The organism is Pseudomonas monteilii NBRC 103158 = DSM 14164, assembly GCF_000730605.1.
Lineage (GTDB): Bacteria > Pseudomonadota > Gammaproteobacteria > Pseudomonadales > Pseudomonadaceae > Aquipseudomonas > Aquipseudomonas monteilii.
On the sequence record NZ_BBIS01000043.1, the window covers coordinates 1 to 55,817 of the forward strand.

The following is a 55,817-nucleotide window of genomic DNA, read 5'->3' on the forward strand; positions in this document are numbered from 1 at the left end:
TTCGGAATACCAGACCCGCTACAACTTCGGCTTCGTGGACCCCTACTTCACGGCCGACGGCGTCAGCCTGGGCTACAACGCCTTCTACCGCAGCACCGACTACGACGACCTCGATGTCGACGTGGCCAGCTATGCGGTTGACAGCTACGGTGCCGGCGTGAGCCTGGGTTATCCGATCAGCGAAACCTCGCGCCTGACCTATGGCCTGAGCGTGCAGCAGGACAAGATCAAGACCGGTAAGTACACCGTTGACGAGATCTTCGATTTCCTTGAGCAGGAAGGCGACAACTTCCTGAACTTCAAGGCTTCGATCGGCTGGTCCGAGTCGACCTTGAACAAAGGTGTGCTTGCTACCCGTGGTCACTCGCAAAGCCTTACCCTGGAATCCACGATTCCAGGCAGTGACCTGTCGTTCTTCAAGCTCGACTACCGTGGTCAGCTGTTCAAGCCGATCACCAATGACTACACCCTGCGCCTGCACACCGAGCTGGGCTATGGTGACGGTTACGGCAGCACCTCTGGCCTGCCGTTCTATGAGAACTACTTCGCGGGTGGCTTCAACTCCGTCCGTGGCTTCAAGGACAGCAGCCTTGGCCCACGCAGTACGCCTAGCCGCGGCGAGGCGGAAGGTGGCAAGCCGGGTACCATCCGCGATCCGGATCAGGATCCGTTGCCGTTCGGTGGTAACGTGCTGGTGCAAGGTGGTGTCGAGTTGCTGTTCCCGCTGCCGTTCGTCAAGGACCAGCGTTCGCTGCGCACTTCCGTGTTCTGGGACGTCGGTAACGTGTTCGATACCAATTGCGGCAACAAGCCTGATTGCGAGAAAGTCGGTTTCTCGGGCATGGCCAGCTCGGTTGGTCTTGGTGTGACCTGGATTACCGCACTGGGCCCGCTGAGCTTCAGCTTGGCAATGCCGGTGAAGAAGCCGGACGATGCCGATACCCAGGTGTTCCAATTCTCTCTGGGCCAGACCTTCTAAGGTCGGCCCTTGCTTAATGACAACGGTTTATCCAGGAGTGCATCGTGCGTAAATTGGCTCAACTGGCCGTAGTGGCCGCGGCGCTGGTCGCCACCCCGGCATTCGCCGAAATGAAGGTTGCTGTGCTGAACTATCAGATGGCCCTGCTGGAATCGGATGCTGCCAAGAAGTACGCAGTTGATGCCGAGAAGAAGTTCGGCCCGCAACTGACCAAGCTGAAAAGCCTGGAAAGCAGCGCCAAGGGCATCCAGGACCGCCTGATCAAGGGCGGCGACAAGATGCAGCAGCAGGAGCGTGAGCGCCTGGAGCTCGAGTTCAAGCAAAAGGCCCGTGACTTCCAGTTCCAGTCCAAGGAGCTGAACGAAGCCAAAGCCGTTGCTGACCGCGACATGCTCAAGCAACTGAAACCGAAGCTGGATGGTGCTGTCGAGGAAGTGATCAAGAAGGGCGGCTACGACCTGGTCCTCGAGCGTGGTGCGGTCATCGATGTCAAGCCTCAGTACGACATCACCCGCCAAGTCATCGAGCGCATGAACCAAGCCCGTTGATATGAGTGTGACCATGACGCTAGGCCAGCTGGCCGAGGCCCTCGGTGCCACCCTCAAGGGCCCCGAGGCGCTGCAGATTACCGGTCTGGCCACCTTGCAGGAGGCTGGCCCCGGTCAATTGAGCTTCCTCGCCAACCCGCAGTACCGCAAGTACCTGGATAACTGCCAGGCGGGTGCGGTATTGCTCAAGGCTGCGGATGCCGAAAATTTCGCCGGCAATGCCCTGATCGTGGCCGACCCGTACCAGGCGTATGCGCGTATTTCCCACTTGTTCGACCCCAAACCCAAGGCTGTGGCGGGAATCCATCCCAGCGCCGTGGTGGCTGAGGACGCACAGGTGGACGCCAGTGCCAGCATCGGGGCGTTCGCGGTTATCGAAAGCGGTGCGCGTATCGGGGCTGATGTCAGCATCGGCGCACATTGCTTCATCGGTGCGCGTTGCGTTGTAGGTGAAGGCGGCTGGCTGGCGCCGCGGGTGACGTTGTATCACGACGTCACCATCGGCAAGCGAGTGGTCATCCAGTCGGGTGCCGTGATCGGCGGCGAAGGCTTCGGCTTTGCCAATGAGAAAGGCATCTGGCGCAAGATTGCCCAGATCGGCGGCGTCACCATTGGTGATGACGTGGAAATCGGCGTCAATACCGCTGTCGACCGTGGTGCGCTGTCCGACACGCGGATCGGTGACGGGGTAAAGCTCGACAACCAGATCCAGATCGCCCACAACGTGCAGATCGGTGACCACACGGCCATGGCGGCTTGCGTGGGCATTTCCGGCAGTACGCGCATCGGCAAGCATTGCATGCTGGCCGGCGGCGTAGGCCTGGTAGGGCACATTGATATTTGCGATAACGTATTTGTTTCCGGGATGACAATGGTAACCCGTTCGATCACTGAACCCGGTTCCTATTCATCCGGCACAGCCATGCAGCCTTTGGCTGACTGGCGCAAAAGCGCTGCGCGTATCCGTCAGCTCGATGACATGGCCAAGCGTCTTCAGCAGCTGGAAAAACGCGTCGATACCGTGACCTCAGGTGGCCAGCCGACATCAGAAGGCTGATACCATTCCCTGAGCAAGAGTGAACAGTCGCTAGCTGGCTCCTCTTTGGATTGCAAAAGGAGCGTGTGGTCAGCACCTGCGCTCCCTATTCTTATTACAGGCTTCCCCCCCGAAATGATGGACATCAACGAGATTCGCGAATACCTGCCTCACCGTTACCCGTTCCTCTTGGTGGACCGAGTGACGGATCTGGACTTCGAGGCCCAGAGCATTCGTGCCTACAAGAATGTCAGCATCAACGAGCCGTTTTTCAATGGCCACTTCCCGGCGCACCCGATCATGCCGGGTGTCCTGATCATCGAAGCCATGGCCCAGGCGGCCGGCATCCTTGGCTTCAAGATGCTCGATGCCAAGCCGGCCGACGGCACCCTGTACTACTTCGTCGGCTCCGACAAGCTGCGTTTCCGCCAGCCGGTACTGCCGGGTGACCAGTTGGTGCTGGAAGCCAAGTTCCTCAGCCGCAAGAGCATGATCTGGAAATTCGAGTGCCGTGCCCTGGTCGACGGCAAGCCGGTTTGCTCGGCAGAGATCACCTGCGCGGAACGCTCCCTATGAATTCGATTGATCCTCGGGCCATTATCGACCCGTCGGCCAAACTGGCCGATGGCGTCGAGGTCGGCCCTTGGTCGATCGTTGGCCCCGATGTGGAAATCGGGGAGGGCACCGTTATCGGCCCGCATGTTGTGCTCAAAGGCCCGACCCGCATCGGCAAGCACAACCGTATCTTTCAGTTTTCCTCGATCGGTGAAGACACCCCGGACCTCAAGTACAAGGGTGAACCGACGCGCCTGGTAATTGGTGACCATAATGTGATCCGTGAAGGGGTGACCATTCACCGTGGTACCGTTCAGGACCGTGCTGAAACCACCGTGGGTGACCACAACCTGATCATGGCCTATGCCCACATTGGCCACGACAGCGTCATTGGCAATCACTGCATCCTGGTCAACAACACGGCCTTGGCCGGCCATGTGCATGTGGGTGACTGGGCGATCCTGTCCGGCTACACCCTGGTGCACCAGTACTGCCATATCGGTGCCCACGCGTTTTCCGGCATGGGGACGGCGATTGGCAAGGACGTTCCGGCCTTTGTTACCGTGTTTGGCAGCCCGGCCGAAGCCCGCAGCATGAACTTCGAGGGCATGCGCCGTCGCGGTTTCAGCGACGAGGTGATCCATGTGCTGCGCCGTTGCTACAAGATTGTCTACCGCCAGGGCCTGACCGTCGAAGACGCGCTCAAGGAGTTGGCGGAAATGGCCGCGCAACACCCTGAGGTCGAACTGTTCCGCCAGTCGATCGTGAACTCCGCCCGCGGCATCACCCGCTGACATGGCCCCGCTTTGCGTAGCCTTGGTCGCAGGTGAGGCCAGCGGCGACATTCTGGGTTCCGGCCTGATGCGTGCCCTGAAGGCGCGCCACCCGGATGTGCGTTTCATTGGCGTTGGCGGCCCGTTGATGGAAGCCGAAGGCCTGCAATCGTACTTCCCCATGGAGCGCCTGGCTGTCATGGGCCTGGTCGAGGTACTGGGGCGCCTGCGCGAGTTGCTCAAGCGCCGCAAGTTGCTGATCCAGACGCTGATCGACGAAAAGCCGGATGTATTCATCGGCATCGACGCCCCTGACTTCACCCTCAATATCGAGCTGAAACTGCGTCAGGCCGGGATCAAGACCGTGCATTACGTCAGCCCGTCGGTCTGGGCGTGGCGGCAGAAGCGCGTGCTGAAGATTCGCGAAGGCTGCGACCTGATGCTGACGCTGTTGCCGTTCGAGGCGCGGTTCTATGAAGAACAGGGCGTGCCGGTGCGTTTTGTCGGCCACCCGTTGGCCGATACCATACCGCTTGAAGCCGACCGCCCGGCCGCGCGCGCTGCGCTGGGCTTGGGCGAGGGGCCGGTAGTGGCACTGATGCCGGGTAGCCGGGGTGGGGAAGTTGGGCGACTGGGAGCATTGTTCCTTGATGCCGCAGAGCGCTTGTGCCAACAGGTGCCGGGCGTGCGCTTCGTGCTGCCCTGCGCAAATGCCGCGCGGCGTGCCCAGGTTGAGCAGATGCTCGAAGGGCGGCAACTGCCGCTGACGCTGCTTGATGGCCAGTCGCATCAGGCACTGGCGGCCTGTGACGCGGTACTGATCGCCTCCGGTACCGCCACCCTGGAAGCGTTGCTGTACAAGCGGCCTATGGTGGTGGCCTATCGCCTTGCGCCCTTGACCTACTGGATTCTCAAGCGCCTGGTGAAAAGCCCCTACGTTTCCTTGCCTAACCTGCTTGCCCAGCGCGAACTGGTGCCCGAGCTGCTGCAAGACGCTGCGACCAGCGAAGCCCTGGCCAATACCCTTGCGCCGCTGGTGCGTGATGGCAGCCGGCAGATAGAACGTTTCGACGAAATTCACCGCATCCTGCGCCGTGACGCCTCCAATCAGGCGGCCGAGGCGGTACTGGCCCTGCTCAAGGACCGCTGACATGCAAATTGGACTGGACTTCAACCTGGTCGAGGACCTGGTCGCCGGCGTTGACGAAGTGGGCCGTGGTCCACTGTGTGGCGCGGTGGTAACGGCGGCGGTGATCCTCGACCCTGCGCGCCCGATCCTTGGCCTGAACGATTCGAAGAAGCTCACTGAAGCCAAGCGCGAGGCGTTGTTCGACGAAATCCGGGAAAAAGCGCTGAGCTTCTGTATCGCCCGTGCCGAAGTCGAGGAAATCGACCGCCTGAACATCCTGCAGGCCACCATGCTGGCGATGCAGCGCGCCGTGGAAGGCCTGCACATTACACCGAAGCTGGCCCTGATCGATGGCAACCGCTGCCCGAAGCTGGCCGTACCGGCTTCGCCAGTGGTCAAGGGCGATAGCCAGGTGCCGGCTATCGCGGCGGCTTCGATCCTGGCCAAGGTGACCCGAGACCGGGAGATGAGTGCCTTCGAGCTGATTTACCCAGGGTACGGCATGGGTGGGCACAAGGGTTACCCCACGCCGGTGCACCTTGAGGCCCTGGCACGGTTGGGGCCTACGCCCATTCATCGGCGTTCCTTTGCCCCTGTGCGGGCGGCCTGGGAAGCACGCGAAGGCGTTACCGATTCCCTGATCTGACCTCTGGGGCCGCTTTGCGGCCCTTCGCGGGCAAGCCCGCGAAGGGCTGCGACGCAGCCCCAAATCCCATCCCCAATTAAGCTACAATCCCGCCCTTGTCGTTCAGCACTGCTACAGGATCTTCCATGTCGGTTCCCTTCGTTCACCTGCGCGTCCACTCCGAATTCTCGCTGGTCGACGGCCTGGTGCGGGTCAAACCGCTGGCCAAGGCGCTGGCGGGGATGAACATGCCGGCGGTGGCGATCACCGACCAGAGCAACATGTGCTCGCTGGTGAAGTTCTACAAGACCGCCATGGGCGCCGGCATCAAGCCGATCTGCGGCGCCGACCTGTGGCTGGCCGGTGCCGACCCGGAAGCGCCGCCGTCGCGCATCTGCTTCCTGGCCATGGACCCCAAGGGCTACCGCAACCTCACCGAGTTGATCTCGCGTGGCTGGACCGACGGCCAGCGCAATGGCCTGGTCATCCTGCAGCGCGAATGGATCGCCCCTGCCAGTGAAGGCCTGATTGCCCTGTCTGCGGGCAAGGAAGGCGACATCGGCATGGCCTTGCTGGCCGGCCGGGACGATGAAGCCCAGGCCCTGCTGCAAGACTGGATGGCCATGTTCCCCGATCGCTTCTACGTTGAAGTGCAGCGCACCAACCGCGCCCGTGACGAAGAGTACGTGCACGCTGCCGTAGCGCTCGCAGACAAGCTCGGCGCCCCGCTGGTGGCTACCAACGACGTGCGCTTCCTCAAGCAAGCCGACTTCGACGCCCACGAAACCCGTGTGTGCATTGGCGAAGGCTGGACCCTCGACGACCCGCGCCGTCCGCGTGGCTATAGCGATCAGCAGTACCTGAAGTCGGCCGAGGAAATGGCCGAGCTGTTCAGCGACCTGCCTGATGCCATCGCCAACACGGTCGAAATCGCCAAGCGCTGCAATATTCAGGTACAGCTGGGCAAGTACTTCCTGCCCGATTTCCCCACGCCCAATGGCATGGGTATCGACGATTACTTGCGGCATGTGGCCCACGAAGGCCTGGAAGAGCGCCTGGCGGTGCTGTGGCCGAAAGAGACCACGCCCAATTACGAAGAAAAGCGCCAAGTGTACCTGGACCGCCTGAAGTTCGAGCTGGACATCATCATCCAGATGGGCTTCCCCGGTTACTTCCTGATCGTTATGGACTTCATCAAGTGGGCCAAGAACAACGACGTGCCGGTAGGCCCGGGCCGTGGTTCGGGTGCTGGCTCGCTGGTGGCCTACGTACTCAAGATCACTGACCTCGACCCGCTGGCCTACGACCTGCTGTTCGAGCGCTTCCTCAACCCTGAACGTATTTCCATGCCCGACTTCGACGTCGACTTCTGCATGGACGGCCGTGACCGGGTGATCGACTACGTGGCCGAGGCTTACGGTCGCAACGCGGTGAGCCAGATCATCACCTTCGGTACCATGGCCGCCAAGGCGGTGGTGCGTGACGTGGCGCGGGTGCAGGGCAAGTCCTACGGCCTGGCCGACCGCCTGTCGAAGATGATCCCGTTCGAAGTGGGGATGACCCTGGAGAAGGCCTACGAGCAGGAAGAGATCCTGCGCGACTTCCTCAAAGGCGACGAAGACGCCCGCGAAATCTGGGACATGGCCCTGAAGCTGGAAGGTGTGACCCGGGGTACCGGCAAGCACGCCGGTGGTGTGGTTATCGCGCCGACCAAGCTCACCGATTTTTCGCCGATTGCCTGTGATGAAGAAGGCGGTGGCCTGGTAACCCAGTTCGACAAGGATGATGTCGAGGCTGCGGGCCTGGTGAAGTTCGACTTCCTCGGCCTGCGTACGCTCACCATCATCAAGTGGGCGATGGAGATCATCAACCGCGAGCAGGCCAAGAAGAACCTGCCGGATCTCAACATCGACTTCATCCCGCTGGACGACCGCAAGACGTACGAGCTGCTGCAAAAGGCCGAGACCACGGCGGTGTTCCAGCTCGAATCGCGCGGCATGAAGGAGCTGATCAAGAAGCTCAAGCCCGACTGCCTGGAAGACCTGATTGCACTGGTGGCACTGTTCCGTCCAGGCCCGCTGCAATCGGGCATGGTGGACGACTTCATCAACCGCAAGCACGGCCGCGCCGAGCTGGCTTACCCGCACTCCGACTACCAGTATGAAGGCCTCAAGCCGGTACTGGCACCGACCTACGGCATCATCCTGTATCAGGAACAGGTGATGCAGATTGCTCAGGTGATGGCAGGCTATACCCTGGGCGGCGCCGACATGCTGCGCCGGGCGATGGGTAAGAAAAAACCCGAGGAAATGGCCAAGCAGCGCGGTGGTTTCATCGAAGGCTGTGTGGCCAACAATATCGATGCGGACCTTGCCGGTAACATCTTTGACCTGGTAGAAAAGTTCGCAGGTTACGGGTTCAACAAATCCCACTCCGCGGCTTATGGCCTGGTGTCGTACCAGACCGCCTGGCTGAAAACCCACTACCCGGCGCCGTTCATGGCCGCGGTACTGTCGGCGGACATGCACAACACCGACAAGGTTGTGGTGCTGGTCGAGGAGGTGCGCAGCATGAAGCTGCGCCTCGACGCGCCGGATGTGAACTTCTCCGACTTCAAGTTCACCGTCAACAACGACGGCCGCATCGTCTATGGCCTGGGTGCCATCAAGGGCGTGGGTGAAGGCCCGGTCGAAGCAATTGTAGAAGCCCGTGCCCAAGGCGGCCCGTTCAAGGACCTGTTCGACTTCTGTGAACGTATCGACCTCAAGCGGGTCAACAAGCGTACCCTCGATGCGTTGATCCGAAGTGGCGCGCTGGACCGCCTGGGGCCGCATTTCCATGACGAGATCAAGGCCTATCACGCCAACATCGACATCAACCGTGCAACCTTGATCTCCGCGTTGGGTGAGGCCATCAAAGCTGCCGAGCAGGCAGCCCATACCGCTGACAGCGGCCATGTCGACCTGTTCGGCAGCATGTTCGGCGAGGCGGATGTCGATGTTTATGCCAACCACCGCAAGGTGCGTGAGCTCACCCTCAAGGAGCGCCTGAAGGGCGAGAAGGACACACTTGGCCTGTACCTCACCGGCCACCCGATTGATGAGTACGAGGCCGAAATCCGCCGCTTTGCTCGCCAGCGCATCGTCGACCTGAAGCCGTCGCGTGAAACCCAGACTATTGCCGGCATGATCATTGCCCTGCGGGTGATGAAGAACAAGAAGGGCGACAAGATGGGCTTTGTCACGCTGGATGACCGCTCTGGGCGCATCGAGGCATCGTTGTTCGCCGATGCGTTCATGGCGGCACAGTCCTTGCTGCAGAACGATGCCATGGTGGTGGTGGAGGGCGAGGTCAGCAACGACGACTTCTCCGGTGGCCTGCGCCTGCGGGTCAAGCAGGTGATGACCATGGAAGATGCGCGCACCAAGCTGGCCGAAAGCCTGCGGCTTAAGGTGGCGCACGACGCATTGAAGGGCGACCGCCTGAAGTGGCTGGGCGAGCTGATTACCCGCCATCGCGGTGCCTGCCCGATTACCCTGGAATACACCGGCAGCGATGCCAAGGCCATGCTGCAGTTCGGCGACCAGTGGGCAATCGACCCGGCCGACGGGCTGATTCAGGCGCTGCGTGACCAGTTCGGGCGTGAGAACGTCTTCCTGCAATATCGTTGAACCGAAAAAAAATTTAATCTCGACCTGAATGCGCCTGATCCCTTAAGGTAAGGCGCCAAACGGATCAACCGGCCGGCCGCCTGGCCGTAGACCCAAGACGGATGACTATGAACCCGAATTTTCTCGATTTCGAACAGCCGATTGCCGACCTGCAAGCCAAGATCGAAGGCCTGCGCCTGGTAGGCAACGACAACTCGCTGAACATCAGCGATGAAATTGCCCGTCTGCAAGACAAGAGCAGCACCCTGACCGAAAGCATCTTCGGCAACCTGACCAGCTGGCAGATCGCCCGTCTGGCCCGTCATCCGCGTCGTCCTTACACCCTGGACTACCTGGAACACATCTTCACCGAGTTCGAAGAGCTGCACGGTGACCGCCACTTCTCCGACGACGCCGCCATTGTGGGTGGTACCGCACGCCTGGACGGCAAGCCTGTCATGGTCATCGGCCACCAGAAGGGCCGCGAGGTGCGCGAGAAGGTGCGCCGCAACTTCGGCATGCCGCGCCCGGAAGGCTACCGCAAGGCTTGCCGCCTGATGGAAATGGCCGAGCGCTTCAAGATGCCGATCCTGACCTTCATCGACACTCCGGGTGCCTACCCGGGCATCGACGCCGAAGAGCGCAACCAGAGCGAGGCAATCGCCTGGAACCTGCGTGTGATGGCTCGCCTGAAAACCCCAATCATCGCGACCGTGATTGGCGAGGGTGGTTCTGGCGGTGCACTGGCCATCGGTGTGTGTGACCAGCTGAACATGCTGCAATATTCCACCTACTCGGTGATCTCGCCGGAAGGTTGTGCTTCGATCCTGTGGAAGACTGCCGACAAGGCGGCTGATGCAGCAGAGGCCATGGGCATCACTGCCGAGCGCCTGAAGAGCCTGAACATCGTCGACAAGGTGATCCAGGAACCGTTGGGCGGCGCCCACCGCGACCCGGCCAAAATGTCGGAAAGCATTCGCGCCGACCTGGTGCAGCAGCTGGACATGCTCAGCAAGTTCGACAACGACGCGCTGCTGGCCCGCCGTTACGAGCGCCTGATGAGCTACGGTCTCTGATAGCGAGATGAATGGCACCGGCTTCGCCGGTGTTCGCGGGCAAGCCCGCTCCCACAGGGACAGCGCTCTTCTGCACCGAGCGCGCAACTTGTGGGAGCGGGCTTGCCCGCGAATGCATTCTTGAATTGAGTGCCGGTTCGATGATCAACCTCACCCCTTGGCTCAACGCCTCAGCCTGGTACATCGCCTTTTCAGGCGGCCTCGATTCCACCGTCCTCCTGCACCTGCTGGCCGACTACGCTCGCAATCACACCTCACCCCCGCTGCGTGCGATCCACGTCCATCACGGTCTGCAGTCCGCCGCCGATGCCTGGCCGGCTCACTGCCAAGCCATCTGCAATCAGCTGGGCATTGAACTCCAGGTCATCTACGTGCAGGTCGCCCCCGGCGCCAGCCTCGAACAGGCCGCCCGCGACGCTCGCTATGCCGCGTTCAAGCAAGCCCTGAGCCCCGGCGACATCCTGTTCTCCGGCCAGCACCGTGACGACCAGGCCGAAACCCTGCTGTTTCGTCTGTTGCGCGGCGCCGGCCTGCGTGGCCTTGCTGCAATGCCGGTGCAGCGGGCGCTAGGGCAGGGCAGTCTGGTCAGGCCTTTGCTGGCGTGTTCTCGGCAGCAACTGCAGGCCTATGCCCGAATGAAAGGGCTGGCCTGGATCGAAGACCCGTCAAACGCCGACACACATTTCGCCCGCAACTTCCTGCGTGGCGAGGTGCTCCCGCATTTGCAGCAACGTTGGCCGCAAACCACCCAGAACCTCGCCCGCGCCGCAGAGCACCTGGGCGAAGCCCTGGGGCTGCTGGACGAGCTCGCCCAAGGTGACCTTGCGTGCGCAGAAAGGGGGGCGCCGAAGGCCTGGGCCGGGTTGGACTCGCTCGACCTGGCATCCCTGGTCGCGTTGTCGCCCGCCCGTCAGCGCAATGCCCTGCAGTATTGGCTGAGCCTTCGCACCCGTTTGCCAGACACCCGGCACTGGGCTGGCTGGGCGGACCTGCGTGAGGCTGCCGGGGATGCCCAGCCCGTCTGGCGGCTCGCCGACGGGCAACTGCTGCGCAGCCATGGGCGCATCTGGTGGCTGAGTGGTGACTGGCTACAGCTGCCCGTCGGCGAGCTGGCCTGGGTGAACCCCACCGGGCCGCTGGTGCTGCCAGGTAACGGCAGCGTGCGTCTTGCGGTCGCACAGCCGCTCGCAGACCTGCGCATCGCCTATCGCCAGGGCGGCGAAATGCTGGACGTCCCCGGCCGTGGGCGGCGCGACCTCAAGCGCCTGCTCAACGAGTTGCAGGTGCCGCATTTCCTGCGCCCACGCCTGCCGCTGCTGTATCAGGGCGAGTGTTTGCTGGCGGTGGCCAACCTGCCGGGGTTGGTGCAGGCGGATTGCCAGCTGCACTGGCAGTTACCGACGAACGCGCAAGGTTTGAGCTGAAGGGTACATTCGGGTAGACTACCCTCCCTTCTTGATACAGCTTCTGTGGGTTCCGCGAAAACACAGGAGTTGCCGATTACCAAGCAGTTTTTTGCTGGGCTGATTCTGGAAATGACGAGCGAGCTCCATGCCGGGGATACCCCTGGTCTGTACAGACGCGGCAGTTTTTCGAGATGCACTGTGATTGACGCAGGTGATCGGGGGCTTCGGCCTTCCTTCGCTTTCTCCGGCGGCGCTGGCCGCCTTAACGCAGACTTCTAGGGTTTTTCATGACGCGCTACATATTCGTCACGGGCGGTGTTGTTTCTTCATTGGGGAAAGGCATTGCCTCGGCTTCCCTGGCGGCCATCCTGGAAGCGCGGGGCCTGAAGGTCACCATGCTCAAGCTGGATCCGTACATCAACGTCGATCCGGGCACCATGAGCCCGTTCCAGCACGGTGAAGTGTTCGTCACCCACGATGGCGCCGAGACCGACCTCGACCTGGGCCACTACGAGCGGTTCATCCGCACCACCATGACCCAGAACAACAACTTCACCACCGGCCGCATCTACGAGCACGTGCTGCGTAAAGAGCGTCGTGGTGATTACCTGGGCGCGACCATCCAGGTCATCCCGCACATCACCGACGAGATCAAGCGTCGCATCATCAAGGGTGCCGGCGATGCCGACGTGGCCCTGGTGGAAATCGGCGGTACCGTGGGTGACATCGAGTCGCAGCCGTTCCTCGAGGCCATCCGCCAGCTGCGCGTCGAAGTGGGCTCCAAGCGCGCCATGCTGATGCACCTCACCCTGGTCCCGTACATCGCCACCGCGGGCGAAACCAAGACCAAGCCGACCCAGCACTCGGTCAAGGAGCTGCGCTCCATCGGCCTGCAGCCTGACGTGCTGATCTGCCGCTCCGACCACCCGGTCGATGCCTCGTCGCGTCGCAAGATCGCGCTGTTCACCAACGTTGAAGAGCGTGCGGTGATTTCGCTGGAAGACGTCGACACCATCTACAAGATCCCGGGCGTACTGCACGCACAGGGCCTGGACGACTTCGTCGTCGAGCGTTTCGGCCTGCAGTGCAGCGGCGCCGACCTGTCCGAGTGGGACAAGGTGGTCGATGCCAAGCTCAACCCTGAGCAAGAAGTGACCATCGCCATGGTCGGCAAGTACATGGAGCTGCTGGACGCGTATAAGTCGCTGATCGAAGCGATGAGCCACGCCGGCATCACCAACCGTACCAAGGTCAACCTGCGCTACATCGATTCGGAAGACATCGAGAACCAGGGCACCAGCCTGCTCGAAGGCGCCGATGCCATTCTGGTGCCGGGCGGTTTCGGCCTGCGTGGCGTGGAAGGCAAGATCACTGCGGTGCAATACGCCCGTGAAAACAAAGTGCCGTACCTGGGTATCTGCCTGGGGATGCAGGTGGCCGTGATCGAATTCGCCCGTAACGTCATGGGCTGGAAAGACGCCAACTCCACCGAGTTCGACCGCAACAGCGGCCACCCTGTGGTCGGCCTGATCACCGAGTGGGCCGATGCCACCGGTGCCGTCGAAACCCGCAACGAGGCTTCCGACCTGGGCGGCACCATGCGCCTCGGCGCACAGGACTGCCAGCTGGCTGCCGGTTCCAAGGTACACGACTGCTACGGCAAGGACGTGATCACCGAGCGTCACCGCCACCGCTACGAAGTGAACAACAACCTGCTGCCGCAACTGGTCGACGCTGGCCTGGTGGTTTCTGGCCGTTCCGAAGACGGCGCGCTGGTGGAAGTGGTCGAGTCCAAGGACCATCCATGGTTCGTCGCCTGCCAGTTCCACCCGGAGTTCACCTCCACCCCGCGTGACGGCCACCCGCTGTTCAGTGGTTTCGTCAAGGCAGCCCTGGCTCAGAAGAACAAGGCCTGATCAATGACCCAGAAGATCATCCGCGTCGGTAACATCGAGATCGCCAACGACAAGCCGTTCGTCCTGTTCGGCGGCATGAACGTCCTGGAGTCCCGTGACCTGGCAATGAAGGTCTGCGAGGAGTACGTGCGGGTTACCGAGAAGCTCGGTATCCCCTACGTGTTCAAGGCCAGCTTCGACAAGGCCAACCGTTCGTCGGTGACGTCGTACCGTGGCCCGGGCATGGAAGACGGGCTGAAGATCTTCGAAGAGATCAAGCGCACCTTCAATGTGCCGGTGATCACCGACGTGCACGAGCCTTACCAGGCCGAGCCGGTTGCCAAGGTATGCGACATCATCCAGCTGCCGGCCTTCCTGTCGCGGCAGACCGACCTGGTGGTGGCCATGGCCAAGACTGGCGCGGTGATCAACATCAAGAAGGCCCAGTTCCTCGCACCCCAGGAAATGAAACACATCCTGGCCAAGTGCGAAGAGGCGGGTAACGACCAGTTGATCCTCTGCGAGCGTGGGTCGAGCTTCGGCTACAACAACCTGGTGGTGGACATGCTCGGCTTCGGCATCATGAAGCAGTTCGAGTACCCGGTGTTCTTCGACGTGACCCACGCCCTGCAGATGCCGGGTGGCCGCGCCGACTCCGCTGGTGGCCGCCGCGCCCAGGTTACCGACCTGGCCAAGGCGGGCATGAGCCAGGGCCTGGCGGGCCTGTTCCTCGAAGCCCACCCGGACCCGGACAACGCCAAATGCGATGGTCCATGCGCCCTGCGCCTGGACAAACTGGAGCCATTCCTGGCCCAGCTCAAGCAACTGGACGACCTGGTGAAAAGTTTTCCGACGGTAGAAACCGCGTAAAGCTCATTTCTCGGGTAAAGTACCGCCCGATCCACCCCTGACCAATCGGTCAGGGGCTCCCTTCACCCGGCCTGCCCACTGCAAATCCGCCTGGTGAACGGCAAGAATTTCTTAAGCTAAGTTGTTTTCGTCAATTCTGGAGTGCTTACAACAATGGCAAAAATCGTCGACATCAAAGGTCGTGAAGTTCTCGATTCGCGTGGCAACCCCACCGTGGAAGCCGATGTACTGCTCGACAACGGCATCATCGGCAGCGCTTGCGCGCCGTCCGGTGCTTCCACCGGCTCGCGCGAAGCGCTGGAGCTGCGTGATGGCGACAAGAGCCGTTACCTGGGCAAGGGCGTGCTGAAGGCCGTCGCCAACATCAATGGCCCGATCCGTGACCTGCTGCTGGGCAAGGACCCGGCAGACCAGAAAGCCCTGGACCGCGCCATGATCGAACTGGACGGTACCGAGAACAAGGCCAAGCTGGGCGCCAACGCCATCCTGGCTGTTTCCCTGGCGGCCGCCAAGGCTGCTGCCCAGGACCAGGACCTGCCGCTGTACGCACACATCGCCAACCTGAACGGCACCCCGGGCCAGTACTCGATGCCGGTTCCGATGATGAACATCATCAACGGTGGCGAGCACGCCGACAACAACGTTGACATCCAGGAGTTCATGGTTCAGCCGGTAGGCGCCAAGACCTTCTCCGACGGCCTGCGCATGGGCACCGAAATCTTCCACCACCTCAAAGCCGTGCTGAAGGCCCGTGGCCTGAACACCGCCGTGGGTGACGAAGGTGGCTTCGCTCCTAACCTGGCTTCCAACGAAGACGCCCTGGGCGCCATCGCCGAAGCGGTCGAAAAAGCGGGTTACAAGCTGGGCACCGACGTGACCCTGGCCCTGGACTGCGCGGCTTCCGAATTCTACGAAGACGGCAAGTACAACCTGTCCGGCGAAGGCAAGTCGTTCGACGCTGAAGGCTTCGCCGAATACCTGAAAGGCCTGACCGAGCGCTTCCCGATCATCTCGATCGAAGACGGCCTGGACGAGTCCGACTGGGCTGGCTGGAAGATCCTCACCGACAAGATCGGTGAAAAGGTACAGCTGGTTGGCGACGACCTGTTCGTGACCAACACCAAGATCCTGAAGGAAGGCATCGAGAAGGGCATCGGTAACTCGATCCTGATCAAGTTCAACCAGATCGGCTCGCTGACCGAAACCCTGGAAGCCATCCAGATGGCCAAGGCTGCCGGCTACACCGCAGTGATCTCGCACCGCTCCGGTGAAACCGAAGACTCGACCATTGCCGACCTGGCCGTGGGTACCGCTGCTGGCCAGATCAAGACTGGTTCGCTGTGCCGTTCCGACCGCGTTTCCAAGTACAACCAGCTGCTGCGCATCGAAGAGCAACTGGGTGCCAAAGCGGTTTACCGTGGTCGTGCCGAGTTTCGCGGCTAAGCAAGAGATGGTAAAAAGACAGCAGCCGGAGTTGTAGGAACGTTCGTACTGATCTTTCCTTCATCCCAACGGGTTTCTGTCAACGAAGCCTGGCCTCGGCCAGGCTTCGTGCTATTCGAGGCCCCGAAGTAACAAGTACGCGGCAGCCTTTTTAACCTGGATAACGTGATGCGCAGTCCCTATTGGGTGTTCCTCGTTCTGCTCCTGCTGCTGGGTGGCCTGCAGTACCGCCTGTGGGTGGGTAATGGCAGCCTGGCGCAAGTGACCGAACTGAAGCAGCAGATTGACGAGCAGCATGCCGAGAACGAGCGCTTGCTTGAGCGCAACCGTGTGCTCGATGCCGAAGTGCTGGAGCTGAAAAAAGGCATGGAGACCGTTGAAGAACGGGCTCGCCACGAATTGGGAATGGTCAAAGAGGGCGAAACCCTCTTCCAGTTGCCACAGAAATGATCGATACCTTACCGGCCTTCTGGGCCGTGATTCCTGCTGCGGGCGTAGGTGCCCGCATGGCTGCCGACCGACCCAAGCAATACCTGGAGCTGGCTGGGCAGACCATTCTCGAGCACAGCCTCGACTGTTTTCTTGGCCACCCGGCGCTCAAAGGCGTGGTGGTCAGCATTGCTGAAGATGACCCGTACTGGCCGGCCCTGCGTTGCGCCAGCGACCCGCGCATCCAGCGCGCAGCGGGTGGGCGCGAGCGTGCCGATTCGGTGCTCAATGCCTTGCTGTTGCTGCATGCGCAAGACGCCTCGGACAGCGACTGGGTGCTGGTGCATGATGCTGCGCGGCCGAATTTGGCGCGCAGCGACCTGGACAAGCTGTTGTCGGAGCTGGCGGACGACCCGGTGGGTGGCCTGCTGGCGGTACCGGCGCGCGATACCCTCAAGCGTGCCGATGGCAGCGGCCGGGTAAGTGCTACCGTGGACCGTAGTACCATCTGGCAGGCCTACACACCCCAGATGTTCCGCCTTGGGGCACTGCACCGGGCGTTGGCCGAGTGCCTGGTGTCGGATGTGGTCGTGACGGATGAAGCCTCGGCCATCGAGTGGTCCGGCCAGGCGCCGCGGCTGGTGGAAGGGCGCAGTGACAACATCAAGGTCACTCGGCCGGAAGACTTGGAGTGGTTGCGCCAGCGTTGGGCAGGGCGTCGCTGAGTTTCATATTCCTGTACCGGCCTCTTCGCGGGTAAACCCGCGAAGAGGCCGGTACAGCCAGCACACCCGTTCAGCCTTGCCGATATTCCGGCAACCCCGCCAACCCTTCTTTCAGGTAATCCACCAACCGTCGCACCTTCGGTGACAGGTGCCGCTGTTGCGGATACAACGCCCACACTGCCGTATTCGGTGGCTGGTGCGCTTCCAGCAACGACACCAGAGCCCCCGTATTCAGGTGCTCCAGCACGTAGTAATCCGGCAACTGGCACAACCCGATCCCTTGCAACGCCGCATCCAGCACCGCCTGCCCACTGTTGCAGCGCCAGTTCCCTTGTACCCGCTGGCTGATCTCGCGCCCATCCTGCTGCAACGCCCACAAGTCCGAACTGCCTACCAGGCAATTGTGCCGCGCCAACTCTGACAGGCTGTGTGGTCGACCGTAACGTTCCAGATAAGCCGGCGAGGCACACAGGTACATGCGCCGGGGGGCGAGGCGGGCGGCCACCAACCGAGAATCGGCCAGCCGCCCCAAGCGGATGGCCAGGTCCATGCCTTCTTGCAGCAGGTCGAGGGTGTGGTTGCTCAACTCCACCTTCACGCGCAACTGCGGGTAAAGCGCCATGAATCGTGTCACGAGCGGCACGATGAAGCGCTCGCCGTACGCTACCGCGCACGTCATGCGCAGCAACCCCTTTGGCTCGCTGGCCAAGTCGCCCATGGCGCGCAGGGCTTCCTCGCGGCCATCCTGAAGGCGTTGGCAATGCTGCAGAAAGGTTTGCCCGGCCTCGCTCAAGGTCACCCGACGGGTACTGCGGTAGAGCAGGCGCGTTTGCAGTCGCTCCTCCAGCCGGGCGATCTGGCGACTGATGTGCGACGAGGAAACCCCCAGGCGTTCGGCAGCCGCTGTGAACTGGCCAGATTCGGCCACGGCGACGAATTCGTCGATACCTTCCCAGCGGCTGCTCATTGATTATCCCTGCATGGCAATAATGTTTTGTCTTTGCCTGGATTATTCATCAAAAGTCGGTGAATTACACTGCAAGCCTGAATCGACACTCTGTCTGGAGCCCTTTGATGATCAAGTCCCGTGCCGCCGTAGCCTTCGAAGCCAAGAAACCCCTGGAAATCGTCGAAGTCGACGTGGCCATGCCCAAGGCCGGTGAAGTGCTGCTGCGCGTGGTCGCCAGCGGTGTTTGCCACACCGACGCCTACACCCTGTCCGGTGCCGACCCGGAAGGCATCTTCCCGTCGATCCTCGGTCACGAAGGTGGCGCGATCGTTGAAGCGGTAGGCGAGGGCGTGACCTCGGTGGCCGTTGGCGATCATGTGATCCCGCTCTACACCCCGGAATGCGGCAAGTGCAAGTTCTGCCTCTCGGGCAAGACCAACCTGTGCCAGGCCATCCGTGCTACCCAAGGCAAGGGCCTGATGCCCGACGGCACCACGCGCTTTTCCTACAAAGGCCAGCAGCTGTTCCACTACATGGGGACCTCGACCTTCTCCGAGTACACCGTGCTGCCGGAAATTTCCGTGGCCAAGATCCAGAAAGAAGCACCACTGGAAAAGGTGTGCCTGCTGGGCTGCGGCGTCACCACCGGTATCGGCGCGGTGCTCAACACCGCCAAGGTTAAGCCGGGTGATACCGTGGCCATCTTTGGCCTGGGCGGCATCGGCCTTTCGGCGGTGATCGGTGCGGTCAAGGCCAAGGCCTCGCGCATCATCGCCATCGACATCAACCCGGCCAAGTTCGAGATCGCCCGCCAGCTGGGCGCCACCGACTGCATCAACCCAAAAGACTACGACCGCCCGATCCAGGAAGTGATCGTCGACCTCACCGACGGTGGTGTGGACTTCTCCTTCGAGTGCATCGGCAACGTGCAACTGATGCGTGCGGCGCTGGAGTGCTGCCACAAGGGCTGGGGCGAGTCGGTGATCATCGGCGTGGCCGGTGCCGGCCAGGAAATCGCCACCCGTCCGTTCCAGTTGGTGACCGGCCGGGTATGGCGCGGTTCGGCGTTCGGTGGCGTGCGTGGCCGCAGCGAGCTGCCAAGCTACGTGGAAATGTCCGAGAAGGGCGAGATCCCGCTGGATACCTTCATCACCCACACCATGGGCCTGGAGGATATCAACAAAGCCTTCGACCTGATGCATGAAGGCAAGAGCATCCGCAGCGTGATCCACTTCTGAGGTACGCCATGAGCCTGGATAACATCTCCTGCCAGAAAAGCTTCGGCGGTTGGCACAAACGTTACCGGCATCACTCCAAGGTGCTGGGCTGCGACATGGTATTTGCCGTGTACTTGCCGCCGCAGGCCGAACAGGGTGAGAAGCTGCCGGTGCTGTACTGGCTCAGCGGCCTCACCTGCACCGACGAAAACTTCATGCAGAAGGCCGGCGCCCAGCGCCTGGCCGCCGAGCTTGGGCTGATCATCGTCGCCCCCGATACCAGCCCGCGCGGCGAGCAGGTGCCGGGCGACCCGGACGGCGCCTGGGACTTCGGCCTGGGGGCGGGCTTCTACCTCAATGCCACCCAGCAGCCCTGGGCCAAGCACTACCACATGCACGACTATGTGGTGGAGGAGTTGCCCGCGCTGATCGAGGCGCACTTCCCGGCATCGGGAGAGCGCAGTATCAGTGGTCACTCCATGGGCGGGCATGGCGCGCTGGTTTGCGCCTTGCGCAACCGGGGGCGTTACCGTTCGGTGTCGGCATTCTCGCCGATCAGCAACCCGATGGATTGCCCGTGGGGCGAAAAGGCCTTCAGCCGTTACCTGGGTGATGACCGTGCGCGCTGGCGTGAGTGGGATGCCAGTGTGCTGTTGGCCGAAACGCCGGCCGGCGAGTGCCCGCCGTTGCTGGTGGATCAGGGCGACCGTGACGATTTTCTCGAAAAGCAGCTCAAGCCTGAAGCGCTGGAGCAGGCGGCACGCAAAGGGGGGCATGAACTGACCCTGCGCCTGCAGCCGGGTTATGACCACAGCTATTACTTCATTGCCAGCTTCATAGAGGAACACCTGCGCCATCATGCGGTGGCACTGGGGCGGGTGTAACAGCCCGGTCCAAAAGCCGCCAAACCCGCTGCAAAGCAGGTAGAATCACGCCCTGACTCATTCAGGGCGTTTTCTTATGCGTATTGGCCACGGCTACGATGTGCACCGTTTCTGCGACGGTGATTTCATTACCCTGGGCGGGGTGCGTATCCCCCACAAGTACGGCCTGCTGGCCCACTCCGACGGCGATGTGCTGCTGCACGCCCTGAGCGATGCCTTGCTGGGTGCTGCGGCACTGGGCGATATCGGCAAGCACTTCCCCGACACCGACCCACAGTTCAAGGGTGCCGACAGCCGCGTGCTGCTTTGCCATGTGGTCGACATCGTCAAGAGCAAGGGCTGGAAGGTCGGCAACGTCGACGCCACCATTGTGGCTCAGGCGCCGAAGATGGCCCCGCATATCGAGACCATGCGCCAGCTGATCGCCGAGGACCTGCAGGTCGAGCTCGACCAGGTCAACGTCAAGGCCACCACTACCGAAAAGCTGGGCTTCACCGGCCGCGAGGAGGGTATTGCCGTGCATTCGGTCGCCCTGCTGCTGCCAGCATGACCGAACTGGAACTGCTGGGCCCGCGCGCATCGGGCGAACCACTGGGCACCGCCGTCCTCAAGGCGGTTGCCGAAGACTTCCAGGTCGACGAAGTGCTCGATATCCCGCTCTCGGGCCAGGGCGAGCACCTGTGGCTGTGGGTCGAGAAGCGTGACCTGAACACCGAAGAGGCCGCTCGCCGCCTGGCGCGCGCCGCCGGTGTGCCGGTGCGCACCATCAGCTATGCCGGGCTCAAGGACCGTCAGGCCCTGACCCGTCAGTGGTTCAGCCTGCACCTGCCAGGCAAGGCCGACCCGGACCTGTCACGTGCCGAGGATGCCAGCCTGCGCGTGCTCAAGCAGGTGCGTCACCAGCGCAAGCTGCAGCGTGGCGCGCATTCGGCCAACGGCTTCACCCTGCGCCTGACGGCCCTGGCGGCGGATCACCAGGCGCTGGATGCGCGCCTGGAACAGCTGAAGCAGCACGGTGTACCCAACTATTTCGGTACCCAGCGCTTCGGTCACGGCGGTGGCAACGTCCATGACGCCCTCGACTGGGCTGCGCGCAAAGCCTTGCCCGAGCAGCGCAATGTGCGTTCGCGGCTGCTTTCGGCCGGGCGCAGCTACCTGTTCAATCAGGTGCTGGCTGCGCGTGTCGCTGAAGGTAGCTGGGCGCGGGCGCAGGTCGGCGACCTGCTGGCATTCACTGACAGCCGCAGCTTTTTCCCGGCGGGAGAGGCGGAATGTGCCGACCCGCGCCTGGCGATTCTCGATCTGCACCCGACCGGCCCGATGTGGGGTGAGGGCGCTTCGCCTGCTGACGGAGCCACTGCCCGCTTGGAAAACGCCGTCGGTGCAGACCAACCGGCACTTTGCCAGTGGTTGGCCCAGGCGGGCATGGATCACGAACGGCGCATTTTGCGGCTCCCTATTGGCGGCCTGACATGGCATTATCCCGAGCCTGATATCCTGCAACTGGAATTCGTCCTGCCGGCCGGATGCTTCGCCACCGTGGTGGTGCGTGAAGTCGTGGATCTGGTGTCGGCAGGGCAGACGGACAGCCCATGCGTATTCTGATTTCGAACGACGACGGTGTTACCGCGCCCGGCATCGCCGCGCTGCACGCTGCGCTGGCGGATTACGCCGAGTGCTCGGTGATCGCCCCGGAGCAAGACAAGAGCGGCGCCAGCAGTTCGCTGACGCTGGACCGGCCACTGCACCCGCAAACCCTGGCCAACGGTTTCATCAGCCTCAACGGCACGCCGACCGACTGTGTGCACCTGGGGCTCAATGGGCTGTTGCCGCACACGCCGGACATGGTCGTGTCGGGGATCAACCTCGGTGCCAACCTGGGCGATGACGTGCTGTATTCGGGCACGGTCGCCGCAGCGTTGGAAGGCCGCTTCCTGGGTGGCACGTCGCTGGCGTTTTCGCTGTTGTCGCGCCAGCCGGACAACCTGCCAACCGCGGCCCATATCGCCCGCCGCCTGGTCGAGGCCCAGTCGCGCCTGGCGCTGCCACCACGCACCGTGCTCAACGTAAACATTCCCAACCTGCCGCTGGAGCACATTCGTGGCATCCGGCTCACCCGCCTCGGTCACCGGGCGCGGGCGGCGGCACCGACCAAGGTGGTCAACCCGCGCGGTAAGGAAGGTTACTGGATCGCCGTGGCCGGCGATGCCGAGGACGGTGGCCCGGGTACCGATTTCCACGCGGTGATGCAGGGCTATGTATCGATCACCCCGTTGCAGCTCGACCGCACCTTCAATGATGCCTTCGAGCAGCTCGACGGTTGGCTGGAGGGCCTGCTCTGATGCGCGAGGACGATATGCTGCGCCGCGGCATCGGCATGACCTCCCAGCGTACCCGGGAGCGGCTGATCCAGCGTCTGTGCGAAGAGGGCGTTTCGAACACCAAGGTGCTCGACGTGATTCGTCGCACCCCGCGCCACCTGTTCGTCGACGAGGCACTGGCGCATCGTGCCTACGAAGACACCGCATTGCCCATCGGTCACAACCAGACCATCTCGCAACCGTTCATGGTTGCCCACATGAGTGAGCTGCTGCTCGAGGCCGGGCCGCTGGACAAGGTGCTGGAGATTGGTACCGGCTCAGGCTACCAGACGGCGATCCTGGCCCAGCTGGTGGAACGGGTGTTTTCGGTGGAGCGTATCAAGGTGCTGCAGGACCGGGCCAAAGAGCGCCTGGTGGAGCTGAACCTGCGCAACGTGGTATTCCGCTGGGGCGATGGCTGCGAAGGCTGGCCGGCGCTGGCACCGTACAACGGCATCATCGTCACGGCGGTGGCGCCAGAAGTGCCGCAGGCATTGCTTGATCAGCTTGCTCCCGGGGGGCGCATGGTGATCCCGGTTGGGGCGGCCGGCGAAGCGCAGCAACTGATGCTGATCGTGCGCGAGGAGCATGGATTCTCCCGGCGCGTGCTGGGGGCCGTGCGCTTCGTCCCGCTGCTCAATGGTCCGCTGGCCTGAGGCTTGCGGGTGAGTCGCGCGGTATTTTTGCGCCAGCGGCGAATTCTTGCCGCTTCGTCCTGTCTATCTGGCGGTACGAAGCACTAGCTTGCACCGGGGTATTGCAACAGCCTTTTGCACCTGCCTGCCAATACTGGCCGGCTTGGTTATAATTGCAACAATATTGCATTTCTTGTCTTCATATCGTTTTTCGGCACCATGAGGGGAGCGCGGGTGGGTCACACAGTCATTCGGCAGCGCAAGGACGGGTCGGGTTTCAAGCTTCTGGTGATTGTACTGGCCATGGGCACGCTACTGGTGGGTTGTTCGAGCACCAGCAGCAACAGCAGCGCGCGGGTAGTCGACCGCAATAACACCGTGCCCAAGCGCCCGGCGGTGACGTCTGGGCAGTACGTCGTCAAGCCGGGTGACACGCTGTTCTCCATTGCCTTCCGCTATGGCTGGGACTACAAGGAGCTGGCCGCACGCAACGGCATCGCGGCGCCTTATACCATTCGCCCGGGGCAAGCGATTCGTTTCAGCAGCGGTTCCAGCAGCAGTACCACGGTGGTGTCCAGCCCCTCTTCATCGAGCCGCACCACGGTCACCCGCAGGCCCGTGGGCACTACTGCCGTGACACCTGGCAACACCAGCAAACCGGCAACGCCGGCAACCTCCACCAGTACGCCGGTTGCCACCACCGTGCCTGCGGCAGAGCGCGCGGTAGGCGGCTGGACTTGGCCTGCCAACGGCGTGCTGATTGGAAAATTCGCTTCAAACGGTAGTTTGAATAAAGGCATTGATATCGCCGGTGATTTGGGACAGCCTGTTTTTGCTGCGTCTGATGGTGCGGTGGTTTACGCCGGGAGTGGTTTAAGGGGCTACGGCGAGCTGATCATCATCAAGCACAGTGATACCTACGTCAGTGCCTACGGCCATAACCGCAGGCTGTTGGTTCGGGAGGGGCAGCAGGTCAAGGCAGGGCAGTCGATTGCTGAAATGGGGTCTACGGGCACAGATCGGGTGAAGCTGCATTTCGAGATTCGCCGCCAGGGCAAACCCGTCGATCCACTCCAGTTCCTGCCACGCCGTTGATCGTTGTACCCGGCCTGTTCCTGTGATGTAGAGGGGACAGGCTCAAGCGCTGCCAGGGATAAAGGTGCCGCTCGAGTCTGAGTTCGAACTCAGCAAAGGACTATAACAATGGCTCTCAGTAAAGAAGTGCCGGAGTTTGACATCGACGATGACGTCCTCCTGATGGAGACGGGTATCGTTTTGGAAACGGATGTGGTGTCAGACGAACCTGCTGTATCTTCGGTTCGGACGAGGGCCAAGTCGGGCTCTTCGCTTAAGCAACACAAGTACATCGATTACAGCCGGGCGCTCGATGCCACCCAGCTGTATCTCAACGAAATCGGCTTCTCGCCGCTGCTTTCGCCGGAAGAGGAAGTGCATTTTGCGCGTTTGTCGCAAAAGGGTGACCCTGCTGGCCGCAAGCGCATGATCGAAAGCAACCTACGCCTGGTTGTTAAAATTGCCCGTCGTTACGTGAACCGTGGCCTGTCGCTGCTCGACCTGATCGAGGAGGGCAACCTTGGGCTGATCCGTGCGGTCGAGAAGTTCGACCCGGAGCGTGGTTTCCGTTTCTCGACCTATGCGACCTGGTGGATTCGCCAGACCATCGAGCGGGCGATCATGAACCAGACCCGCACCATTCGTTTGCCGATCCACGTGGTCAAAGAGCTGAACGTATACCTGCGCGCGGCGCGCGAGCTGACCCAAAAGCTGGACCACGAACCCTCCCCGGAAGAAATCGCCACGTTGCTGGAGAAGCCCGTCGCCGAGGTCAAGCGCATGCTCGGCCTGAACGAACGGGTGTCTTCGGTGGATGTGTCGCTTGGCCCGGATTCGGACAAGACCCTGCTCGACACCCTGACCGACGACCGCCCGACAGACCCGTGCGAGCTGCTACAGGATGACGACCTGTCGCAGAGCATCGACCAGTGGCTGGGGGAGTTGACCGACAAGCAGCGGGAAGTGGTGGTACGTCGCTTTGGTCTGCGCGGGCATGAAAGCAGCACCCTGGAGGATGTTGGCCTGGAGATTGGCCTGACCCGGGAAAGGGTGCGGCAGATCCAGGTAGAAGGGCTCAAGCGCCTGCGTGAGATCCTGGAGAAGAACGGCCTGTCCAGCGAGTCGTTGTTCCAGTAGCGAAAGCCTGTAAATCAAAAGCGCCCCGATGACCTCGGGGCGTTTTTGTGTGTGGCGAAAACGGGTGTTCCATTTGAGTTTGATGGGCTGCAAAGCAGCCCCAAAATCTGCCAGCCACAACAGATGTCGAATATGTACTGCGCTACCCCGGTAACATTGCATGTAAGCCTTTTCTTACTTGTTTTGTAAGCTATCTATGCAAGTCTCAGTACATCATTGTCGTTTTCAGCCCCGGTATTTTTCCAACTCATTGAAAATCATGCGTTATTTGGCTGTGTGGAAATGTGTCCCGTGTAATACCTTGTGAGGTTTCGCGCTTGCCCGCTCAGCTGAAGCCGCTAGTATTCGAACTGTGCACACGGACATGCACAGGCTTCCAGGGAGGAGGCCAAGGACATCGCAAGACGCGATTTCATCAGGATGATGTTTGGGACAAGCAGGGACTACGGAAAAAATGTGGGCGGGTCAAACCGCCCCTTTTTTTGCCTGCAGAAAAACAAAAAAGGCCCCGAGGGGCCTTTTTCGTGTCCGGGCGCTATCAGCGCTCCAGTTCTGCAATCTTGCCAGGCTTGCCGTCCCACTCTTCAGCGTCCGGGAGGGCGTCCTTACGCTCGGTGATGTTCGGCCAGACTTCCGCCAGTTCGGCGTTCAGCTCGATGAAGTTCTCCATCCCCGCAGGGATTTCGTCTTCCGAGAAGATGGCTTGTGCTGGGCACTCCGGTTCGCACAGGGCGCAGTCAATGCACTCGTCCGGGTGGATGACCAGGAAGTTCGGGCCTTCGTAGAAGCAGTCCACCGGACAGACTTCCACGCAGTCGGTGTATTTGCATTTGATGCAGTTGTCGGTGACGACGAAGGTCATTTCTAGTTCTCTCCTCAGGCGACGGCGGCGGCCCTTCCTCTCAGGGCCGCGCGGTTTACAGGTATGTGGCTGCAGGCCAGGCTAATAACCTGCAGCACCAGCAAACCGCGGCGGATTCTACCAGCTTGTAGTGGCTGCCGTTATAACAGGTTCTTTAGTTGATATAGCATTTCGATAGCTTGACGCGGGGTCATGTCGTCCAGCTGCAGCTTGCCCAGCTTCTCGATGGCCGGGTGTGGCAGGCTGGCGAACAGGTCGCTCTGGTGCGGCACTTGTGGCGTGTCCTTGGCTTTTGAGGCCGGGGCCGGCTCATGCGGCAGGCTGGTGGTCTCCAGGCGCCCCAGGTGTTCGCGGGCGCGCTGGATGACCGCCGTCGGCACGCCGGCCAGTTGCGCCACGGCCAGGCCGTAGCTTTGGCTGGCAGGGCCAGGCAGGACGTGGTGCAGGAACACGATACGCTCGTTGTGCTCGGTGGCATTGAGGTGCACGTTGGCCACCAGCGGCTCGCTCTCCGGCAGCACGGTGAGCTCGAAGTAGTGAGTGGCGAACAAGGTGTAGGCACGCAATTGCGCCAGGCGCTCGGCGGCGGCCCAGGCAAGCGACAGGCCGTCGAAGGTGCTGGTGCCACGGCCTACTTCATCCATCAGCACCAGGCTGCGGTCGGTGGCGTTGTGCAGAATGTTGGCGGTTTCGCTCATCTCTACCATGAAGGTCGAGCGCCCGCCAGCCAGGTCGTCACTGGAGCCGATGCGGGTGAAGATGCGGTCGACCAGTGACAGTTCGCAGCTGGCTGCCGGTACGAAGCTGCCGATGTGCGCCAGCAGCACGATCAGGGCCGTCTGGCGCATGTAGGTGGACTTACCGCCCATGTTCGGGCCGGTGATGATCAGCATGCGCGTGCTGTTGTCCAGGCCCAGGTCGTTGGCCACGAATGGCGTGGTCAGCACCTGTTCCACCACCGGGTGGCGGCCCTGCTCGATGCGCAGGCACGGCTCGTCGACGAAGCGCGGGCAGTTAAGGTCGAGGTTCAGCGCACGTTCGGCCAGGTTGCTGAGTACATCCAGTTCGGCCAGGGCGGCGGCGCTGTCCTGCAGCGGTGCCAGGTGGCTGATCAGGGTTTCCAGCAGGGCGTCGTAGAGCATCTTCTCGCGGGCAAGGGCGCGGCTTTTGGCCGACAGTGCCTTGTCCTCGAACGCTTTCAGCTCAGGGGTGATGAAGCGCTCGGCACCCTTGAGCGTCTGGCGGCGGATGTAGTCGCCCGGTGCCTGTTCGGCCTGCTTGGTCGGCAGCTCGATGAAGTAGCCATGCACGCGGTTGTAGCCGACCTTGAGGTTGGCCAGCCCGGTACGGGCCTTTTCCCGGGCTTCCAGGTCGATCAGGAACTGGCCGGCGTTTTCGCTGATGGCCAGCAGCTCGTCCAGCTCGCTGTCATAGCCGGCCTTGAGCACGCCGCCGTCGCGGATTACCGCCGGCGGGTTGTCGATGATTGCACGCTCCAGCAGGCTGGCCAGCTCCGGGTAGGTGCCGGTAATGGCTGCCAGGCGCGCCAGGTGCGGCGCCTCAAGCTCGGTCATGGCGTTTTGCAGCTCGGGCAACGCGCCCAAGGCATCGCGCAGGCGCGCCAGGTCACGAGGGCGGGCATTGCGCAGGCCGATACGGGCAAGGATGCGCTCGATATCGCCAATTTCCTTCAGCTGTGGCTGCAGCTTCTCGAAGCGGTAGTTGTCGAGCAGGCAACGGATCGAGTCCTGACGTGCTTGCAGTACTTTGAGGTCGCGCAACGGCCGGTTCAGCCAACGGCTCAGCAGGCGGCTGGCCATGGCGGTCTGGCAACGATCGACCACCGATTGCAGGGTGTTGTCACGCCCACCCGCCAGGTTGACGTCCAGCTCCAGGTTGCGCCGGCTGGCGCCATCGAGGATGACCGTGTCGTCCAGGCGCTCGTGGCGCAAGCTGCGCAGGTGCGGCAGGGCAGTGCGCTGGGTTTCCTTGGCGTAGGTCAGCAGGCAACCGGCGGCGCCAATGGCCAGGGTCAGCTTGTCGCAGCCAAAGCCTTTGAGGTCCTTGGTTGCGAACTGCTGGCACAGCGCCTTGCGCGCCGAATCACGGTCGAAGTCCCACGGGGCGCGGCGGCGGGCGCCCGGGCGCTTCTCGGCAGGCAGGTCGCGTGGCCAGTCGTCGGGGATCAATAGCTCGACCGGGTTCAGGCGCTCGAGTTCGGCCAGCAGGTTTTCCCAGCCCTTGATCTCCTGCACGCTGAAGTTGCCGCTGGTGATGTCCAGTACGGCCAGGCCGAACAGGCGTTCGTCACCGAGCAGCGCGGCAATCAGGTTGTCGCGGCGTTCGTCGAGCAGGGCTTCGTCGCTGACCGTGCCGGGAGTGATGATGCGCACCACCTGGCGTTCGACCGGGCCCTTGCTGGTGGCCGGGTCGCCGATCTGTTCGCAGATCACCACCGATTCGCCCAGCTTAACCAGCTTGGCCAGGTAGCCTTCCAGCGAATGGAACGGAATCCCGCACATGGGGATGGACTGGCCAGCCGACTGACCGCGCGCGGTCAGGGTGATGTCCAGCAGTTTCGCAGCCTTCTTGGCATCTTCGTAGAAGATCTCGTAGAAGTCGCCCATGCGGTAGAACATCAGCTGATCCGGGTGCTGGTTTTTCAGCTTCCAGTACTGCTGCATCATCGGGGTGTGTGCGGAAAGATCGGAGAGTGCTTTATTCATCAAAGACTTAGAGTGTAGGTCTCAACATTGTGGGGCAAATTGAGGCGTTCCGTGTTGCATGCGCGGCGCCGAGACCCACCTGAATTTTCAAGCCGCATAGGTTACCACGGCTGCCGCACCGGCAGAACCTGCAACGCCGGCCAGCGCAGACGTGGGGGTATGGCTTGTTGACATCATGGGGCTCCCATGGAAGATTGCGCCCTTTTGGCCGTGCCAAGTTAACCGTTATTGCAATCAGGTTGGTTAGTGCAGTGAGTGGAATTCGTTTTGATGTCGATGCGGTTTTTTGTATTTCCCTCGACACGCGGGATGACCGGCGCAAGCTGTTCAGTGAAACCATCGGGCGGCAGCTGGACAATGAAGTGGTCTTTCATGTCGTGGCGAAAAACAGTGACCCCAAGCGGGGTTGCTACGAATCGCACCAGCAGTTGGCACGCCACGCACTGGACAACGGGCTGGATCGAATCCTGATCTTCGAAGACGATGCCAAGGCTTATGATTTCAAGGCTTCGCGGGTGCGCTGGGTGAACCGCTTCATGCAGTCACGCTCTTTCCAGGCCCTGCATCTGGGCTATTCCATGGGGCGAACCTGGCTGACGTGGTTCCCGTTCATTGCCAGGGGGCGCGTGGTTGCACTGCACGCTTATGTACTGTCGCGCGAAGGCTGCCGGATCCTGGCAGAGACGCCCTACGATGGCACGCCCGTGGATGTGGTGGTCAAGCACAAGATTCGTCAGCACTGCGTGTTTCCGATGTTGTATCGCCAACATGCGGCAGCTGTGGCAGGTAGCGATCTGGAGCAGGTAGTGCGCAACGAGGATGAGTGGTGGGAGCGCAACTGGGCCAAGCACCGGCGTTCACCGATCAAGAACTTCTGGCGTACCGTACTGCGGCTGAACTTCTGACATGCCCCATTGGCTGAGGCGCATGATTTGCGGGCTGTACAGGCACAAACCGGTCGAGGTCGAACGCCTGTTCATTGGCGATATCGTCATTTCGCGGCAGGTCTGTCGCCGTTGTGGCTGCCCGCTTCGCGACCTGGCCGAATATCAGTGAAAGCCACTAACTGATAGGGTAGAGGGCAGCCTTCAAGGAGCCCTGTATGGACCTGATCACCACGCTTGCCACGCGTCTGGGTAAGCATCTGCGCCGCCTCAGCGCGCAGGTGACCACCGCCGAATCCTGCACCGGCGGCGGCATTGCCGAAGCCATCACCCGTGTACCCGGTAGCTCGGCCTGGTTCGAGGCCGGTTATGTCACTTATTCCAATGCCCAGAAAACTCGCCAGCTGGGGGTGCCAGAGGTGCTGTTCGGCCAGGTGGGCGCGGTTAGCCAGGAAGTGGTCGAAGCCATGGTCAGAGGTGCCCAGGCCGCCAGTGGCGCGCGCTTTGCCGTGGCGGTAAGCGGAGTGGCCGGGCCGGACGGTGGCTCGCCCGCCAAGCCGGTGGGAACCGTGTGGCTGGCCTGGGGCGATGGCAGCCGTGTCTTCAGCGAGCGCCGGCAGTTCGACGGTGACCGCGAGGCGGTGCGCCGACAGACGGTGATCGCCGCGTTAGACGGCTTGTTACAGCTTGGTGCCGAGTAAATCGACGACAGGGGTTTGCGTGAGCGCCGGCCTGTGGAATAATACTGGCTACTTATACAGGTATTCCGGCCGTCAGGGCCACGTCGAACACGTGAGGATTTCAATGGACGACAACAAGAAGCGCGCCTTGGCTGCGGCCCTGGGTCAGATCGAACGCCAATTCGGTAAAGGCGCAGTCATGCGCATGGGCGACCACGAGCGCCAGGCGATCCCGGCCATTTCCACCGGTTCGCTGGGCCTGGACATCGCACTGGGCATTGGCGGCCTGCCAAAAGGCCGTATCGTCGAGATCTACGGCCCGGAATCGTCGGGTAAAACCACGCTGACCCTGTCGGTCATCGCCGAAGCCCAGAAAAACGGCGCCACCTGCGCCTTCGTCGACGCCGAGCACGCCCTCGACCCTGAATACGCGGGCAAGCTGGGCGTCAACGTCGACGACCTGCTGGTTTCGCAGCCGGACACCGGCGAACAGGCCCTGGAAATCACCGACATGTTGGTGCGTTCCAACGCTGTTGACGTGATCATCGTTGACTCCGTGGCCGCCCTGGTGCCGAAGGCCGAGATCGAAGGCGAAATGGGTGACATGCACGTGGGCCTGCAGGCTCGCCTGATGTCCCAGGCGCTGCGCAAAATCACCGGTAACATCAAGAACGCCAACTGCCTGGTAATCTTCATCAACCAGATCCGTATGAAGATCGGCGTAATGTTCGGCAGCCCGGAAACCACCACCGGTGGTAACGCCCTGAAATTCTACGCCTCGGTGCGCCTGGACATCCGTCGTACGGGTGCGGTCAAGGAAGGCGACGAGGTGGTTGGCAGCGAAACCCGCGTCAAGATCGTCAAGAACAAGGTTTCGCCACCGTTCCGTCAGGCCGAGTTCCAGATCCTCTACGGCAAGGGTATCTACCGCAACGGCGAAATCATCGACCTGGGTGTTTCCCAAGGTCTGGTCGAGAAGTCCGGTGCCTGGTATGCCTACCAAGGCAACAAGATTGGTCAAGGTAAAGCCAACGCCGCCAAGTACCTGGCTGAGAACCCGGCGATTGGTGCCGAGATCGAGAAGCAGATTCGCGACAAGTTGCTGACTTCTGGCGCTGTCGCTGCTGCTGGCAAAGCTGCGGCTGTCGAAGCAGATGCCGATGACATGGCCGACGCTGACGCCGGTTATTGATTGCGCGGTAGATAGCTGAACATGTCCGCCGTACTCGACACCCCCGTCGCCATTCGGCGGACAGCCATGGACCTGCTCGCGCGACGTGAGCACGGTCGCGTCGAGCTGACGCGCAAGCTGCGTCAGCGCGGCGCTTCGGATGAGCTGATCGAGCCTGAGCTTGATCGGCTCGCCGAAGAAGGGCTGCTGAGTGAAGCCCGCTACCTTGAAAGCTTTATCCGCTACCGTTCCGGTTCTGGCTATGGCCCTGCGCGTATTCGCGAAGAGCTTGGGCAGCGTGGTTTGGCGCGTGCTGATATCGAGCAGGCGCTACGCGAGAGCGAGGTGGACTGGGCAGAGCGCATGCGTGATGTGTGGCAGCGCAAGTTCGCCGGGCAGCGCCCGCAAGACCCGCGCAGCCGTGCCCAGCAGACCCGGTTTCTCGCTTACCGGGGCTTCCCCATGGATTTGATCGGTCGCCTGCTCAGTGGGCGGGATCTGGATGATTACTGATCATTGCTGAAATGCCGGGGCCGCTCTGCGGCCCCAAAGCAGACGACACTTATGAACTGACCCTCAACGCCTCCCTAGCCCGTTGCGTGGTATGCATCGGCTGCGGCTTGGCCCAGTTTTCCGGCAGGTTGATGAAGTCTACCAGCTCGCGCAACCGGCCCTGATCCCGGCCATTGAAGGCGAACGACAAGCGGGTCAGGTGGCTGAAATTACCCACCTCATGCTCGGCGCCACTGTCTGGCTGCTGGTGATACTTGCCACTCAGGCGCAAGTCGGCATAACCCTCCTGGATGTCATACAGCGCTGCTTCGCTGAGCGGGTGGTGCATGCGGATTACGAACTGGCTCTTCAGCCAGCGGCTGGAATGGTAGTTGCTGTAGAACTGGTTGATTTCCTCCACCGCCTCGTCGGCACTGTGTACCAGGCGTACCAGCTTCAGATCGCTGGGCAGGATGTAGCGGTTTTCTTCCAGCTGGCTGCTGATGAAGTTCAGGCAGTCTCGCCAGAAGCTACCGCCAGGCGAGTCCAGCAGCACCACCGGTACCAATGGGCTTTTGCCGGTCTGGATCAGGGTCAGAACCTCCAGCGCTTCATCCAGGGTGCCGAAACCGCCAGGGCACAGCACCAGGGCATCAGCCTCTTTGACAAAAAACAGCTTGCGGATGAAGAAAAAGTGGAACGGTAACAGCTTGTCGGTACCGCCTACCGTGGGGTTGGCATGTTGTTCGAAGGGCAGGGTGATGTTGAAACCCAGGCTGTGCTCGCTGCCAGCGCCTTCGTGGGCTGCCGCCATGATGCCGCCACCCGCTCCGGTAATGACCATCAGATCGGAGCGTGCCAGGGAGGCGCCCAGCTCGCGGGCTAAGGCATACATCGGGTGCTCTAGCGGGGTACGTGCCGAACCGAACACGGTCACCTTGCGCCGACCTTTGTAGCGCTGCAGGGTGCGGAACGACTGGTCCAGTTCGCGCAGGGCTTGCAAGGTGATCTTGGCGCTCCAGCGGTCGCTGTCGTCATGGGCCATGCGCAGGATGGTCAGCATCATGTCGCGGTACAGCGGCAAGTTGGGGCTGTCGGGTGCTACCAGTTGCAGTTGTGCGTCGATGTTGCTCAGGTCGATGTTGTTGTCGCGGAAGTGGCTGAACAGCAGTTCATTCGATTGGTAAGGCATGCAACGTCTCCTTCTGCACCAATGCCTATGACCTCAATCTAGACCGTCGCGCCCGATCGTGCCGGGTTGTTTGGCAGCGCCGCCTGTCGGCATGCACCCAATGGCGGCACGGGTTTGGTTAACTGGTAAAGCGAAACGTGTCGATGCAGGAGGTGGCGGTATGCATCGCTTGATCATCGAAGTGGACGGGCAGCTCTACCGGCTGCTGGAGAGCGCGGCCCAGATGCATCACCTGAGCCTCGAGGTCGAGTGCCGCCGCAGGTTGGAGGGGCTGGAGTGCCAGTCGCGCTACCTGCAGGCGTTGTTGGCCGAAATGCGCGCCGATGCCGCTGAAGGGCGCTGGTGCGCCCGCGAGAAGGAGCAGGTGTAGCGTGATACGCGCCTGTTACTTCTTCTTGTTGCCGGCCACGCAGCTGGCACTGTCGAAGGCCTGATCCATGATGGGCTGGTTGGTCTTGTAGACAGTGAAACGGTAGACCATGACCGCACCCTTGGACATCAGGTTACGGAACCCGCTATTGCGGCAAACGCTGTCGCCCAGCTGGCTGCGTACCTGCTCGGGGTTGGCCTGCATGCGCTCGGCGTGGCTCTGGCGTACGCTCAGGTGGTTGACCAGCGCCTTGCCCTCTACGGTGTAACCCTGGTCGAGGATGTCCTCGTTGATGGCGCGCGGGGTACCGACGCTGCTTTCTTTGGCAACCTTCTGCAGCATCTTGTTAAGGTCGTAGTCCTGCTTGGATGCCGCCTGTGCTGCCAAAGGCAGGGCGAGCAACAGGCTCAGGGCGGGGGCGATAAGGCGCAGCATGAATCTCTCCTGGTTCGATGACTGGCGCTTTGACATGCGCGGGTCGACGGTGTTCCGTGAAATCGCGCAAGGCAAGATCCGGGCACGGTAAAGGCCCGATTATAAAGACCGCCTTGCAGCCTGCACAGCAATTGCCCCCTGTTCTGGTAAACTGGCGCCCTTGTGTTCTCCGAGTCATCCTTGTGCCCATTTCCAAATCGACCAGAGGCCTGCCGGCATGAGCCATGCGGTAGCGCGCCTGCGCGCCGAACGCCTGGCCCGCAGCAACAAGCCATTCATCGCCCGTGGTTCGCGTGCAGAGCGTTGCCCGGATTGCCGGGTGATTGCCACCCACTGCCTGTGTGCCTGGAAACCCCGTGTACAGGCTGACTCCGGCGTGTGCCTGCTGATGCACGACACCGAGCCGTTGAAGCCTACCAACACCGGCTGGCTGATTGCCGACCTGATCGAAGACACCTCCGCTTTTGGCTGGCTGCGCACCTCGGTCGACGAGCGTTTACTGGCCTTGCTCGACGACCCGCGCTGGCAGCCCTATATCGTCTTTCCGGGCGAGTTCGTGGCTGAGCAGCGGGTGGTCAGCGAGGTGGTGCGCGAGCCGGGCAAGCGCCCGTTGTTCATCCTGCTGGATGCCACCTGGACCGAGGCGCGCAAGATGTTCCGCAAAAGCCCGTACCTGGACCGCTTCCCGGTGTTGAGCCTGCAGGCCGAGCAGATGTCGCGTTACCGCCTGCGGCGTTCCAAGCGTGACGATCACTTCTGCACGGCAGAAGTGGCCGCCATGTGCCTGGACCTGGCCGGTGACAGCCAGGCCTCGCAGGCATTGGATGCCTACCTGGATGTGTTCAGCCTGCATTACCTGAGCGGCAAGCGGCGCCTGCCGCTGGACGAGCAGGACGACACCCATCAGCGTTTGCATACCTTCCTATAGTCCAAGGGGCACAACCCCTGCTTTGGTTCATAATGACGGAGCTGGCAGCCAGGGTTGGCGAGACGGCAGGGCGATCGGCTTGACCACCCTTGACCGTGCTCGGCATCCTTGGCGCCGATTCCCCGCCGGACGCTTCCCTTACCCTCGAGCGCCTGGCACAGAACAGGATCCTTAGATCGATGGCCACTTACGAAATCCTGATTGCCGATGACCACCCACTGTTCCGTGGCGCCCTGCGCCAGGCCGTTACCCTCGGCCTGGGCCCGGATGTACGCCTGGTCGAAGTCGCGAGCATTGCCGAACTGGAAACCCGTCTGAGCGAAAAAGCCGACTGGGACCTGGTGCTGCTGGACTTGAACATGCCGGGTGCTTACGGTTTTTCCGGGCTGGTGCTGTTGCGCGGGCAATACCCGCAGATTCCCGTGGTGATGGTATCGGCGCAGGAAGAGGCTGCCGTGGTGGTCAAGTCCCGCGAGTTTGGCGCCAGTGGCTTCATTCCCAAGTCCAGCACCCTGGAAGTCATCCAGGATGCCGTGCGCAAGGTGCTCGATGGCGAGGTCTGGTGGCCGCCGCAGGCGTTCGAAAAGGTGGATGTGTCGGCTGAGGCCAAAGCCGCCAGCGAAGGCCTGGCCAGCCTTACGCCGCAGCAATTCCGCGTACTGACCATGGTCTGTGAAGGCTTGTTGAACAAGCAGATCGCCTATGAGCTGAACGTGTCGGAAGCAACCATCAAGGCCCACGTGACCGCGATCTTCCGCAAGCTGGGCGTGCGCACCCGCACCCAGGCTGCGCTGCTGCTGCAACAACTTGAATCGGTTGCCAGCAACTGACTGCGCGTGGCTTCACGCTTTTTTGACCCGTGCCGGTCTAGTCTGCTGGCCTTTCTGTTGTGAAGTGACTCACATGACATCGCCATTCAAGGGCCAGACCGGCCTCAAACGCATCTTCAACGCCGCCGGCTACTCGCTGGACGGCCTGCGCGCCGCCTTCAAAGGGGAGGCCGCGTTCCGCCAACTGGTACTGCTCAACGTGCTGCTGATCCCGATCGCCTTCTGGTTGCCGGTCAGCCGTGCGGAACGGGCGATCATGATCGCGGTGTGCTTGTTGGGCTTGATCGTCGAGCTGTTCAACTCGGCAGTGGAAGCGGCCATCGACCGCATCTCGCTGGAGCGTCACCCCCTGTCGAAAAACGCCAAGGACATGGGCAGCGCCGCACAGCTGGTGGCGCTGACCATGGTCGCGCTGGTGTGGGGCGTTATCCTGCTTTAAGCGATTGGCGGCAGCACGATCTCATCACTGCGGGTAAAGCCCGCAGTGAAGCTGCGGCAAAGTTCCAGAAACTCACGCATGGCCGAGGTCTGGTACTTTTGTTTGTGCCAGATGAAGTAGAACTGGCGCATCAGGTCCAGCTCGGGGGTTTCTACCGCTACCAGGCTGCCTCGGCGGAAGGCATCCCGCAGCGCCAGGCGTGAAATGCAACCAATGCCCAGGCCCGACTCGACGGCGCGCTTGATGGCTTCGGTGTGTTCCAGCTCCAGGCGTATATTGAGGTTGGCGCGGTGATGGCGCATGGCCTGGTCGAAGGTCAGGCGCGTGCCTGAGCCTTGCTCGCGCAGTATCCACGCTTCTTGCGACAAGCTTTCGATATCGGCGCGGCCCAGCGTGGCCAGCGGATGCTGCGGCGCGCAGAACACCACCAGTTCGTCCTCTACCCAGGGCTGCACTTCCAGGTCCGGGTGGTTGCAGTCACCTTCGATTAGACCCAGATCAATTTCGTAGTGCGCCACCTGCTGCACGATATGCGCAGTGTTCTGTACATGCAGCTTCACCTGGCTTTCCGGGTGGGTCTGCATGAAGCTGCCGATCAGCAGGGTGGCCAGGTAGTTGCCGATGGTCAGCGTGGCGCCAACCGCCAGCGAACCGAAACCGGACTTGCCATTGAGCAGGTCTTCGATTTCCTTGGCCTGGTCGAGCAGGGCCACCGCCTGCGGTAGCAGCTGATGGCCCAAGGCGTTGAGGGCCAGTCGCTTGCCGGCACGGTCGAACAACTGGCAGCTCGATTGCCGCTCCAGTTCGGTAATTGAAGTGCTGGCGGCCGACTGCGACAACGCCAGCAGGCTAGCGGCCCGAGAGACGCTTTGATGCTGGGCGACGGCGACGAAGACCTGCAGTTGACGAAGTGTGAATCGCATATCGATATAACCGATAACACATATCTTGATAATCCAGTTAACAGATATTGTCGCTGCCCCTAAACTATCGCGCAACTGCGCGTTTTGCGCGCCGCGTTTTTCTTCAGGAGCCCCATCGATGAGCAACATGAACCACGAACGTGTCCTCAGTGTGCACCACTGGAACGACACCCTGTTCAGCTTCAAGTGCACCCGCGACCCGGGCCTGCGCTTCGAGAACGGTCAGTTCGTGATGATCGGCCTGCAGCAGGAAAGCGGCCGTCCGCTCATGCGTGCCTATTCCATCGCTTCGCCGAACTGGGAAGAGCACCTGGAGTTCTTCAGCATCAAGGTGCCGGACGGCCCGCTGACCTCGCAGCTGCAGCACCTGAAGGAAGGCGATGAGATCATCATAAGCAAGAAGCCTACCGGTACTCTGGTACTTGACGACCTGAACCCGGGCAAGCACCTGTACCTGCTGAGCACCGGCACTGGCCTGGCGCCGTTCATGAGCGTCATCCAGGACCCGGAAACCTACGAGCGCTTCGAAAAAGTGATCCTGGTGCATGGCGTGCGTTACGTGAACGAAGTGGCCTATCGCGAGTTCATCACCGAGCACCTGCCGCAGAACGAGTTCTTCGGTGAGTCGGTTCGCGACAAGCTGATCTACTACCCGACCGTGACCCGCGAGCCGTTCGAGAACCAGGGCCGTCTGACCGACCTGATGCGCAGCGGCAAGCTGTTCAGCGACATCGGCCTGCCACCGATCAACCCGCAGGATGACCGTGCGATGATCTGCGGCAGCCCAAGCATGCTCGACGAGACCAGCGAAGTGCTGGACAGCTTCGGCCTGAAGATCTCCCCGCGAATGCGCGAGCCGGGTGACTACCTGATCGAGCGTGCCTTCGTCGAGAAGTAAGGCGCAGGCTGGTACAAGAAGGCGACCCTTGGGTCGCCTTTCTTATGCCTGAACACCATCTATTCGACGCGCGTCTCGCCGCTGTACACCAGAATCTCCCTGCACCGCTTGCACAGGTACCGCCGCCCCTGGCGCACCAATTTGTGCCGCTGCGCCGTAAACGGGAAGTCACCCTGCGGGCACGGGCAACGGTAAATGTAGCGGGTGACCGCGCGCCGTTGCACTGCGTAGTTGTGGCACCGGTTGGGCGGCAGCTCGTACACCCCGCGCATGATCAGCTGCCACTCCTCGCCATGGGCCTGGATGCGGTCGCCGAACAGCTGGTGGGCCACCAGGTGTGCCACTTCATGGGCCACGGTCTGGCGCAGGAAGTCTTCCTGGTTTTCGCGGTAGAGCTGCAGGTTGAAACGCAGCAGGTTCTCGTGCAGGTGGGCAACCCCGGCTTTTTGCCCGCGCAGCTTGAAGCTGACTTCCGGGCGCGGGAAGGGGCGTTTGAAGAAGGTTTCGGCTTGCTGGTAACAGGTTTCGACGCGTTGTCTGAGCAGCTCGGGCATGGCGGGGTGGTTCTCCTGACCGGGCATTATGCCGCAACTGCAGCGGGGGTGCCGAGCCACCGGTCAGCGCACAGCCAGAGGCCGCCTTGCGGCGGCCCCTGGTTGATGCCCCTGTGTTGGTTGAATCTGTTCTAGTTGGTGTAGACGGGCCCCACGCCCAGTCCCCAGATAATCACCGTGGCGGCCATGATCGCCACCAGTACCACAAGGCCCACCGCCAGCACGGAGCTTGAGAACAGGAAGCCTTCGTCGGACGGTATGTTCATGAACGTCGGTAAGCCGACATACAGCAGGTACACCGTGTAGCAGATGGCGGCCGTGCCGATCAGCATGCCCAGCCACAAGTGCGGGTAAAGCGCTGCCAGGCCGCCGATGAACAAAGGGGTGGCGGTGTAGGTGGCAAAGGCGATGCACTGCGCCATCGACGGGTTGGCATCGTAGGTGCGGGCCATCCAGTGGATGAATGCGCCCATTACCGCCACCCCGGCGAGCATAGCCAGGTACGACATGATGCTCATCCAGATAGCACTTTCCATGGTCAGCATCACTGCTGGCCGGTCGCCAATCACCCAGCCGACCTGGGTGGTGCCGATGAACGCCGAAACGGCGGGAATCGCCGCCAGGATAAGGGTATGCGTCAGGTACATGTGGCTGATGGTTTCTTCTTCGCCACGGATTTCCCGCCATTCTTGGTCGGGATGGGTAAACAGCCCCACAACGTGATGAATCATGCCGGTCACTCCTCTTAATGTTGCCAAACGCCCCCCAGCTGGAGCGCAAGCGGCCCGAGGCCCGAACACCGAAGCAAGCGGTAATGTGGCCTTATGTCGCAGTATAGGAAGCTGTTGCCGGCATAAACCGTGCTTTTTAGAGCAAATTGCGCTGTCAGGCGTACTGTTGATTACATTGAAGTCTTTGTCGGAATGCCTACAGCGGCGCTGCGTTTGTGCGTAAAATAGCCGCCTTTTGTCACACCTCGCGGATTCAAGCGCTATGGGCACCCTCTCGGTCAACCAGAACAAACTGCAAAAACGCCTGCGTCGTCTCGCCGGCGAAGCCATCACCGACTACAACATGATCGAGGATGGTGACAAGGTCATGGTCTGCCTGTCTGGCGGCAAGGACAGCTACACCATGCTCGACGTTCTGTTGCACCTGCAGAAGGTGGCACCGATCAAGTTCGAGATCGTTGCGGTGAACATGGACCAGAAGCAGCCGGGCTTCCCCGAGCACGTGCTGCCGGCCTACCTCAAGGAGCTGGGCGTCGAGTACCACATCGTCGAGAAAGACACCTACTCGGTGGTCAAGGAACTGGTACCCGAGGGCAAGACCACGTGCTCGCTGTGCTCGCGCTTGCGCCGTGGCACCTTGTACACCTTCGCCGATGAAATCGGCGCGACCAAGATGGCCTTGGGGCACCACCGCGACGATATCGTCGAAACCTTCTTCCTCAACATGTTCTTCAACGGTGCGCTCAAGGGCATGCCGCCGAAGCTGCGCGCCGATGATGGCCGCAACGTGGTGATCCGTCCGCTGGCCTATTGCAGCGAGAAAGACATCCAGGCCTACTCGGACATGAAGGAATTCCCGATCATCCCGTGCAACCTGTGCGGCTCGCAGGAAAACCTGCAGCGCCAGGTGGTCAAGGACATGCTGGTGGAGTGGGAGCGCAAGCACCCGGGCCGTACCGAGAGCATTTTCCGCGCCCTGCAGAACGTGGCACCGTCGCAACTGGCCGACCGCAACCTGTTCGACTTCACCAGCCTGAAGATCGACGAAAACGCTACCCCGCGCTTCCTCGACGTGGTGAACATCTGAGCCTATGCGCGATTACCAGTGGCTGCATGAGTACTGCCTGAACCGCTTTGGCTCGGCCCAGGCGCTGGAGGCATTCCTGCCGCAGCCGCGCACGCCGGCGCAGCTGCGGGGCATCAGTGATGACCGCTACCTGTCGACCCTGGCCTTGCGTGTGTTCCGCGCCGGGCTCAAGCACAGCCTGGTGGATGCCAAATGGCCGGCGTTCGAGCAGGTGTTCTTCGGTTTCGTCCCGGAGAAGGTGGTGCTGATGGGCGCCGAGCACCTGGAGCGGCTGATGCAGGATGAGCGCATCATCCGTCACATGGGCAAGCTCAAGAGCGTGCCGCGCAATGCGCAGATGGTGCTCGACGTGGCGAAGGACAAGGGCAGTTTCGGCGCATTCATCGCCGATTGGCCGGTGACCGACATCGTGGGCTTGTGGAAGTACCTGGCCAAGCATGGCAACCAGTTGGGCGGGTTGTCGGCGCCACGCTTTTTGCGCATGGTTGGCAAGGATACGTTCATTCCCACCGATGACATGGCGGCGGCGCTGATTGCGCAGAAGGTGATCGACAAGCAACCGACCAGTCAACGCGACCTGGCGTTGGTACAGCAGGCGTTCAACCAGTGGCACGAAGAGAGCGGGCGGCCGCTGTGCCAGTTGTCGGTGATGCTGGCGCATACCGTCAACCATTGAGATTTTGGGGCCGCAGAGCGGCCCCAGATGTTAATTACCTTCGCCCGCCAGGCGCCGCTCATGCTGGAACTTCCAGCGCACATACAGCAGCCCTGCAATGAACAACCCCAGGCTCACCAGCACTTCAACCCAGCCGAACACCGCCCGCGCCGGGTCGAACGCCGCCAGCACGCCCTTGATGAAATAGATGTTCACCACGAAGCAGGTCCAGGCATGTGCCCGTGCGCTGCCTGTCAGCATGCCCGGCAGCAGCAACAGCAGCGGCACCAGTTCGATCGCCAGGATCACCTCGACCCGTGCCCCGTGCAGGTTGGCAAACCACAGGTTGTTGACCACCAGCAAAGCGATCAGGCCGAAGAAAAACGCCAGGCTCAACGCTCGGGTCAGGCGCAGGCGCGGTGCCAACCATTCCAGTGGTGGCAACACCTTGGGCTTTTTAGCCACGCGCGGCCTCCAGGGCCTTGGCGGTGGTCGCCAGGCGTTGGCCAAGGGCGCGGCACAGGGCGATCTCGTGTTGGTCGAGCTCGCGCTTGCCATCGGCACCGGCATGGTGGCTGGCGCCGTAAGGGGTGCCGCCGCCGCGGGTTTCCAGCAAGGCCGATTCACTGTAGGGCAGGCCCATCACCAGCATGCCGTGGTGCATCAACGGCAGCATCATCGACAGCAGGGTGGTTTCCTGGCCGCCGTGCAGGCTGGCGGTGGAGGTGAACACGCCGGCAGGCTTGCCCACCAGTTCGCCACCCAGCCACAGGCTGCTGGTGCCGTCCAGGAAGTACTTCAGCGGCGCTGCCATGTTGCCGAAACGGGTCGGGCTGCCCAGCACTAGGCCGGCGCAGTGGCGCAGGTCGTCCAGGGTGGCGTACAGCGCGCCACTGGCCGGAATATCCGGCGCGACGGCTTCGCATTCGGTGGAGATCGCAGGCACCGTGCGCAGGCGCGCCTCCATGCCGGCCAGTTCGATGCCGCGAGCGATATGCCGGGCCATTTCGCTGGTCGAACCATGGCGGCTGTAATACAGCACCAGAATGTACGGGGCGCTCACGGCAGGATCTCCAGCACTTTTTCCGGTGGGCGACCGACCACGGCCTTGTCACCGGCGACCAGGATCGGGCGTTCGATCAGCTTGGGGTGCTGGGTCATGGCGTCGATCAGTTGTGCATCGGTCAATGCCGGGTCAGCCAGGTTCAGGTCCTTGTACGCGTCTTCACCTGTTCGCAGCAGTTGGCGTGGTGTGACGCCCAGCTTGGCGAGCAGGGCCTTGAGGGTGGCGGCGTCGGGTGGGGTTTCCAGGTAGCGCACGATGGTTGGCGCCAGGCCGCGGGCTTCGAGCAGTTCCAGCGCGCCGCGGGATTTCGAGCAGCGCGGGTTATGATAGAGCGTGAGGTCGGTCATGTCGGGTCGCATCCAGCAGGGTGTGGCGGCTATTCTAACCGCAGCGACTGACCAATTTGCTTTAAAACTCGAGAAGGATTGACCCATGGCAAGGCGTCTGGCAGCAGTACTGGCCATCACCGCGAGCCTGTTGCTCGGTGGTTGCGGTGCCGATTATGGCGTGGACCAACACGGTAATACGGTTAAGGCCGAACAGATCGACGGGCACTGGCTGGTGCTCAACTACTGGGCTGAATGGTGCGGGCCGTGCCGTACCGAAATCCCGGAACTGAACGCGGCGGCCAAGCAGTGGGCGGCCGATGGCATCAAGGTGGTGGGGGTGAATTTCGATGGCTTGCAGGGCCAGGACCTGAAACAGGCCGCTGAAACCCTGGGCATCGGTTTTACCGTGCTGGCCCAGGACCCGGCCGAGCGCTACGACCTGCCACGCAGCGAGGCGCTGCCAGTGACCTACATCATCGATGACAAGGGCAAGGTGCGTGAGCAGCTGTTGGGCGAGCAGACCCTGGAAGGGTTGCAGGCCAAGATCAAGGCCCTGAAAGGCGCTTGATGCATTTGGGGCTGCTTTGCAGCCCCAGATGACTCTCAGCCTTCTTCAGGCCAGAACCGCAGCGGTTTACCCTGGGCTGGCCAGAAGCGCATCTGCTCCACCGGCGACACATCCCAGCGCTGCACCGTTTCCAGTGCCTGCAAGAAGCGCTTTTCCTGCTCCATCAACGCTGGCGCGCACAGCTTGCGGGTCTTGCCGACCTTGCCGAAGCTCAGGTGCTCACCGTCCAGCGTGTACGGCGCAAACCAGTGGTTGCAACCGCCATTGCCATAGGCGCGGCCGTCGCTGGCCAGGGTCAGGGTCAGGTGGCTGTAGTCGATCAGCGGGCGTTCGCCAATCCACTCCAGCACATAGCTGCGTTCCTGCTGCAGCTTCGAAGGTTCTGCGGCGCAGCCGAGCAGGCCGGTGGCAATCAGCACGCCGGTCAGCAGATTTTTCACTCGGCGTTCTCCTGGCAACGCGGGCACAGGTGTTTGTCGCCATGGCTGGCCCAGCCCAGTTCGGCAATGCGCGCGCTGGCAGCGGGCTGGCGGGCTTGTTTGCCCAGCTTGGCGTCCACGGCAAACTCGAAGTCCAGCACGGTATCGCAACTGTCGCACTCGACCTGCCAGGTGAGGATTTCCAGCTCGTTGAACACCGGGCCGCTGGCCACGGCAACCCACTGGCCGCGCGGGTTGATCAGGTGGCGCACGCTTTCCACGGTCAGGCGCATGGACAGGTCCTTGCTGCCTTTGAGGGTGACCAGCAGGGTGTCGCCTTTGTGCATCGAGCCGCCGTTGCCAGTGACCTGGTAGCGGCCCGGCACCAGTGCGCGGCACTCGATCAGGGTGTGTTGCGGGTTGAAAAGGGTGTAACGGAAATCGTGCTCGACCATGGGTCCTCCAGAAATGCCGCGTATCCTAGCATTAACCCATCACCAGATTCTGTGGATTGCCCGCCGCCCAGCGGTTGATGTTGTCCAGCGTGGTCGCTGCGATGGCATCCAGCGCCTCGCGGGTGAGGAAGGCCTGGTGAGCCGTGATGATCACGTTGGGGAAGGTCAGCAGGCGCGCCAGCACATCGTCCTGCAGGGGCAGGTCGGAGCGGTCCTCGAAGAACAGCTGGGCTTCTTCTTCGTAGACATCCAGGCCCAGGTAGCCGAGTTGGCCGCTTTTCAGCGCATCGATCAGTGCCGGGGTGTCGACCAGCGCGCCACGGCCCGTGTTTATGAGCATGGCACCGGGCTGCAGTTGGGCCAGGCTCTGTGCGTTGATCAAGTGGCGGGTGTGCTCGGTCAGCGGGCAGTGCAAGCTGATGATGCGGGCTTCGCGTAGCAACTCGGGCATGGTCAGGTAACGCGCACCGAGGGCCAGCAGTTCCGGGTTGGGGTAGGGGTCGTAGGCCAGCAGTTGGCAGCCGAAACCGGCCATGATGCGGGCAAAGGCCGCGCCGATCTGGCCAGTGCCGACCACACCGACGGTTTTGCCGTGCAGGTCGAAGCCGGTGAGCCCGTGCAGGGTGAAATCACCTTCGCGGGTACGGTTGTAGGCACGGTGCAGGCGCCGGTTGAGGGCCAGAATCAACGCCACTGCGTGCTCGGCCACGGCGTGTGGCGAGTAGGCCGGCACGCGAACCACCTCAAGGCCCAGCCGCTGGGCTTCGGCCAGGTCGACGTGGTTGTAGCCGGCCGAACGCAGGGCGATCAGGCGTGTGCCACCGGCGGCCAGGCGCTGCAGCACCGGGGCGTCGAGTTCGTCATTGATGAAGGCACAGACGACTTCGTAGCCGCTGGCCAGGGCGGCGGTGTCTAGCGTCAGACGGGCAGGCTGGAAGTGCAGCTCCAGGGGGCTGCCACTGGCGGCCCGGGTGAAGCTCTCCTGATCGTAGTGCTGGCTGCTGAACAACAGGGCGCGCATGGTGGGGCTCCTCATTCAAAACTCGACCGTTTGTTCAAACGCTCAATTTGGCCTGGGCCGCCAGCCGGCTGATCGCACCGTCCAGCTCATCCAGCGCCTGCTGTGCCTGCGGATTTTCCTGTTTGAGCAATGTCTCGCTGCGCTGGCAGGCCGCGCGCAACTGCGGCACACCACAATAGCGCGAGGCGCCGTTCAGGCGGTGTACCTGCTCGATCAGGCCATTGCGGTCGTCTGCATCGCGGGCCGCACGAATGGCTTCGCGGTCTGCTTCCAGCGAGGCCAGCAGCATGCTCAGCATGTCGGCTGCCAGGTCCGCCTTGCCAGCCGCCAGGCGCAAGCCTTCTTCGGGGTCGAGTACCTTGAGCTCATCGCTGTTGGCCAACAGATCGGTTTGCGTCTGCCGCGGTGTGCCCAGGCTCAGCCCCGTCCATTTCATCACCACCTGGGCCAGTTGCCGTTCGCTGATAGGCTTGGTCAGGTAATCGTCCATGCCGCCGTGCAGCAATGCGCGTTTTTCATTGGCCATGGCGTGGGCGGTAAGGGCAACGATCGGCAACGGGTTGCCACTTTGGGTATTTTCCCAAAGCCGAATCTGCTCTGTGCAGGCGCGGCCATCCATGCCGGGCATCTGCACGTCCATCAGTATCAGGTCGAAGGGCTCGTCCTGTACGGCCTTTACCGCGGCATAACCGTTGTCTACGGCCAGCACTTCGGCGCCCAGGTCTTCAAGCAGGGTCTGCACCAATAGCAAGTTGGCGGCATTGTCGTCGACGCACAGGATTTTCGGCTGCCGCTGGCCGTTGATGCTGTTCGCTTCGCCCAGCGGGCGGCGTGGTTGCATCAGCTCCAGCAGCAGGCGGCGCAGTTTGCGGGTGCAGGTCGGCTTGGACAGCAACTGGCCATGACCATTGGGCAGGAACGGGTGGTAAAGGGCTTGCTCGGTGGTCGGGCACAGCACCACGCATTGGCAGTGGTAGCGCTCAAGCTGCTGGTGGTAGTGGCCCAGTTGCTCGGGCGACAGGGTGCCCAGGTTGGCCCCGAGCACGGCGAACTCGAACGGCTGGCCGGCCTGGCTGGCAGCTTGCACCGCTTGCAGCAGCTGGTCGTAGGAGGTGAACAGGCTGACACTGAGGCCGCAGTCTTCCAGTTGGTGTTCCAGCGCCTGACGGGCCAGCTCGTGGCCGTCGACGATGGCGGCGCGGCGGCCCAGCAGCGGCTGTAGCGCAAACGCCTCGACATCGTCGTGGGTTTTGGGCAGGTTGAGGCTGATCCAGAACTGCGACCCTTCGCCCGGGGTGCTGTCGACGCCGATTTCGCCGCCCATCTGCTCGATCAGGCGTTTGGAAATCACCAGCCCCAGGCCGGTGCCGCCAGGTTGGCGTGCCAGCGAGTTGTCGGCCTGGCTGAAGGCCTGGAACAGTGTACGTACATCCTGCGGCGACAGGCCGATACCGGTGTCCTGCACACTGATGCGCAGCTGTGCGCTGTCTTCGTGCTCGTCTTCGAGCATGGCACGTACGACGATGGTGCCTTCGCGGGTGAACTTGATGGCGTTGCTGACCAGGTTGGTCAGGATCTGCTTAAGCCGCAGCGGGTCGCCGATCAACGAAGCGGGCGTGTCGCGATAGATCAGGCTGAGCAATTCCAGCTGCTTGGCGTGGGCGGCCGGCGCCAGGATGGTCAGCGTGTCCTGAACCAGGTCACGCAGGTTGAACGGGATGCTGTCGAGCACCAGTTTGCCGGCCTCGATCTTGGAGAAATCGAGGATCTCGTTGATGATCCCGAGCAAATTGTCGGCGGATTTCTCGATGGTGCTCAGGTAGTCCAGCTGGCGCGGCGTCATTTCGCTTTTTTGCAGCAGGTGGGTAAACCCCAGAATGCCATTGAGCGGGGTGCGGATCTCGTGGCTCATGTTGGCCAGGAACTCCGACTTGATGCGGCTGGCCTCAAGCGCCTCCTTGCGCGCCATGTCCAGCTCGATGTTCTGGATCTCGATGGTTTCGAGGTTCTGGCGCACGTCTTCGGTGGCCTGGTCGATGCTGTGCTGCAGTTCTTCATGGGCATTTTGCAGGGTTTCGGCCATGCGGTTGATCCCGTGTGCCAGCTCGTCCAGCTCATGGCTGCCCATGGTTGGCAGGCGTTCTTCCAGGTGGCCGTCCTTGAGCTGGTTGACCGCGTGCTTGATGCGCTCGATGGGGCCGTTGATGGTGCGGCTCATGCGCAGCGCCAGCAGGCCGCTGAGGGCCAGGCAAGCGAGGATCAGCAACAGGCTGGTGAACAGGTTGCGATAACCGCGCAGCAGTGTGCCGTCGTGCGACAGCTCGATCTCGACCCATCCCAGCAGGCGCTCGGCCTCGGCCGGTACGGCATCGGTGGCCAGGTCACGGTGGTGGCCGAACACTGGCATCAGGTAGCGGGTGGCGTCGTTGCCGCTGCGTTGCAGCAGCTGGGTGCCCGTGCCGCCGCTGGGGGGCTGGTTGAGCATGCTCGGGCCGGCGTGGGCCAGGCGTGTGCGGTCCGGTGCCAGGAAGGCAACGGCCCGTACATCGGACTGCTCCAGGGTCTGCGCGGCGATACGCTCCAGTTGTGCTGGCGCGAGCCGGGCCATGGCGGGAGCGGCCAGTGGCGCCAGTTGTTCGGCAATCATCCTGCCACGCTGCAACAGCTGGGTGCGCAGGTCGTTCTGTTGCAGCCAGGTGAAGTAACTGCCCAGCACCAGGGCCATCAGGCCGGCCGGCAGCAGTGCCAGCAGCAGGACCCGGCTGCGGATTCCCAAGCGATCGAGCACACTCGCCTCCTGTGATGTGCCTGGATGCCATCAAGTGGTGACGGCCAAGCCGCGAAGTTACTCCGCCTGCGGCACCATTGCACCTCTTTAGTACGTACTTTGCGCCATTGCCGGTGCATTGGTCGCAGGGCGGTTGCCTGGCAGGCGGTGGATGCTCAATAATCTCGTAATTGAGAATGCATGGCAGTTGCCAATGAATCCTGTATCTATTCACAACTCCAATATCCTCGCCATCGAGGATGATCCGGTGCTCGGTGCCTACCTGCACGAAGAACTGCAACGCGGCGGCTTTCAGGTGACCTGGTGCCGCAATGGCCTGGAGGGCCTGGAGACGGCAGGGCGTCAGGTGTTCGATGTGGTGCTGATGGACATCCTGTTGCCCGGGCTCAATGGCCTTGACGCGTTGGCACAGTTGCGCAAGCGCAGCGCCACGCCAGTGATCCTGATGTCGGCGCTGGGCGCCGAGGCCGACCGTATCAGTGGTTTCCAGCGTGGGGCCGATGACTACCTGCCCAAACCGTTCAGCATGGCCGAGCTGCAGGTGCGCATCGAGGCCATCCTGCGTCGGGTGGCCCTTGAGCGGCGTCATCAGGCGCCGCATGAGCAGGCCGGCGGCGGTGAGCTGCAGTTCGACGAGGGGCTGTGCGATGTGCGGCTGGATGGCCGCCTGGCAGGCCTTACGCCCAGCGAGTTCCGCCTGCTCGACATCCTCAACCGTAACCTCGATGACGTTCTGAGCAAGCCATTCCTTTACCAGCAGGTATTGCAACGCGGCTATTCGCGGCATGACCGCAGCCTGGACATGCATGTCAGCCAGATCCGTCGCAAGCTCAAGGGCATCGGTTATGACGAGCGGCAGATCCGCACCGTGTGGGGCAAGGGCTACGTGCTCAGCGCCACCGAGGCGGAGTGAGCCATGCTCGACCGCCATTCGTTGTTCTGGAAGCTGGCCATCTTGCTGGTGGGCTTCTGCCTGCTGATGATTGGCCTCAGTTATACCTGGGGCCGGCACATGGAAATCCAGAACGCTTTCCTCTCTGAGCCGGCGCGGCAAACGCTGCGTGGCTATGCCACCGAGGCCGAGCAAGCCTGGCGTAGCGGTGGGCGGGCGGGGCTGGACCAGTGGGTGGCGGCGATGCACCAGCGTGAACGGGGCTGGGTGGGTGTGCTGGATATCAACCTGCGGCCCCTCGACAGTGCCACCCTCAACCCGCAGATCATGCAGCGGCTGACGCGCCTGCGCGGGGTCGATTGGCCTATGAGCCGTCGCAGCGTCGACCAGCCTTGGGTGCGTGTACCGTTCCCGTCGGCGCCGGAGCAGGGCATGCTGGTGATCGAACTGCCGCAGCGGTTCAATCCGGACCAGTACCGCTTGCTGTGGCGCATCGTCACCAACGGCATCATCCCCGGCCTGTTCACCTTGCTGCTGTGCGTGGGCCTGTACCGCATGTTGATCGTGCCCCTGAACCAGCTGCGCGAACAGGCCAATGCCTGGCGCGCCGACCAGCTGTCGGCACGCCTGGACTCGCGCACCATCGCCCGGCATGACGAGCTGGGCGAGCTGGCCCGCGCCTTCGACCAGATGGCCGAGCGGCTGCAGGGCACGGTGGCCATGCAGCAGCAGTTGTTGCGCGACTTGTCGCATGAAATGCGCACACCGTTGAGCCGGCTGCGGGTAGCTTGTGACGGTGAAACCGACTTGCAACGCCTGCGCGAGCGCCTGACCCGTGAAGTGGACGGCATGCAGCAACTGGTAGAAGACACCCTGCAATTGGCCTGGCAGGACGCCGAACGTGCGCCGATGAACCTGGAGCCGATCGAAGTCCACGCGTTGTGGGAGCTGCTGGCCGAAAATGCCAGCTACGAGAGCGGCTGGTCGCTTGAGCGCTTGCGCTGTGAAGTGCCGGCCGACTGCTGGGTACAGGGCAACCTCAACCACTTGGCCCAGGCACTGGAAAACATGTTGCGCAATGCCATTCGTCACTCGCCGGCCGAGGGTGTGGTGCGCCTGGGTGGGCAGCGCGAAGGCAGTAACTGGTGGTTGTGGCTGGAAGATGAAGGCGGCGGTGTAGCCGAAGAGGACCTGGAACGGATCTTCGCGCCGTTCTCGCGGCTGGACGGTTCGCGGCCGGGGGATGGTGGTTTTGGCTTGGGGCTGAGCATCGCCCGCAGTGCCATCCAGCGTCAGGGCGGCACTTTGTGGGCGCAGAATGGCAAGCGTGGGCTGCAACTGTGGATGCGCTTGCCGTTACATGCGGCGGTTTCGGCGCGGGCGCAGGCCGCCTTATAGCTTGTAGCTATATGCTCTACAGATTGCGTGATATGGCCGCGAAGGGTTTGCCGGTATGATAGGCGCCCCTGCCGTCCGGATTGTGAAATACACCATGACCTTGCAGTACCCAACCATCGCCGATTGCGTCGGCAATACGCCACTGGTTCGCCTGCAGCGCATTGCTGGCGAAACCAGCAACACCCTCCTGCTCAAGCTCGAAGGTAACAATCCTGCCGGCTCGGTGAAGGACCGCCCTGCGCTGTCGATGATCACCCGCGCCGAACTGCGTGGCCAGATCAAGCCCGGCGACACCTTGATCGAAGCCACCTCCGGCAACACCGGCATCGCCCTGGCGATGGCGGCGGCAATCAAGGGTTACAAGATGATCCTGATCATGCCCGACAATTCCACCGCCGAGCGTAAGGCCGCGATGACCGCCTACGGCGCCGAGCTGATTCTGGTGACCAAGGAAGAGGGCATGGAAGGTGCCCGCGACCTGGCCGAGAAGCTGCAGGCCGAAGGCCGCGGCCTGGTGCTCGACCAGTTCGCCAACGGCGACAACCCGATCGCCCACTACAACAGCACTGGCCCGGAAATCTGGCAGCAGACCCAAGGCACCATTACCCATTTCGTCAGTTCCATGGGCACCACCGGCACCATCATGGGCTGCTCGCAGTACCTCAAGGAGCAGAATCCGGCGGTGCAGATCATCGGCCTGCAGCCCATGGAAGGCTCGGCCATTCCAGGCATTCGCCGCTGGCCCGAGGAATACCTGCCGAAAATTTTCGACGCCACCCGCGTAGACCGCGTGGTCGACATGTCGCAGCAGGAAGCCGAAGACACCAGCCGCCGCCTTGCCCGTGAAGAGGGCATTTTCTGCGGCGTGTCTTCCGGTGGTGCGGTCGCAGCCATGCTGCGCCTGTCCCGCGAGGTGGAAAATGCCGTGATGGTCGCGATCATCTGCGACCGCGGCGACCGTTACCTGTCCACCGGCCTGTTCGACCCAAGCTAAATGTCCAAGAAAAAAAGCAACAGCGGCCTGCGCTTCCAGCCGGCCGGCGGCAACCGTAGCCCCCAGGTGCCCGTGGGCAAGAAGCAGCGCCTGGATATCGAGCGCCTGGCCGGTGACGGCCGTGGCATTGCCTTCCTTGACGGGCGCACCTGGTTCGTCAGTGGCGCCCTGGCCGGTGAGGCCGTGGAGGCGCGCGTGCTCAATGCCCGTGGCAAAGTGGTCGAGGCCCGCCTGGAGCGCCTGCTACAGGCCAGCCCCGAGCGCCGCGAGGCGCCGTGCCGCTATTACGACCGCTGCGGAGGCTGCAACCTGCAGCACCTGCCGCACGAAGCGCAACTGGCGCTCAAGCAGCGCACGCTGGCCGAACAGCTGCAGCGAGTGGCTGGCGTGCAGCCCGAGGAATGGGCCGCACCGCTGAGCGGGCCGGAATTTGGCTACCGACGCCGTGCCCGCGTGGCCGTTCGCTGGGACGTCAAGGCGCGTCAGCTGGAGGTCGGCTTCCGTGCCGAAGCCAGCCAGGCCATCATCGCCATCGACGATTGCGCGGTACTGGTACAGCCTTTGCAGTCGATTCTGCGCCACTTGCCGACGGTGCTGCGTGCGTTGAGCAAACCCCAGGCGCTGGGCCACGTGGAGCTGTTCAGTGGTACCGCCGAGGCGGTGCTGGTGCGGCATGTTGCGCCGCTGCCGGCAGAAGACCTGGCGAAACTGCAGGCGTTTTGCGAGCAGGCCGATGCCCAGCTGTGGTTGCAGGGTGAAGGTGAGCCCGCGCCGGTGGACGCTACCGCACAACTGGGCTTTGCCTTGGCACCGTGGCAGCTGGAACTGGCCTGGCGCCCGGGCGACTTCGTCCAGGTGAATGCCCAGGTCAACACGGCGATGATCGAGCAAGCCCTGGCCTGGCTCGCACCGCAGGCCGACGAACGTGTGCTGGACTTGTTTTGCGGCTTGGGCAACTTCGCCCTGCCGCTGGCCCGCCAGGCGCGCGAAGTGGTGGCTGTGGAAGGTGTACAGGCCATGGTCGATCGGGCTGCGGCCAATGCCCGAAACAACAATGTGCATAACGCACGGTTTTTTCAGGCCGATTTATCGCAGCCTTTGGCAGGCACCGGATGGGCCGCCGAGGGCTTTTCTGCGGTACTCTTGGATCCACCGCGCGACGGTGCTTTCGAGGTGGTGCAAGGCATCGCACGCCTCCAGGCCAAACGGCTGGTCTACGTATCGTGCAACCCGGCCACGCTGGCGCGAGACGCCCAGGTGCTGGTCGGCCAGGGGTACCGGTTAAAAAGGGCCGGGATTCTCGACATGTTTCCTCAAACGGCGCATGTCGAGGCCATGGCGTTATTCGAAGCGGGCTAGCAGACTGGCCCCTTGGTGCGGCTTCCATGGAATGGCAGCCGCACGGTGATCGCCAGCGCATCCACGTGGTGCGCTGTATGGAAAGGTAAAACAAAGATGGTACAGGTGAGAGTGCACCAGCCGGTCAACACCGACGGCAGTATCAATCTCGAAGCATGGTTGGACCATGTGGTAAGCGTCGATTCGGCACTGGATCGCGCAGCGCTGAAAGAGGCCTGCGAGTTTGCCCATGAGGTCGAGAAAAAGGGCAACCCGGCCAAGCATTCCTGGGCGGACGGTACGTCCAGCTTTCAGGCGGGGCTGGAGATCGCCGAAATTCTCGCCGACCTCAAGCTCGACCAGGACTCCCTGGTGGCAGCGGTCATCTACCGCTCGGTGCGCGAAGGCAAGGTCACCCTGGCTGAAGTCAGCCAACGTTTTGGCCCGGTGGTGTCGAAGCTGATCGATGGCGTGCTGCGCATGGCCGCCATCAGTGCCAGCCTCAGCCCACGGCAGTCGCTGGTGCTGGGCTCGCAGGCGCAGGTCGAGAACCTGCGCAAGATGCTCGTGGCCATGGTCGACGACGTGCGTGTGGCCCTGATCAAGCTGGCCGAGCGCACCTGCGCGATCCGTGCGGTCAAGGCTGCTGACGACGAGAAACGCCTGCGTGTCGCGCGCGAGGTGTTCGACATCTATGCGCCGCTGGCGCACCGCCTGGGTATCGGCCACATCAAGTGGGAGCTGGAAGACCTGTCTTTCCGCTACCTCGAACCCGACCAGTACAAGCAGATCGCCAAACTGCTGCACGAGCGCCGACTGGACCGCGAGCGCTTCATCAGCGACGTGATGAACCAGTTGCAGAACGAGTTGCTGGCCACAGGCGTGAAGGCCGATATCAGCGGTCGGGCGAAACACATTTATTCGATCTGGCGCAAGATGCAGCGCAAAGGCCTGGAATTCAGCCAGATCTACGACGTGCGTGCGGTGCGCGTGCTGGTGCCGGAAATCCGCGACTGCTACACCGCGTTGGGCATTGTGCACACGCTGTGGCGGCACATTCCCAAAGAGTTCGACGACTACATCGCCAACCCCAAGGAGAACGGCTATCGCTCGCTGCACACGGCGGTGATCGGCCCCGAGGGCAAGGTGCTGGAAGTGCAGATCCGTACCCACGGCATGCACGAAGAAGCCGAGCTCGGCGTATGCGCCCACTGGCGCTACAAGGGCACCGACGTCAAGCCGAGCTCCAACCACTACGAAGAGAAGATCTCCTGGCTGCGCCAGGTGCTGGAGTGGCACGAAGAGCTGGGCGACATCGGTGGCCTGGCCGAGCAGCTGCGCGTCGACATCGAGCCGGACCGGGTTTACGTATTCACCCCGGACGGCCATGCCATCGACCTGCCCAAGGGTGCCACGCCGCTGGACTTCGCCTACCGCGTGCACACCGAGATTGGCCATAACTGCCGTGGCGCCAAGATCAACGGCCGTATCGTACCGCTGAACTACAGCCTGCAGACCGGCGAGCAGGTCGAGATCATCACCAGCAAGCACGGTAACCCCAGCCGCGACTGGTTGAACTCCAACCTGGGCTATGTCACCACCTCGCGGGCGCGGGCCAAGATCGTGCACTGGTTCAAGCTGCAGGCGCGCGACCAGAACGTCGCCGCTGGCAAGACTTTGCTCGAACGTGAACTCAGCCGCCTGGGCCTGCCGCAGGTCGACTTCGAGCGCCTGGCTGAGAAAACCAACGTCAAGACCGCCGAGGACATGTTCGCCTCGCTGGGGGCGGGCGACCTGCGCCTGGCCCATCTGGTCAATGCTGCCCAGCAGTTGCTGGAACCCGAGCGTATCGAGCAGATCGAGCTGGTGCCGCGCAAGCCTACCGGCCCGCGTACTGGCAAGCGTGGCGATATCCAAATCCAGGGGGTCGGCAACCTGCTGACGCAGATGGCCGGTTGCTGCCAGCCGCTGCCGGGCGATGCCATTGTCGGCTACATCACCCAGGGCCGTGGCGTGAGCATCCACCGCCAGGACTGCGCCTCGGTGCTGCAGCTGGCGGGCAAGGAGCCGGAGCGCATGATCCAGGTGAGCTGGGGGCCGATCCCGGTGCAGACCTACCCGGTTGACATCGTTATTCGTGCCTACGACCGCCCGGGCCTGCTGCGCGACGTTTCGCAGGTGCTGCTGAACGAGAAAATCAACGTGCTGGCGGTGAACACCCGCTCGAACAAGGAAGACAACACCGCGCTGATGTCGCTGACCATCGAGATTCCGGGCCTGGACGCGCTGGGGCGCCTGCTGGGGCGGATCTCGCAGTTGCCGAACATCATCGAGACGCGGCGTAATCGTACCCCTTGAGACTGCGGCGCCTGCTTCGAGGGTAAACCCGCTCCTACCCCTGTAGGAGTGGGCTTGGCCGCGAAGAGGGCGCCACCGAAGGACCTGCCTACATGACCTACACCCTCGAAGACCTGCTGCACCTCATGGCCCGCCTGCGCGACCCGCAGTACGGTTGCCCATGGGACCTCAAGCAGAACTACGCGAGCATCGTCCCGCACACGATTGAAGAAGCCTACGAGGTCGCCGACACCATCGAGCGCGGTGATTTCGAGCACCTGCAAGGTGAGCTGGGCGACTTGCTGTTCCAGGTGGTCTACTACAGCCAGCTGGCCCGGGAGGAGGGGCGTTTCGAGTTCGATGGCGTGGTCGACAGCATCACCCGCAAGCTGATTCGTCGCCATCCGCATGTATTCCCTACCGGCGAGCTTTATGCGCCGCTGGATACCCCCAGCCTGAGCGAGGCCCAGGTCAAGTCCCGTTGGGAGGAGATCAAGGCCGAGGAGCGGGCCGAGAAAAGCACGCCCGAGCAACTGTCGCTGCTCGATGACGTGCCGTCAGCCTTGCCGGCCCTGTCACGGGCAGCCAAACTGCAAAAGCGCGCCGCCACGGTCGGTTTCGACTGGCCGGCGGCATTGCCGGTGCTGGACAAGGTGCGCGAAGAACTGGACGAAGTGTTGCAGGCCATGGCCGACGGCGATGCCGATGCCCTCGAAGATGAAGTGGGCGACCTGCTGTTCGCCACCGTCAACCTGGCCCGCCACCTCAAGCATGACCCGGAAAACGCCCTGCGCCGCGCCAACCGCAAGTTCGAACGACGTTTCCGTTTTATCGAACAGGCATTGCGCGACAGTGGTCGTCCCATTGAAGATTGTAACCTTGATGAACTGGATGCCCTTTGGGGGGAAGCCAAGCGTCAGGAAAAGAACCTGCCCAGCTGCGGCTGAGCTGTTGCATAAG

Annotated in this window: 57 protein-coding genes; 42 read left to right on the forward strand and 15 right to left on the reverse strand. The window is 62.3% G+C overall.

What is annotated here, in order from left to right; translation table 11 throughout:
- The 15 genes from PM2_RS21380 to ispD all read left to right on the forward strand — a co-directional run.
- Positions 1-979 (forward strand): BamA/TamA family outer membrane protein (locus PM2_RS21380; RefSeq protein WP_019097115.1); only part of this gene is annotated, 979 nt, incomplete at its 5' end.
- Between the two features lie 44 nt (positions 980-1,023).
- On the forward strand, positions 1,024-1,527 hold the full coding sequence (locus tag PM2_RS21385) for an OmpH/Skp family outer membrane protein (protein ID WP_003252311.1): 504 nt from the start codon (positions 1,024-1,026) through the stop codon (positions 1,525-1,527).
- 1 nt (position 1,528) lies between these two features.
- Positions 1,529-2,584 carry a UDP-3-O-(3-hydroxymyristoyl)glucosamine N-acyltransferase gene (gene lpxD / locus PM2_RS21390; protein ID WP_016712928.1) on the forward strand — a complete coding sequence of 352 codons (1,056 nt, stop codon included), beginning with the start codon at positions 1,529-1,531 and terminating at the stop codon, positions 2,582-2,584.
- A gap of 114 nt (positions 2,585-2,698) precedes the next feature.
- The gene (gene fabZ, locus PM2_RS21395) at positions 2,699-3,139 is read left to right on the forward strand and encodes a 3-hydroxyacyl-ACP dehydratase FabZ (RefSeq protein ID WP_003252314.1); all 441 of its coding nucleotides are present in this window, start codon (positions 2,699-2,701) and stop codon (positions 3,137-3,139) included.
- Positions 3,136-3,912: an acyl-ACP--UDP-N-acetylglucosamine O-acyltransferase gene (gene lpxA, locus PM2_RS21400; protein WP_016712927.1), complete on the forward strand. Its 777-nt coding sequence runs from the start codon at positions 3,136-3,138 to the stop codon at positions 3,910-3,912. The genes fabZ and lpxA overlap by 4 nt, the downstream gene beginning before the upstream one ends.
- 1 nt (position 3,913) lies before the next feature.
- Positions 3,914-5,041 carry a lipid-A-disaccharide synthase gene (lpxB, locus tag PM2_RS21405; protein ID WP_016712926.1) on the forward strand — a complete coding sequence of 376 codons (1,128 nt, stop codon included), beginning with the start codon at positions 3,914-3,916 and terminating at the stop codon, positions 5,039-5,041.
- 1 nt (position 5,042) lies between these two features.
- Positions 5,043-5,666 carry a ribonuclease HII gene (rnhB, locus tag PM2_RS21410; RefSeq protein ID WP_016712925.1) on the forward strand — a complete coding sequence of 208 codons (624 nt, stop codon included), beginning with the start codon at positions 5,043-5,045 and terminating at the stop codon, positions 5,664-5,666.
- A gap of 125 nt (positions 5,667-5,791) precedes the next feature.
- Entirely contained in the window at positions 5,792-9,316 is a 3,525-nt protein-coding gene (gene dnaE, locus PM2_RS21415) for a DNA polymerase III subunit alpha (protein WP_016712924.1), read from the forward strand.
- 107 nt (positions 9,317-9,423) lie between these two features.
- Positions 9,424-10,371 (forward strand): acetyl-CoA carboxylase carboxyltransferase subunit alpha, encoded by a 948-nt coding sequence (locus tag PM2_RS21420; protein ID WP_028698702.1) that lies wholly within the window; start codon positions 9,424-9,426, stop codon positions 10,369-10,371.
- A gap of 140 nt (positions 10,372-10,511) precedes the next feature.
- Positions 10,512-11,795 carry a tRNA lysidine(34) synthetase TilS gene (gene tilS, locus PM2_RS21425; RefSeq protein WP_016712922.1) on the forward strand — a complete coding sequence of 428 codons (1,284 nt, stop codon included), beginning with the start codon at positions 10,512-10,514 and terminating at the stop codon, positions 11,793-11,795.
- A gap of 269 nt (positions 11,796-12,064) precedes the next feature.
- Positions 12,065-13,693 (forward strand): CTP synthase, encoded by a 1,629-nt coding sequence (gene pyrG / locus PM2_RS21430; RefSeq protein WP_016712921.1) that lies wholly within the window; start codon positions 12,065-12,067, stop codon positions 13,691-13,693.
- A gap of 3 nt (positions 13,694-13,696) precedes the next feature.
- Positions 13,697-14,542 carry a 3-deoxy-8-phosphooctulonate synthase gene (kdsA, locus tag PM2_RS21435; RefSeq protein ID WP_016712920.1) on the forward strand — a complete coding sequence of 282 codons (846 nt, stop codon included), beginning with the start codon at positions 13,697-13,699 and terminating at the stop codon, positions 14,540-14,542.
- Positions 14,543-14,695: 153 nt separating this feature from the next.
- On the forward strand, positions 14,696-15,985 hold the full coding sequence (gene eno / locus PM2_RS21440; RefSeq protein ID WP_016712919.1) for a phosphopyruvate hydratase: 1,290 nt from the start codon (positions 14,696-14,698) through the stop codon (positions 15,983-15,985).
- Between the two features lie 168 nt (positions 15,986-16,153).
- Entirely contained in the window at positions 16,154-16,435 is a 282-nt protein-coding gene (ftsB, locus tag PM2_RS21445) for a cell division protein FtsB (RefSeq protein ID WP_016712918.1), read from the forward strand.
- Positions 16,432-17,139 (forward strand): 2-C-methyl-D-erythritol 4-phosphate cytidylyltransferase, encoded by a 708-nt coding sequence (ispD, locus tag PM2_RS21450; RefSeq protein WP_016712917.1) that lies wholly within the window; start codon positions 16,432-16,434, stop codon positions 17,137-17,139. The genes ftsB and ispD overlap by 4 nt, the downstream gene beginning before the upstream one ends.
- Before the next feature lie 70 nt (positions 17,140-17,209).
- Here ispD and PM2_RS21455 read toward each other — a convergent pair whose 3' ends face one another.
- Positions 17,210-18,106: a LysR family transcriptional regulator gene (locus PM2_RS21455; protein WP_028698701.1), complete on the reverse strand. Its 897-nt coding sequence runs from the start codon at positions 18,104-18,106 to the stop codon at positions 17,210-17,212.
- A 107-nt stretch (positions 18,107-18,213) separates the two neighbouring features.
- On the opposite strand from PM2_RS21455, the gene PM2_RS21460 reads away from it, so the two are divergent.
- From PM2_RS21460 to rpoS, 8 genes are all read left to right on the forward strand, one after another.
- Positions 18,214-19,326: an S-(hydroxymethyl)glutathione dehydrogenase/class III alcohol dehydrogenase gene (locus PM2_RS21460; RefSeq protein WP_016712915.1), complete on the forward strand. Its 1,113-nt coding sequence runs from the start codon at positions 18,214-18,216 to the stop codon at positions 19,324-19,326.
- 8 nt (positions 19,327-19,334) lie between these two features.
- Complete coding sequence (gene fghA, locus PM2_RS21465; protein WP_016712914.1) at positions 19,335-20,189, forward strand: S-formylglutathione hydrolase; 855 nt, start codon at positions 19,335-19,337, stop codon at positions 20,187-20,189.
- Positions 20,190-20,265: 76 nt separating this feature from the next.
- Positions 20,266-20,739, forward strand: a complete 474-nt coding sequence (gene ispF / locus PM2_RS21470; protein WP_016712913.1) for a 2-C-methyl-D-erythritol 2,4-cyclodiphosphate synthase — start codon at positions 20,266-20,268, stop codon at positions 20,737-20,739.
- Positions 20,736-21,794 carry a tRNA pseudouridine(13) synthase TruD gene (gene truD, locus PM2_RS21475; protein WP_016712912.1) on the forward strand — a complete coding sequence of 353 codons (1,059 nt, stop codon included), beginning with the start codon at positions 20,736-20,738 and terminating at the stop codon, positions 21,792-21,794. The genes ispF and truD overlap by 4 nt, the downstream gene beginning before the upstream one ends.
- Positions 21,782-22,531: a 5'/3'-nucleotidase SurE gene (surE, locus tag PM2_RS21480; RefSeq protein WP_016712911.1), complete on the forward strand. Its 750-nt coding sequence runs from the start codon at positions 21,782-21,784 to the stop codon at positions 22,529-22,531. The genes truD and surE overlap by 13 nt, the downstream gene beginning before the upstream one ends.
- A 35-nt stretch (positions 22,532-22,566) precedes the next feature.
- A complete protein-coding gene (locus tag PM2_RS21485; RefSeq protein WP_161751472.1) occupies positions 22,567-23,205 on the forward strand; it encodes a protein-L-isoaspartate(D-aspartate) O-methyltransferase in 639 nt (212 codons plus the stop codon).
- A 213-nt stretch (positions 23,206-23,418) separates the two neighbouring features.
- Complete coding sequence (locus tag PM2_RS21490) at positions 23,419-24,279, forward strand: peptidoglycan DD-metalloendopeptidase family protein (RefSeq protein ID WP_016712909.1); 861 nt, start codon at positions 23,419-23,421, stop codon at positions 24,277-24,279.
- A gap of 108 nt (positions 24,280-24,387) precedes the next feature.
- A complete protein-coding gene (gene rpoS, locus PM2_RS21495) occupies positions 24,388-25,395 on the forward strand; it encodes an RNA polymerase sigma factor RpoS (protein WP_003252351.1) in 1,008 nt (335 codons plus the stop codon).
- 538 nt (positions 25,396-25,933) lie between these two features.
- On the opposite strand, the gene fdxA is transcribed toward rpoS, so the two are convergent.
- Both fdxA and mutS read right to left on the reverse strand, forming a co-directional pair.
- Positions 25,934-26,257, reverse strand: coding sequence for a ferredoxin FdxA (fdxA, locus tag PM2_RS21500; protein ID WP_028698700.1), 324 nt, complete (start codon positions 26,255-26,257; stop codon positions 25,934-25,936).
- Between the two features lie 140 nt (positions 26,258-26,397).
- Positions 26,398-28,983 carry a DNA mismatch repair protein MutS gene (mutS, locus tag PM2_RS21505; protein ID WP_080693993.1) on the reverse strand — a complete coding sequence of 862 codons (2,586 nt, stop codon included), beginning with the start codon at positions 28,981-28,983 and terminating at the stop codon, positions 26,398-26,400.
- A 251-nt stretch (positions 28,984-29,234) separates the two neighbouring features.
- On the opposite strand from mutS, the gene PM2_RS21510 reads away from it, so the two are divergent.
- From PM2_RS21510 to recX, 5 genes are all read left to right on the forward strand, one after another.
- Positions 29,235-29,888, forward strand: coding sequence for a glycosyltransferase family 25 protein (locus tag PM2_RS21510; RefSeq protein ID WP_016715432.1), 654 nt, complete (start codon positions 29,235-29,237; stop codon positions 29,886-29,888).
- 1 nt (position 29,889) lies between these two features.
- Positions 29,890-30,039 (forward strand): hypothetical protein, encoded by a 150-nt coding sequence (locus PM2_RS30810; RefSeq protein WP_154670320.1) that lies wholly within the window; start codon positions 29,890-29,892, stop codon positions 30,037-30,039.
- 46 nt (positions 30,040-30,085) lie between these two features.
- Positions 30,086-30,568: a CinA family protein gene (locus PM2_RS21515; protein ID WP_016715434.1), complete on the forward strand. Its 483-nt coding sequence runs from the start codon at positions 30,086-30,088 to the stop codon at positions 30,566-30,568.
- A gap of 103 nt (positions 30,569-30,671) precedes the next feature.
- Positions 30,672-31,739, forward strand: coding sequence for a recombinase RecA (recA, locus tag PM2_RS21520; RefSeq protein ID WP_016715435.1), 1,068 nt, complete (start codon positions 30,672-30,674; stop codon positions 31,737-31,739).
- Positions 31,740-31,760: 21 nt separating this feature from the next.
- Positions 31,761-32,231: a recombination regulator RecX gene (gene recX, locus PM2_RS21525; protein WP_016715436.1), complete on the forward strand. Its 471-nt coding sequence runs from the start codon at positions 31,761-31,763 to the stop codon at positions 32,229-32,231.
- 49 nt (positions 32,232-32,280) lie between these two features.
- Here the strand turns inward: recX and PM2_RS21530 are convergent, their stop codons facing one another.
- A complete protein-coding gene (locus PM2_RS21530; RefSeq protein ID WP_016715437.1) occupies positions 32,281-33,402 on the reverse strand; it encodes an LOG family protein in 1,122 nt (373 codons plus the stop codon).
- Positions 33,403-33,562: 160 nt separating this feature from the next.
- On the opposite strand from PM2_RS21530, the gene PM2_RS21535 reads away from it, so the two are divergent.
- Positions 33,563-33,772: a hypothetical protein gene (locus tag PM2_RS21535; protein WP_016715438.1), complete on the forward strand. Its 210-nt coding sequence runs from the start codon at positions 33,563-33,565 to the stop codon at positions 33,770-33,772.
- Positions 33,773-33,787: 15 nt separating this feature from the next.
- On the opposite strand, the gene PM2_RS21540 is transcribed toward PM2_RS21535, so the two are convergent.
- Positions 33,788-34,207 (reverse strand): quorum-sensing-regulated virulence factor family protein, encoded by a 420-nt coding sequence (locus PM2_RS21540; protein WP_016715439.1) that lies wholly within the window; start codon positions 34,205-34,207, stop codon positions 33,788-33,790.
- Between the two features lie 217 nt (positions 34,208-34,424).
- On the opposite strand from PM2_RS21540, the gene PM2_RS21545 reads away from it, so the two are divergent.
- From PM2_RS21545 to PM2_RS21555, 3 genes are all read left to right on the forward strand, one after another.
- Positions 34,425-35,135 (forward strand): tRNA-uridine aminocarboxypropyltransferase, encoded by a 711-nt coding sequence (locus tag PM2_RS21545; protein ID WP_016715441.1) that lies wholly within the window; start codon positions 34,425-34,427, stop codon positions 35,133-35,135.
- Between the two features lie 179 nt (positions 35,136-35,314).
- On the forward strand, positions 35,315-35,965 hold the full coding sequence (gene erdR / locus PM2_RS21550) for a response regulator transcription factor ErdR (RefSeq protein ID WP_016715442.1): 651 nt from the start codon (positions 35,315-35,317) through the stop codon (positions 35,963-35,965).
- 73 nt (positions 35,966-36,038) lie between these two features.
- Complete coding sequence (locus PM2_RS21555) at positions 36,039-36,404, forward strand: diacylglycerol kinase (RefSeq protein WP_010952700.1); 366 nt, start codon at positions 36,039-36,041, stop codon at positions 36,402-36,404.
- Here PM2_RS21555 and finR read toward each other — a convergent pair.
- Positions 36,401-37,327 (reverse strand): LysR family transcriptional regulator FinR, encoded by a 927-nt coding sequence (gene finR / locus PM2_RS21560; RefSeq protein ID WP_016715443.1) that lies wholly within the window; start codon positions 37,325-37,327, stop codon positions 36,401-36,403. The genes PM2_RS21555 and finR overlap by 4 nt on opposite strands.
- Positions 37,328-37,445: 118 nt before the next feature.
- Between finR and fpr the strand changes: the two genes are divergently transcribed.
- Positions 37,446-38,225, forward strand: a complete 780-nt coding sequence (gene fpr, locus PM2_RS21565) for a ferredoxin-NADP reductase (protein WP_004375483.1) — start codon at positions 37,446-37,448, stop codon at positions 38,223-38,225.
- Positions 38,226-38,284: 59 nt separating this feature from the next.
- Here fpr and PM2_RS21570 read toward each other — a convergent pair whose 3' ends face one another.
- The gene (locus PM2_RS21570) at positions 38,285-38,779 is read right to left on the reverse strand and encodes a SprT family zinc-dependent metalloprotease (protein WP_016715444.1); all 495 of its coding nucleotides are present in this window, start codon (positions 38,777-38,779) and stop codon (positions 38,285-38,287) included.
- 131 nt (positions 38,780-38,910) lie between these two features.
- Positions 38,911-39,510 (reverse strand): Yip1 family protein, encoded by a 600-nt coding sequence (locus PM2_RS21575; protein ID WP_003252385.1) that lies wholly within the window; start codon positions 39,508-39,510, stop codon positions 38,911-38,913.
- A gap of 262 nt (positions 39,511-39,772) precedes the next feature.
- On the opposite strand from PM2_RS21575, the gene ttcA reads away from it, so the two are divergent.
- Together ttcA and PM2_RS21585 are read left to right on the forward strand one after the other, a co-directional pair.
- Positions 39,773-40,597 (forward strand): tRNA 2-thiocytidine(32) synthetase TtcA, encoded by an 825-nt coding sequence (gene ttcA, locus PM2_RS21580; protein ID WP_016715445.1) that lies wholly within the window; start codon positions 39,773-39,775, stop codon positions 40,595-40,597.
- A gap of 4 nt (positions 40,598-40,601) precedes the next feature.
- The gene (locus PM2_RS21585) at positions 40,602-41,273 is read left to right on the forward strand and encodes a DNA-3-methyladenine glycosylase I (protein WP_016715446.1); all 672 of its coding nucleotides are present in this window, start codon (positions 40,602-40,604) and stop codon (positions 41,271-41,273) included.
- A gap of 30 nt (positions 41,274-41,303) precedes the next feature.
- Here PM2_RS21585 and PM2_RS21590 read toward each other — a convergent pair whose 3' ends face one another.
- Genes PM2_RS21590 through arsC form a run of 3 tightly spaced genes read right to left on the reverse strand, consistent with a single transcriptional unit; the run spans position 41,304 to position 42,665 of the window.
- Entirely contained in the window at positions 41,304-41,717 is a 414-nt protein-coding gene (locus tag PM2_RS21590) for a DUF2069 domain-containing protein (RefSeq protein ID WP_016715447.1), read from the reverse strand.
- On the reverse strand, positions 41,710-42,315 hold the full coding sequence (wrbA, locus tag PM2_RS21595) for an NAD(P)H:quinone oxidoreductase (protein ID WP_016501124.1): 606 nt from the start codon (positions 42,313-42,315) through the stop codon (positions 41,710-41,712). Before wrbA ends, PM2_RS21590 begins: the two co-directional genes overlap by 8 nt.
- Positions 42,312-42,665: an arsenate reductase (glutaredoxin) gene (gene arsC / locus PM2_RS21600; protein ID WP_016715448.1), complete on the reverse strand. Its 354-nt coding sequence runs from the start codon at positions 42,663-42,665 to the stop codon at positions 42,312-42,314. Before arsC ends, wrbA begins: the two co-directional genes overlap by 4 nt.
- A gap of 85 nt (positions 42,666-42,750) precedes the next feature.
- On the opposite strand from arsC, the gene PM2_RS21605 reads away from it, so the two are divergent.
- Entirely contained in the window at positions 42,751-43,215 is a 465-nt protein-coding gene (locus tag PM2_RS21605) for a TlpA disulfide reductase family protein (RefSeq protein ID WP_016715449.1), read from the forward strand.
- A gap of 35 nt (positions 43,216-43,250) precedes the next feature.
- On the opposite strand, the gene PM2_RS21610 is transcribed toward PM2_RS21605, so the two are convergent.
- The 4 genes from PM2_RS21610 to PM2_RS21625 are packed head-to-tail and all read right to left on the reverse strand — an operon-like array spanning position 43,251 to position 47,898.
- Positions 43,251-43,655 (reverse strand): META domain-containing protein, encoded by a 405-nt coding sequence (locus PM2_RS21610; RefSeq protein WP_016715450.1) that lies wholly within the window; start codon positions 43,653-43,655, stop codon positions 43,251-43,253.
- The gene (locus PM2_RS21615) at positions 43,652-44,089 is read right to left on the reverse strand and encodes a hypothetical protein (RefSeq protein ID WP_028698699.1); all 438 of its coding nucleotides are present in this window, start codon (positions 44,087-44,089) and stop codon (positions 43,652-43,654) included. The genes PM2_RS21610 and PM2_RS21615 overlap by 4 nt, the downstream gene beginning before the upstream one ends.
- Before the next feature lie 31 nt (positions 44,090-44,120).
- Positions 44,121-45,110, reverse strand: a complete 990-nt coding sequence (locus PM2_RS21620) for a 2-hydroxyacid dehydrogenase (protein ID WP_016715452.1) — start codon at positions 45,108-45,110, stop codon at positions 44,121-44,123.
- A gap of 34 nt (positions 45,111-45,144) precedes the next feature.
- Complete coding sequence (locus PM2_RS21625) at positions 45,145-47,898, reverse strand: response regulator (protein ID WP_028698698.1); 2,754 nt, start codon at positions 47,896-47,898, stop codon at positions 45,145-45,147.
- Positions 47,899-48,091: 193 nt separating this feature from the next.
- On the opposite strand from PM2_RS21625, the gene PM2_RS21630 reads away from it, so the two are divergent.
- The 6 genes from PM2_RS21630 (at position 48,092) to mazG (ending at position 55,804) form a co-directional block, all read left to right on the forward strand.
- Positions 48,092-48,811 (forward strand): response regulator transcription factor, encoded by a 720-nt coding sequence (locus PM2_RS21630; protein WP_016715454.1) that lies wholly within the window; start codon positions 48,092-48,094, stop codon positions 48,809-48,811.
- Positions 48,812-48,814: 3 nt separating this feature from the next.
- Positions 48,815-50,188, forward strand: coding sequence for a sensor histidine kinase (locus PM2_RS21635; protein ID WP_016715455.1), 1,374 nt, complete (start codon positions 48,815-48,817; stop codon positions 50,186-50,188).
- A gap of 94 nt (positions 50,189-50,282) precedes the next feature.
- Positions 50,283-51,182: a cysteine synthase CysM gene (cysM, locus tag PM2_RS21640; protein ID WP_028698697.1), complete on the forward strand. Its 900-nt coding sequence runs from the start codon at positions 50,283-50,285 to the stop codon at positions 51,180-51,182.
- Complete coding sequence (gene rlmD, locus PM2_RS21645; protein ID WP_016715457.1) at positions 51,183-52,541, forward strand: 23S rRNA (uracil(1939)-C(5))-methyltransferase RlmD; 1,359 nt, start codon at positions 51,183-51,185, stop codon at positions 52,539-52,541.
- Between the two features lie 96 nt (positions 52,542-52,637).
- Positions 52,638-54,878 carry a GTP diphosphokinase gene (gene relA, locus PM2_RS21650; protein ID WP_016715458.1) on the forward strand — a complete coding sequence of 747 codons (2,241 nt, stop codon included), beginning with the start codon at positions 52,638-52,640 and terminating at the stop codon, positions 54,876-54,878.
- Between the two features lie 92 nt (positions 54,879-54,970).
- The gene (gene mazG, locus PM2_RS21655) at positions 54,971-55,804 is read left to right on the forward strand and encodes a nucleoside triphosphate pyrophosphohydrolase (RefSeq protein ID WP_016715459.1); all 834 of its coding nucleotides are present in this window, start codon (positions 54,971-54,973) and stop codon (positions 55,802-55,804) included.
- Positions 55,805-55,817 lie beyond the last annotated feature (13 nt).

Coding starts and splice junctions, on each gene's coding strand:
- PM2_RS21635 (WP_016715455.1), top strand. CDS start 48,815: ATGCTCGACCGCCATTCGTTGTTCTGGAAGCTGGCCATCTTGCTGGTG.
- fpr (WP_004375483.1), top strand. CDS start 37,446: ATGAGCAACATGAACCACGAACGTGTCCTCAGTGTGCACCACTGGAAC.
- pyrG (WP_016712921.1), top strand. CDS start 12,065: ATGACGCGCTACATATTCGTCACGGGCGGTGTTGTTTCTTCATTGGGG.
- lpxA (WP_016712927.1), top strand. CDS start 3,136: ATGAATTCGATTGATCCTCGGGCCATTATCGACCCGTCGGCCAAACTG.
- ispF (WP_016712913.1), top strand. CDS start 20,266: ATGCGTATTGGCCACGGCTACGATGTGCACCGTTTCTGCGACGGTGAT.
- tilS (WP_016712922.1), top strand. CDS start 10,512: ATGATCAACCTCACCCCTTGGCTCAACGCCTCAGCCTGGTACATCGCC.
- dnaE (WP_016712924.1), top strand. CDS start 5,792: ATGTCGGTTCCCTTCGTTCACCTGCGCGTCCACTCCGAATTCTCGCTG.
- kdsA (WP_016712920.1), top strand. CDS start 13,697: ATGACCCAGAAGATCATCCGCGTCGGTAACATCGAGATCGCCAACGAC.
- PM2_RS21570 (WP_016715444.1), bottom strand. CDS start 38,779: ATGCCCGAGCTGCTCAGACAACGCGTCGAAACCTGTTACCAGCAAGCC.
- PM2_RS21420 (WP_028698702.1), top strand. CDS start 9,424: ATGAACCCGAATTTTCTCGATTTCGAACAGCCGATTGCCGACCTGCAA.
- ispD (WP_016712917.1), top strand. CDS start 16,432: ATGATCGATACCTTACCGGCCTTCTGGGCCGTGATTCCTGCTGCGGGC.
- rlmD (WP_016715457.1), top strand. CDS start 51,183: ATGTCCAAGAAAAAAAGCAACAGCGGCCTGCGCTTCCAGCCGGCCGGC.
- lpxB (WP_016712926.1), top strand. CDS start 3,914: ATGGCCCCGCTTTGCGTAGCCTTGGTCGCAGGTGAGGCCAGCGGCGAC.
- PM2_RS21585 (WP_016715446.1), top strand. CDS start 40,602: ATGCGCGATTACCAGTGGCTGCATGAGTACTGCCTGAACCGCTTTGGC.
- mutS (WP_080693993.1), bottom strand. CDS start 28,983: ATGAATAAAGCACTCTCCGATCTTTCCGCACACACCCCGATGATGCAG.
- recA (WP_016715435.1), top strand. CDS start 30,672: ATGGACGACAACAAGAAGCGCGCCTTGGCTGCGGCCCTGGGTCAGATC.
- PM2_RS21515 (WP_016715434.1), top strand. CDS start 30,086: ATGGACCTGATCACCACGCTTGCCACGCGTCTGGGTAAGCATCTGCGC.
- PM2_RS21455 (WP_028698701.1), bottom strand. CDS start 18,106: ATGAGCAGCCGCTGGGAAGGTATCGACGAATTCGTCGCCGTGGCCGAA.
- rpoS (WP_003252351.1), top strand. CDS start 24,388: ATGGCTCTCAGTAAAGAAGTGCCGGAGTTTGACATCGACGATGACGTC.
- PM2_RS30810 (WP_154670320.1), top strand. CDS start 29,890: ATGCCCCATTGGCTGAGGCGCATGATTTGCGGGCTGTACAGGCACAAA.
- ftsB (WP_016712918.1), top strand. CDS start 16,154: ATGCGCAGTCCCTATTGGGTGTTCCTCGTTCTGCTCCTGCTGCTGGGT.
- recX (WP_016715436.1), top strand. CDS start 31,761: ATGTCCGCCGTACTCGACACCCCCGTCGCCATTCGGCGGACAGCCATG.
- eno (WP_016712919.1), top strand. CDS start 14,696: ATGGCAAAAATCGTCGACATCAAAGGTCGTGAAGTTCTCGATTCGCGT.
- fghA (WP_016712914.1), top strand. CDS start 19,335: ATGAGCCTGGATAACATCTCCTGCCAGAAAAGCTTCGGCGGTTGGCAC.
- erdR (WP_016715442.1), top strand. CDS start 35,315: ATGGCCACTTACGAAATCCTGATTGCCGATGACCACCCACTGTTCCGT.
- surE (WP_016712911.1), top strand. CDS start 21,782: ATGCGTATTCTGATTTCGAACGACGACGGTGTTACCGCGCCCGGCATC.
- PM2_RS21620 (WP_016715452.1), bottom strand. CDS start 45,110: ATGCGCGCCCTGTTGTTCAGCAGCCAGCACTACGATCAGGAGAGCTTC.
- PM2_RS21630 (WP_016715454.1), top strand. CDS start 48,092: ATGAATCCTGTATCTATTCACAACTCCAATATCCTCGCCATCGAGGAT.
- truD (WP_016712912.1), top strand. CDS start 20,736: ATGACCGAACTGGAACTGCTGGGCCCGCGCGCATCGGGCGAACCACTG.
- PM2_RS21540 (WP_016715439.1), bottom strand. CDS start 34,207: ATGCTGCGCCTTATCGCCCCCGCCCTGAGCCTGTTGCTCGCCCTGCCT.
- fabZ (WP_003252314.1), top strand. CDS start 2,699: ATGATGGACATCAACGAGATTCGCGAATACCTGCCTCACCGTTACCCG.
- fdxA (WP_028698700.1), bottom strand. CDS start 26,257: ATGACCTTCGTCGTCACCGACAACTGCATCAAATGCAAATACACCGAC.
- PM2_RS21460 (WP_016712915.1), top strand. CDS start 18,214: ATGATCAAGTCCCGTGCCGCCGTAGCCTTCGAAGCCAAGAAACCCCTG.
- PM2_RS21485 (WP_161751472.1), top strand. CDS start 22,567: ATGACCTCCCAGCGTACCCGGGAGCGGCTGATCCAGCGTCTGTGCGAA.
- cysM (WP_028698697.1), top strand. CDS start 50,283: ATGACCTTGCAGTACCCAACCATCGCCGATTGCGTCGGCAATACGCCA.
- finR (WP_016715443.1), bottom strand. CDS start 37,327: ATGCGATTCACACTTCGTCAACTGCAGGTCTTCGTCGCCGTCGCCCAG.
- rnhB (WP_016712925.1), top strand. CDS start 5,043: ATGCAAATTGGACTGGACTTCAACCTGGTCGAGGACCTGGTCGCCGGC.
- PM2_RS21575 (WP_003252385.1), bottom strand. CDS start 39,510: ATGATTCATCACGTTGTGGGGCTGTTTACCCATCCCGACCAAGAATGG.
- ttcA (WP_016715445.1), top strand. CDS start 39,773: ATGGGCACCCTCTCGGTCAACCAGAACAAACTGCAAAAACGCCTGCGT.
- relA (WP_016715458.1), top strand. CDS start 52,638: ATGGTACAGGTGAGAGTGCACCAGCCGGTCAACACCGACGGCAGTATC.
- PM2_RS21605 (WP_016715449.1), top strand. CDS start 42,751: ATGGCAAGGCGTCTGGCAGCAGTACTGGCCATCACCGCGAGCCTGTTG.
- PM2_RS21555 (WP_010952700.1), top strand. CDS start 36,039: ATGACATCGCCATTCAAGGGCCAGACCGGCCTCAAACGCATCTTCAAC.
- mazG (WP_016715459.1), top strand. CDS start 54,971: ATGACCTACACCCTCGAAGACCTGCTGCACCTCATGGCCCGCCTGCGC.
- PM2_RS21530 (WP_016715437.1), bottom strand. CDS start 33,402: ATGCCTTACCAATCGAATGAACTGCTGTTCAGCCACTTCCGCGACAAC.
- arsC (WP_016715448.1), bottom strand. CDS start 42,665: ATGACCGACCTCACGCTCTATCATAACCCGCGCTGCTCGAAATCCCGC.
- PM2_RS21535 (WP_016715438.1), top strand. CDS start 33,563: ATGCATCGCTTGATCATCGAAGTGGACGGGCAGCTCTACCGGCTGCTG.
- PM2_RS21615 (WP_028698699.1), bottom strand. CDS start 44,089: ATGGTCGAGCACGATTTCCGTTACACCCTTTTCAACCCGCAACACACC.
- PM2_RS21545 (WP_016715441.1), top strand. CDS start 34,425: ATGAGCCATGCGGTAGCGCGCCTGCGCGCCGAACGCCTGGCCCGCAGC.
- lpxD (WP_016712928.1), top strand. CDS start 1,529: ATGAGTGTGACCATGACGCTAGGCCAGCTGGCCGAGGCCCTCGGTGCC.